This is a genomic window from Pseudomonas sp. S37 (genome assembly GCF_016658545.1).
Taxonomy (GTDB): Bacteria; Pseudomonadota; Gammaproteobacteria; order Pseudomonadales; family Pseudomonadaceae; genus Aquipseudomonas.
In genome coordinates, this window is record NZ_JACVZC010000008.1 from 57,053 (window position 1) to 107,485 (window position 50,433).

Annotated in this window: 42 protein-coding genes and 2 tRNA genes (1 of these 44 running past the window's edge); 16 read left to right on the plus strand and 28 right to left on the minus strand. The window is 61.8% G+C overall.

Features of this window, described 5'->3' with window-relative positions:
• From IAE39_RS05260 to IAE39_RS05295, 8 genes are all read left to right on the plus strand, one after another.
• Positions 1 to 882: the 3' portion of a polynucleotide adenylyltransferase PcnB gene (locus IAE39_RS05260; protein ID WP_201199982.1), read on the plus strand. The gene continues 507 nt to the left of window position 1, outside the view; only the last 882 of its 1,389 coding nucleotides appear in the window; the start codon falls outside the window, past its left edge; the stop codon is at positions 880 to 882.
• Positions 879 to 1,358, plus strand: coding sequence for a 2-amino-4-hydroxy-6-hydroxymethyldihydropteridine diphosphokinase (folK, locus tag IAE39_RS05265; protein WP_201199984.1), 480 nt, complete (start codon positions 879 to 881; stop codon positions 1,356 to 1,358). The genes IAE39_RS05260 and folK overlap by 4 nt, the downstream gene beginning before the upstream one ends.
• 262 nt (positions 1,359 to 1,620) lie before the next feature.
• Positions 1,621 to 2,421, plus strand: a complete 801-nt coding sequence (gene panB / locus IAE39_RS05270) for a 3-methyl-2-oxobutanoate hydroxymethyltransferase (RefSeq protein WP_201199986.1) — start codon at positions 1,621 to 1,623, stop codon at positions 2,419 to 2,421.
• On the plus strand, positions 2,418 to 3,281 hold the full coding sequence (gene panC, locus IAE39_RS05275) for a pantoate--beta-alanine ligase (protein ID WP_201199988.1): 864 nt from the start codon (positions 2,418 to 2,420) through the stop codon (positions 3,279 to 3,281). Before panB ends, panC begins: the two co-directional genes overlap by 4 nt.
• A gap of 230 nt (positions 3,282 to 3,511) precedes the next feature.
• Positions 3,512 to 5,176: a glucose-6-phosphate isomerase gene (pgi, locus tag IAE39_RS05280; RefSeq protein ID WP_201199990.1), complete on the plus strand. Its 1,665-nt coding sequence runs from the start codon at positions 3,512 to 3,514 to the stop codon at positions 5,174 to 5,176.
• A gap of 197 nt (positions 5,177 to 5,373) precedes the next feature.
• On the plus strand, positions 5,374 to 7,308 hold the full coding sequence (gene acs, locus IAE39_RS05285; protein ID WP_201199992.1) for an acetate--CoA ligase: 1,935 nt from the start codon (positions 5,374 to 5,376) through the stop codon (positions 7,306 to 7,308).
• Positions 7,309 to 7,350: 42 nt separating this feature from the next.
• Positions 7,351 to 8,220 carry an oxygenase MpaB family protein gene (locus tag IAE39_RS05290; protein ID WP_201199994.1) on the plus strand — a complete coding sequence of 290 codons (870 nt, stop codon included), beginning with the start codon at positions 7,351 to 7,353 and terminating at the stop codon, positions 8,218 to 8,220.
• A 78-nt stretch (positions 8,221 to 8,298) separates the two neighbouring features.
• A complete protein-coding gene (locus tag IAE39_RS05295; RefSeq protein WP_201199996.1) occupies positions 8,299 to 11,235 on the plus strand; it encodes a DUF748 domain-containing protein in 2,937 nt (978 codons plus the stop codon).
• A 111-nt stretch (positions 11,236 to 11,346) separates the two neighbouring features.
• Here the strand turns inward: IAE39_RS05295 and IAE39_RS05300 are convergent, their stop codons facing one another.
• Positions 11,347 to 11,766 carry a VOC family protein gene (locus tag IAE39_RS05300; protein ID WP_201199998.1) on the minus strand — a complete coding sequence of 140 codons (420 nt, stop codon included), beginning with the start codon at positions 11,764 to 11,766 and terminating at the stop codon, positions 11,347 to 11,349.
• Between the two features lie 60 nt (positions 11,767 to 11,826).
• Between IAE39_RS05300 and IAE39_RS05305 the strand changes: the two genes are divergently transcribed.
• Positions 11,827 to 12,129, plus strand: a complete 303-nt coding sequence (locus IAE39_RS05305) for a putative quinol monooxygenase (RefSeq protein ID WP_201200000.1) — start codon at positions 11,827 to 11,829, stop codon at positions 12,127 to 12,129.
• A gap of 77 nt (positions 12,130 to 12,206) precedes the next feature.
• Here IAE39_RS05305 and IAE39_RS05310 read toward each other — a convergent pair whose 3' ends face one another.
• The 16 genes from IAE39_RS05310 to rlmE form a co-directional block, all read right to left on the minus strand.
• Positions 12,207 to 12,557, minus strand: coding sequence for a BON domain-containing protein (locus IAE39_RS05310; RefSeq protein ID WP_012274238.1), 351 nt, complete (start codon positions 12,555 to 12,557; stop codon positions 12,207 to 12,209).
• A 261-nt stretch (positions 12,558 to 12,818) separates the two neighbouring features.
• Positions 12,819 to 14,924, minus strand: a complete 2,106-nt coding sequence (gene pnp, locus IAE39_RS05315) for a polyribonucleotide nucleotidyltransferase (protein ID WP_201200002.1) — start codon at positions 14,922 to 14,924, stop codon at positions 12,819 to 12,821.
• Between the two features lie 250 nt (positions 14,925 to 15,174).
• A complete protein-coding gene (gene rpsO, locus IAE39_RS05320) occupies positions 15,175 to 15,444 on the minus strand; it encodes a 30S ribosomal protein S15 (RefSeq protein ID WP_012274241.1) in 270 nt (89 codons plus the stop codon).
• A gap of 147 nt (positions 15,445 to 15,591) precedes the next feature.
• Entirely contained in the window at positions 15,592 to 16,509 is a 918-nt protein-coding gene (truB, locus tag IAE39_RS05325; protein ID WP_201200007.1) for a tRNA pseudouridine(55) synthase TruB, read from the minus strand.
• A gap of 3 nt (positions 16,510 to 16,512) precedes the next feature.
• Positions 16,513 to 16,911 carry a 30S ribosome-binding factor RbfA gene (gene rbfA / locus IAE39_RS05330; protein ID WP_201200009.1) on the minus strand — a complete coding sequence of 133 codons (399 nt, stop codon included), beginning with the start codon at positions 16,909 to 16,911 and terminating at the stop codon, positions 16,513 to 16,515.
• Positions 16,912 to 17,027: 116 nt separating this feature from the next.
• A complete protein-coding gene (gene infB / locus IAE39_RS05335; protein WP_201200011.1) occupies positions 17,028 to 19,556 on the minus strand; it encodes a translation initiation factor IF-2 in 2,529 nt (842 codons plus the stop codon).
• Between the two features lie 27 nt (positions 19,557 to 19,583).
• Positions 19,584 to 21,065 carry a transcription termination factor NusA gene (gene nusA, locus IAE39_RS05340; RefSeq protein WP_201200013.1) on the minus strand — a complete coding sequence of 494 codons (1,482 nt, stop codon included), beginning with the start codon at positions 21,063 to 21,065 and terminating at the stop codon, positions 19,584 to 19,586.
• A gap of 59 nt (positions 21,066 to 21,124) precedes the next feature.
• Positions 21,125 to 21,583, minus strand: a complete 459-nt coding sequence (gene rimP / locus IAE39_RS05345) for a ribosome maturation factor RimP (RefSeq protein ID WP_009685348.1) — start codon at positions 21,581 to 21,583, stop codon at positions 21,125 to 21,127.
• Positions 21,584 to 21,713: 130 nt separating this feature from the next.
• Positions 21,714 to 21,790 (minus strand) — tRNA-Met (locus tag IAE39_RS05350).
• 100 nt (positions 21,791 to 21,890) lie between these two features.
• Positions 21,891 to 21,976, minus strand: a tRNA-Leu gene (locus tag IAE39_RS05355).
• Between the two features lie 21 nt (positions 21,977 to 21,997).
• Positions 21,998 to 22,396 (minus strand): preprotein translocase subunit SecG, encoded by a 399-nt coding sequence (gene secG, locus IAE39_RS05360; RefSeq protein ID WP_020193781.1) that lies wholly within the window; start codon positions 22,394 to 22,396, stop codon positions 21,998 to 22,000.
• A 4-nt stretch (positions 22,397 to 22,400) separates the two neighbouring features.
• Positions 22,401 to 23,156: a triose-phosphate isomerase gene (gene tpiA / locus IAE39_RS05365; RefSeq protein WP_201200014.1), complete on the minus strand. Its 756-nt coding sequence runs from the start codon at positions 23,154 to 23,156 to the stop codon at positions 22,401 to 22,403.
• A gap of 65 nt (positions 23,157 to 23,221) precedes the next feature.
• Positions 23,222 to 24,562, minus strand: coding sequence for a phosphoglucosamine mutase (gene glmM / locus IAE39_RS05370; protein ID WP_201200015.1), 1,341 nt, complete (start codon positions 24,560 to 24,562; stop codon positions 23,222 to 23,224).
• A gap of 16 nt (positions 24,563 to 24,578) precedes the next feature.
• Entirely contained in the window at positions 24,579 to 25,430 is an 852-nt protein-coding gene (folP, locus tag IAE39_RS05375) for a dihydropteroate synthase (protein ID WP_201200016.1), read from the minus strand.
• Positions 25,431 to 25,438: 8 nt separating this feature from the next.
• Positions 25,439 to 27,343 carry an ATP-dependent zinc metalloprotease FtsH gene (ftsH, locus tag IAE39_RS05380; protein ID WP_201200021.1) on the minus strand — a complete coding sequence of 635 codons (1,905 nt, stop codon included), beginning with the start codon at positions 27,341 to 27,343 and terminating at the stop codon, positions 25,439 to 25,441.
• A 203-nt stretch (positions 27,344 to 27,546) separates the two neighbouring features.
• The gene (gene rlmE, locus IAE39_RS05385; RefSeq protein WP_201200023.1) at positions 27,547 to 28,173 is read right to left on the minus strand and encodes a 23S rRNA (uridine(2552)-2'-O)-methyltransferase RlmE; all 627 of its coding nucleotides are present in this window, start codon (positions 28,171 to 28,173) and stop codon (positions 27,547 to 27,549) included.
• Positions 28,174 to 28,275: 102 nt separating this feature from the next.
• Between rlmE and yhbY the strand changes: the two genes are divergently transcribed.
• Complete coding sequence (yhbY, locus tag IAE39_RS05390) at positions 28,276 to 28,584, plus strand: ribosome assembly RNA-binding protein YhbY (RefSeq protein ID WP_003249945.1); 309 nt, start codon at positions 28,276 to 28,278, stop codon at positions 28,582 to 28,584.
• A gap of 159 nt (positions 28,585 to 28,743) precedes the next feature.
• Here the strand turns inward: yhbY and IAE39_RS05395 are convergent, their stop codons facing one another.
• The 8 genes from IAE39_RS05395 to grpE all read right to left on the minus strand — a co-directional run bounded on the left by IAE39_RS05395 (position 28,744) and on the right by grpE (position 39,157).
• Complete coding sequence (locus IAE39_RS05395; protein ID WP_085625696.1) at positions 28,744 to 29,184, minus strand: MFS transporter; 441 nt, start codon at positions 29,182 to 29,184, stop codon at positions 28,744 to 28,746.
• The gene (greA, locus tag IAE39_RS05400; protein WP_189654514.1) at positions 29,162 to 29,644 is read right to left on the minus strand and encodes a transcription elongation factor GreA; all 483 of its coding nucleotides are present in this window, start codon (positions 29,642 to 29,644) and stop codon (positions 29,162 to 29,164) included. Before greA ends, IAE39_RS05395 begins: the two co-directional genes overlap by 23 nt.
• Entirely contained in the window at positions 29,641 to 32,862 is a 3,222-nt protein-coding gene (gene carB / locus IAE39_RS05405; RefSeq protein WP_201200028.1) for a carbamoyl-phosphate synthase large subunit, read from the minus strand. Before carB ends, greA begins: the two co-directional genes overlap by 4 nt.
• Before the next feature lie 105 nt (positions 32,863 to 32,967).
• Complete coding sequence (gene carA, locus IAE39_RS05410; protein WP_003249935.1) at positions 32,968 to 34,104, minus strand: glutamine-hydrolyzing carbamoyl-phosphate synthase small subunit; 1,137 nt, start codon at positions 34,102 to 34,104, stop codon at positions 32,968 to 32,970.
• A gap of 326 nt (positions 34,105 to 34,430) precedes the next feature.
• A complete protein-coding gene (gene dapB / locus IAE39_RS05415) occupies positions 34,431 to 35,237 on the minus strand; it encodes a 4-hydroxy-tetrahydrodipicolinate reductase (protein WP_201200029.1) in 807 nt (268 codons plus the stop codon).
• A 13-nt stretch (positions 35,238 to 35,250) separates the two neighbouring features.
• A complete protein-coding gene (gene dnaJ, locus IAE39_RS05420) occupies positions 35,251 to 36,375 on the minus strand; it encodes a molecular chaperone DnaJ (RefSeq protein ID WP_201200031.1) in 1,125 nt (374 codons plus the stop codon).
• A 197-nt stretch (positions 36,376 to 36,572) separates the two neighbouring features.
• A complete protein-coding gene (gene dnaK / locus IAE39_RS05425) occupies positions 36,573 to 38,498 on the minus strand; it encodes a molecular chaperone DnaK (RefSeq protein ID WP_201200034.1) in 1,926 nt (641 codons plus the stop codon).
• A 101-nt stretch (positions 38,499 to 38,599) separates the two neighbouring features.
• The gene (gene grpE, locus IAE39_RS05430; protein ID WP_201200036.1) at positions 38,600 to 39,157 is read right to left on the minus strand and encodes a nucleotide exchange factor GrpE; all 558 of its coding nucleotides are present in this window, start codon (positions 39,155 to 39,157) and stop codon (positions 38,600 to 38,602) included.
• 192 nt (positions 39,158 to 39,349) lie between these two features.
• Here grpE and recN point away from each other — a divergent pair, with 192 nt between their 5' ends.
• Positions 39,350 to 41,023, plus strand: coding sequence for a DNA repair protein RecN (gene recN / locus IAE39_RS05435; RefSeq protein ID WP_201200038.1), 1,674 nt, complete (start codon positions 39,350 to 39,352; stop codon positions 41,021 to 41,023).
• A 190-nt stretch (positions 41,024 to 41,213) separates the two neighbouring features.
• On the opposite strand, the gene fur is transcribed toward recN, so the two are convergent.
• Positions 41,214 to 41,618, minus strand: a complete 405-nt coding sequence (gene fur / locus IAE39_RS05440) for a ferric iron uptake transcriptional regulator (RefSeq protein ID WP_051101230.1) — start codon at positions 41,616 to 41,618, stop codon at positions 41,214 to 41,216.
• 97 nt (positions 41,619 to 41,715) lie between these two features.
• Between fur and IAE39_RS05445 the strand changes: the two genes are divergently transcribed.
• Positions 41,716 to 42,252 (plus strand): outer membrane protein assembly factor BamE, encoded by a 537-nt coding sequence (locus IAE39_RS05445; RefSeq protein ID WP_201200040.1) that lies wholly within the window; start codon positions 41,716 to 41,718, stop codon positions 42,250 to 42,252.
• A gap of 57 nt (positions 42,253 to 42,309) precedes the next feature.
• Here IAE39_RS05445 and IAE39_RS05450 read toward each other — a convergent pair whose 3' ends face one another.
• Positions 42,310 to 42,744 (minus strand): type II toxin-antitoxin system RatA family toxin, encoded by a 435-nt coding sequence (locus IAE39_RS05450; RefSeq protein WP_201200042.1) that lies wholly within the window; start codon positions 42,742 to 42,744, stop codon positions 42,310 to 42,312.
• A gap of 163 nt (positions 42,745 to 42,907) precedes the next feature.
• On the opposite strand from IAE39_RS05450, the gene smpB reads away from it, so the two are divergent.
• Positions 42,908 to 43,390 carry an SsrA-binding protein SmpB gene (gene smpB / locus IAE39_RS05455; RefSeq protein WP_016489183.1) on the plus strand — a complete coding sequence of 161 codons (483 nt, stop codon included), beginning with the start codon at positions 42,908 to 42,910 and terminating at the stop codon, positions 43,388 to 43,390.
• Between the two features lie 114 nt (positions 43,391 to 43,504).
• Here the strand turns inward: smpB and IAE39_RS05460 are convergent, their stop codons facing one another.
• A complete protein-coding gene (locus IAE39_RS05460; protein ID WP_201200044.1) occupies positions 43,505 to 44,272 on the minus strand; it encodes a GntR family transcriptional regulator in 768 nt (255 codons plus the stop codon).
• 256 nt (positions 44,273 to 44,528) lie between these two features.
• Here IAE39_RS05460 and IAE39_RS05465 point away from each other — a divergent pair, with 256 nt between their 5' ends.
• The 3 genes from IAE39_RS05465 to IAE39_RS05475 all read left to right on the plus strand — a co-directional run bounded on the left by IAE39_RS05465 (position 44,529) and on the right by IAE39_RS05475 (position 50,294).
• The gene (locus IAE39_RS05465) at positions 44,529 to 46,199 is read left to right on the plus strand and encodes a lactate permease LctP family transporter (RefSeq protein WP_110746129.1); all 1,671 of its coding nucleotides are present in this window, start codon (positions 44,529 to 44,531) and stop codon (positions 46,197 to 46,199) included.
• 63 nt (positions 46,200 to 46,262) lie between these two features.
• Positions 46,263 to 47,408, plus strand: a complete 1,146-nt coding sequence (gene lldD, locus IAE39_RS05470; protein ID WP_201200049.1) for an FMN-dependent L-lactate dehydrogenase LldD — start codon at positions 46,263 to 46,265, stop codon at positions 47,406 to 47,408.
• Positions 47,409 to 47,483: 75 nt separating this feature from the next.
• Complete coding sequence (locus IAE39_RS05475; protein WP_201200050.1) at positions 47,484 to 50,294, plus strand: FAD-binding and (Fe-S)-binding domain-containing protein; 2,811 nt, start codon at positions 47,484 to 47,486, stop codon at positions 50,292 to 50,294.
• Positions 50,295 to 50,433 lie beyond the last annotated feature (139 nt).

The window sequence follows — 50,433 nt, forward strand, 5'->3', positions numbered from 1 at the left end:
GAGCGCATCCTCGATTACGCCAACGGCGTACATGACGTGCGCAACCGCCTGCTGCGGCTGATCGGCGACCCGACCCACCGTTACCAGGAAGACCCGGTGCGCATGCTGCGCGCGGTGCGTTTCGCCGCCAAGCTGGACTTCGGCATCGAGAAGCACACCTTCAAGCCGATCCGCGAACTGGCCCCGTTGCTGCGCGAAATCCCGCCTGCACGCCTGTTCGAAGAGTGCCTGAAGCTGTTCCTTTCCGGCCAAGGTGCCATCGCCTTCGAAATGCTGGTCGACCTGGAACTGTTCGAGCCATTGTTCCCGGCCAGTGCGCACGCCCTGGAAGAGCGCCCGACGTACACCCACACGCTGATCAGCCAGGCACTGAACAACACCGACCTGCGCGTGAAGCAGGGCAAACCGGTGACGCCAGCCTTCCTGTTCGCTGCACTGCTGTGGCCTGCCCTGCCGTCCCGTGTACTGCACCTGCAGAACCAGGGTGTGCCGCCAATTCCGGCCATGAACGGCGCAGCCCACGACCTGATCGCCGAGCAGTGCGCGCGCATTGCCATCCCCAAGCGCTTTACCCTGCCGATCCGCGAGATCTGGGACATGCAGGAACGCCTGCCACGCCGCAGCGGCAAGCGTGCCGACCTGCTGCTGGACAACCCGCGTTTCCGTGCCGGTTACGACTTCCTGCTGCTGCGTGAAAGCGCCGGCGAGGAAACCGACGACCTCGGCCAGTGGTGGACCGACTACCAGGATGCCAACGACAGCGAGCGCCGCGAGATGATCCGCGAGCTGGGCAGCCGTGATGAAGGCACCGGCGCCGGCCCGCGCAAACGCAAGCGCAGCGGTAGCAAGCGCAAGCGTGGTGGCGACGAGGCATTCGAGTGACCACCCGCGCCTACGTTGGCCTGGGCAGCAACCTGGATGCACCTGCCGAGCAGCTGCGCAGCGCCTTGCAGGCGCTGGACCAGCTCGAAGCCACACGCCTGGTAGCGGCCTCGGCCCTGTACACCAGCGATTCGCTGCTGCCCGGCCAGCCACGCTACACCAACGCCGTCGCCGCGCTGGATACCACCCTGGCACCACTGGCCCTGCTCGACGCGCTGCAGGCCATCGAGAACGGCCAGGGCCGGGTACGCAAGGAGCGCTGGGGCCCGCGCACACTGGACCTGGACATTCTGCTGTTCGGCGACCAGGTACTCGACGAGCCCCGCCTGAAAGTGCCGCATTACCACATGCACGCCCGCCCGTTCGTGCTGTACCCACTGGCCGAACTGGTACCTGGCGATTTCCGCCTGGCCGATGGCCGCACCCTGGCGCAACTGCTCGACGACTGCCCGTTCGTCGGCCTGGAACGCCTGTAAACCGGGCGTTCCAGCCTGCCGTACCGCTACGGTAACGCCAGTAACACCCTGATCGTAACAATGCGGTAACAGGGTGATTGACTTCCCCCACCTCGCTCACGACTATAGGCGTCCCGTGTGGCACCAAAGTGCCGCATACCCGTATTTAGGCCCGGACGGACCTGTGCCCGAACATCACGCGCGATGATGTGCCGCTCCGGAAGATGACTACACGCGTTGAATGCAGTCGTTTTTTACAGCGCCTGAACGAGGAATTTCCTACATGCCTGAAGTAACCCTGACCACCCTCAATGGCCTCAAGGCCAAGGGTGAAAAAATCACCATGCTGACCTGCTACGACGCAACCTTCGCCAAGGTCGCCAGCCAGGCCGGTGTTGAAGTGTTGCTGATAGGCGACTCACTGGGGATGGTCCTGCAGGGCCACGACAGCACCTTGCCGGTCACCACAGCGGACATGGCCTATCACACCGCCTGCGTCAAACGCGGCAACGACGGCGCGCTGATCCTTGCCGACCTGCCGTTCATGGCCCACGCTACCCCGGAGCAGGCCTTTGCCAACAGCGCCACGCTGATGCAGGCCGGCGCCCACATGGTCAAGATCGAAGGCGCCGCCTGGCTGGCCGAAACCATTCGCCTGCTGGCCGAACGTGGCGTGCCAGTGTGTGCGCACATGGGCCTGACCCCACAAACCGTCAACGTGCTGGGCGGCTACAAAGTGCAAGGCCGCCAGGAAGCCCAGGCCCGCCAGATGCGTGCCGACGCCATTGCCCTGGAGCAAGCCGGTGCAGCCATGCTGCTGCTTGAATGCGTGCCCAGCGAACTGGCGGCGGAAATCACCAATGCCGTGGGCATCCCGGTAATCGGCATTGGCGCCGGCAGCGCCACCGATGGCCAGGTACTGGTACTGCACGACATGCTCGGCCTGTCGCTGACTGGCCGGGTACCAAAGTTCGTGAAGAACTTCATGCAAGGCCAGCCGGATATCCACAGCGCCCTCGTCGCGTACGTCGAGGCGGTCAAGCAAGTCAGCTTCCCAGGCAGCGAACACGGGTTCAGTGCATGAATACAGTCAAGACCGTCCGCGAACTACGTGCGGCAGTAGCCCGCGCCCGCGGCGAAGGCAAGCGCATCGGCTTCGTGCCGACCATGGGCAACCTGCACAGCGGCCACGGGGCGCTGGTAACCAAGGCCGCGCAGCGCGCCGACTTCGTGGTCGCCAGTATCTTCGTCAACCCGCTGCAGTTCGGCGCCAACGAAGACCTCGACAAGTACCCGCGCACCCTGGCTGCCGACCAGGAGCGCCTGCTACAGGCCGGCTGTAACCTGCTGTTCGCGCCCACCGTGGACGAGATGTACCCCGACGGCATGAGCGTGCAAACTCGCGTCAGCGTGCCCCAGCTTTCCGAAGGCCTGTGCGGCGCCAGCCGGCCCGGGCATTTCGAAGGGGTGGCCACGGTGGTCAGCAAGCTGTTCAACATGGTCCAGCCTGACCTTGCGGTGTTCGGTGAAAAGGACTTCCAGCAGCTGGCGGTGATCCGCGCCATGGTGCGCGACCTGAACATGCCGGTGCAGATCATTGGCGAGCCCACCGTGCGGGCCGAAGATGGCCTGGCGCTGTCGTCGCGCAATGGTTACCTCACACCGGAGCAGCGTAGTGCTGCGCCAGCGCTGTACCGCACCTTGCAGCAGATTGCGGCGGGCATTGGCCGGGGACAGCGGGATTTTGCTGCGCTGGTTGCCGAAGGGCAGGCGCAGCTGGCTGCCGCGGGTTTCCGCCCGGATTACCTGGAAGTGCGCCATGCCGTGAGCCTGCGCCCGGCAGCGATCGATGATCGCGACCTGGTGGTGATTGCGGCGGCTTACCTGGGTAACACCCGGTTGATCGACAACCTTTACCTGCATGTGGAAGACAAGACCGCATAAAGGCCTGGGGCTGCCTTGCAGCCCATTCGCGGGACAAGCCCGCTCCTACAGAGATCGCAGTCCCCTGTAGGAGCGGCCTTGCGTCGCGACAGGGGCGCAAAGCGCCCCCTCAAAATCCCCATCCCATACCCATTCCCAGCGCGTGGCCTTTGCCTATAATGATGCCAGCCTGAACCCGGCAACGACTGCCGTGTCCAAGGCCTCACCACGCACCAAGGGAACCCCGCGCAATGGCGTATTACCGTACTCCCCACGATGTGACGGCCCTGCCCGCCTGGCAGGCGCTTCAGCAACACCGCGATGCCATGCAGAGCTTCAGCATGCGCGAAGCCTTTGCCGCCGATGCCAAGCGCTTCGACCAGTTCTCCCTTAGCGCTTGCGGTCTGTTCCTCGACTATTCGAAAAACCTGATTACCGAGCAAAGCCGCGACCTGCTGGTCAACCTGGCCAACGAAGTGGGCCTGCAGGACGCCATCAAGTCGATGTTCAACGGCGAAATCATCAACGCCTCCGAAGGCCGCCCGGTGCTGCATACCGCCTTGCGCCGGCCCGTAGGTGACAAACTCAGCGTCAACGGCGTGAACGTCATGCCGGAAGTGCACAAGGTGCTCAACCAGATCACCGAACTGGTTGGCCGCATCCATGACGGCCTGTGGCGTGGCTACAGCGAAAAGCCGATCACCGACGTGGTCAACATCGGCATCGGCGGCTCGTTCCTCGGCCCCGAGCTGGTCTCTGAAGCGCTGCTGCCCTACGCACAGCGCGGCGTACGCTGCCACTACCTGGCCAACATCGACGGCAGCGAGTTCCACGAGCTATCGGCCAACCTGCGCGCCGAAACCACCCTGTTCATCGTCTCGTCAAAGTCGTTCAACACCCTCGAGACCCTGAAAAACGCCATGGCCGCGCGTACCTGGTACCTGGCCCAGGGCGGCTCGGAAGCCGAGCTGTACCGCCACTTCATTGCGGTCTCCAGCAACAAGGCTGCCGCCGTGGCCTTCGGCATCCGTGAAGAGAACATCTTCCCGATGTGGGACTGGGTGGGTGGCCGCTACTCGCTGTGGTCGGCCATCGGTCTGCCAATCGCGCTGGCCATCGGCACCGCCAACTTCAAGGAGCTGCTGTCCGGTGCCTACACCATGGACCAGCATTTCCAGACCGCGCCGTTCGACAAGAACATGCCCGTGCTGCTGGCCTTGCTGGGCGTGTGGTACGGCAATTTCTGGGGCGCCAGCAGCCACGCGATCCTGCCCTACGACCATTACCTGCGTAACATCACCAAGCACCTGCAGCAGCTGGACATGGAGTCCAACGGCAAAAGCGTGCTGCAGGATGGCACCCCGGTGAAAACCGATACCGGCCCGGTCATCTGGGGTGGCGTCGGCTGTAACGGCCAGCACGCCTACCACCAGTTGCTGCACCAGGGCACCCAACTGATTCCGGCCGACTTCATCGTGCCGGTCGTGAGCTTCAACCCGGTAGCCGACCACCACCAGTGGCTGTATGCCAACTGCCTGTCGCAGAGCCAGGCGCTGATGCTGGGTAAAACCCGCGAAGAAGCCGAAGCCGAACTGCGTGGCAAAGGCCTGAACGAAGCGGACATCGAAAAGCTGGCCCCGCACAAGGTGATCCCGGGCAACCGCCCGAGCAATACCTTGGTGGTCGAGCGCATCAGCCCGCGCCGCCTGGGCGCGTTGGTGGCGATGTACGAGCACAAGGTGTTCGTGCAGAGCGTGATCTGGGGTATCAACGCCTTTGACCAGTGGGGCGTGGAGCTGGGCAAGGAGCTGGGCAAGGGCGTGTACCAGCGCTTGGTCGGCAGCCTGGAAGACAGCGCTGAAGATGGCTCTACCCAAGGCCTGATCAACTACTTCCGCGGCCGTCACCGCGGGTGATCTTAAGCCTGTACCGGCCTCTTCGCGGGTGAACCCGCTCCCACAGGACAACACAGTTTTCGAATTTTGTGCGATCCCTGTGGGAGCGGGTTTACCCGCGAAGAGGCCCGCACAGGTTGAACACCACCCCCAGCTACACTGTCCTATCGAATAGCCGTTGCAGTCCCTCGCCCCTTACAAGAGCAGGACCACCCGCCATGTTCGATATCCGCAATTACCCCCAGGCCCTGGCCGTCAGCCAGGCCGCAGCCCTTACCCCCGACGACTACCAACGCTTGTACCGCCAGTCGGTCGACGACCCCGACGCTTTCTGGGCCGAACAAGCCAAGCGCCTGGACTGGATCAAGCCTTGGTCAAGCGTGCAGCAATGCGACCTGAAGACCGGCAAGGCGCGCTGGTTCGACGGTGCCCAGCTCAACGTCAGCTATAACTGCATCGACCGCCACCTGGCCCAGCGCGGCGAACAGACCGCCCTGCTGTGGGAAGGTGACGACCCGAAAGATTCCAAGGCCATCAGCTACCGCGAACTGCACCGCCAGGTCTGCCGCCTGGCCAACGCCCTGAAAGCCCGCGGGGTGAAGAAAGGCGACCGGGTGTGCATCTACATGCCGATGATCCCCGAAGCCGCCTTCGCCATGCTCGCCTGCACCCGTATCGGGGCCATCCACTCGGTGGTGTTCGGTGGTTTCTCGCCAGACGCCCTGCGCGACCGCATTCTCGATGCCGACTGCCGCACCGTGATCACCGCCGACGAAGGCGTACGCGGTGGCAAGCGTATCCCGCTCAAACACAACGTCGACAAGGCCCTGGCCAGCTGCCCCGCAGTCAGCAGCATCTTCGTGGTGCGCCGCACCGGTAGCGAGGTTGCCTGGGCCGAGGGCCGCGACCTCTGGTACCACGAGGCTACGGAAAAGGCTGGCGACGATTGCGCCCCCGAGCCGATGGAAGCCGAAGACCCGCTGTTCATCCTCTACACCTCGGGCAGCACCGGTAAACCCAAGGGCGTCCTGCACACTACCGCCGGGTACCTGCTGCAGGCGACCATGACCTTCAAGGTGGTGTTCGACTACCGGGACGGCGAAGTGTTCTGGTGCACCGCCGACGTCGGCTGGGTCACCGGCCACAGCTACATCGTCTATGGCCCGCTGGCCAATGGTGCGGTCTCGCTGATGTTCGAAGGCGTGCCCAACTACCCGGACACCTCGCGCTTCTGGCAGGTGGTGGACAAACACCAGGTGAACATCTTCTACACCGCCCCCACAGCCCTGCGCGCGCTGATGCGCGAAGGTTCGGCACCACTGCAGAGCACCACGCGCAAAAGCCTGCGCCTGCTGGGCAGTGTCGGCGAGCCGATCAACCCCGAAGCCTGGGAGTGGTACTTCGAGGAAGTCGGGCAGAAGCGCTGCCCGATTGTCGATACCTGGTGGCAGACCGAAACCGGCGGCATCATGCTAACCCCGCTGCCTGGCTCGCCATCGCTCAAGCCCGGCTGCGCCACCCAGCCCATGTTCGGCGTGCAACCGGTGCTGCTGGACGAAAAAGGGCAGCTGATCGAGGGCCCCGGCGCCGGGCTGCTGGTCATCAAGGCCAGCTGGCCCGGGCAGATCCGCAGCGTGTATGGCGACCACCAACGCATGGTCGACACCTACTTCAAGCCCATGCCCGGCTATTACTTCACCGGCGACGGTGCCCGCCGCGATGCCGATGGCGACTTCTGGATCACCGGGCGCATCGACGATGTGATCAACGTGTCCGGCCACCGCATCGGCACGGCCGAAGTGGAAAGCGCGCTGGTACTGCATGACAGCGTTGCCGAAGCCGCCGTGGTCGGTTACCCCCATGACCTCAAGGGCCAGGGTGTGTACGCCTTCGTGACCACCATGAATGGCATCACGCCAGACGATGCACTGAAAACCGAGCTGCTGGCCCTGGTCAGCAAGGAGATCGGCAGCTTCGCCAAGCCCGAGCTGATCCAGTGGGCACCGGCGCTGCCGAAGACGCGCTCAGGCAAGATCATGCGGCGTATACTGCGCAAGATCGCCTGCAACGAGCTGGACAACCTGGGCGATACTTCGACCCTGGCCGACCCCAGCGTGGTACAGGGTCTGATCGACAAACGCCTTAATCAGTAACCGGCGGCCACTGTTCATGGCTGCCCTGCCCCGCAGGTCGCCATGGAAGCCCTTCGTCGTCGCATCGAAACCCAGGTCATGAGCCTCACCGGGCTGGCCCTCGGCCAGCTCGACCTGGAATCGCCCAAGGGCGACCCTGGGCTGTTCGGCCCGTACAGCATCAGCTGGCAGGTGCATGGCGACTTTCCAAGTATGCTGGTGGGCGGCATCAGCGCACTCATGCTGCAATTGCTGCATCCACTGGCACTGGCCGGCGTCTGGGACCACTCGAACTTCCGGGAAGACCTGCTCGGTCGCCTGCGCCGCACCAGCCAGTTCATCTCAGGCACCACCTTCGGCGCAACCGGCGATGCCGAGTGGCTGATCAACAAAGTGCGCACCATTCACCTGCAGGTCACCGGCACCGCGCCGGATGGCCGCCCCTATGCGGCCAGTGACCCGGACTTGCTGACCTGGGTGCATGTGGCGGAGGTCAGCAGCTTCCTCGCTGCCCACTTGCGTTACCGCAACCCGCACCTGCCGCGCAGTGAGCAGGATGCCTACTACAGCGAGATTGCCCTGATTGCAGAGCGCCTTGGTGCCCGAGAAGTGCCGCGTTCGTGCCAGCAAGTGGAAGATTACCTGCAACGCCTGCGCCCGCAACTGCACTGCGATTCCCGCAGCCACGAGGTGATTCGGATTCTGCTCGACGCCCCGGCGCCCAGCCGCCTGGCACAACCAGTAGGCAAACTGATGCTGCACGCCGGTATCGACCTGCTGCCGGTCTGGGCCCAAAGCATGCTGGGCCTACAGCACGGTGCCTTGCAGCAGCGCCTGATCCGCCTGGGCCTGAAGCGCACCGCACCGGTATTGCGCTGGGCGATGCGCGATGGCTCGGCGCACCGGGCCAAGCGGCGCATGGGTATCGACTGACGCCAAATGGTCCGCCCAGCGGAACTGATTTAACGTGCCATACTCCAAGCACTCCTGCTTAGACAGACGAAGCGACACATGTACAAAGGATTGACTCGCGCCGCTGGCGCAATCGTGGCCCTGGTGGCCCTCTACAGCCTGCTCGGCTTTCTCATACTTCCCGGTGTCGCGCTGCGCATCGCCAACCAGCAGTTGGCCCAGTACGCCACGGTGCCGGCCCACCTCGAACGGATCGAACTCAACCCCTTCAGCCTCGAGCTGACGCTGTGGGGCCTGCAGATCGGCGAACCCGGCAAGGAGCAGGTCGGCTTCGAAAGGTTGTACGCCAACCTCTCGCTCGACAGCCTGTGGACCCGGGCCCTGCACCTGGATGCGGTCGAACTCGACAAGCCGCGCAACGAAGTACTGTTCGCCAAGGACGGTACCCTCAACCTGACCGGGCTGTTCAAGCTGCCGGCAAGTGAAGCCAAGCCGGACGAGCCGCCCAGCGACCCGTTTCCGCTGCGCATTGGCAGCATCAAGCTGACCGATGGCTACCTGCATTTCGAGGACCAGCGCCCCAGCGAGCCGATCGAGTTCCTCTACGACAACATGAACCTGGAGCTGAAAAACCTCAGCACCTTGCCTGACGACAACGCCGACATGACCTTGGTGGCCAACGGCCCCAATGGCGGGCGCATCGACTGGAACGGCACCCTCAGCCTGTCGCCGATCGCCTCGGAGGGCACGCTGAAAGTCACCGATGCCAAGATGAAACTGTTCTGGCCCTACGTGCGTGATGCCGTGCCACTGGTGCTGGAAGACGGGGTTGTCAGCCTGGATACCCACTACAAGCTCAACCTCGCGAAACAGACCGAGCTGCTGCTGGACAACGCCTCGGTGCGCATTGCGCCATTCGCCATCAAGGCACCGGATGGTCGCCCATTGGCGCGCCTGGCCAGCCTGGAGGTGAGCGAAACGTCCGTCGACCTGGTCAAGCAGCAGGTCACCGTCGGCAAGATCCGCAGCGAAAAACTGGAAACCTGGGCTGCGCTGGAAAAAGACGGCCAGCTCGACTGGCAGAAGCTGTTCGCCAGCCAACCGGCCAAGGCCACGCCGAAAGAAAAGGCCGAGCCGGCTGCCGCCGAGCCTACGCCTGAAGAACAAGCGGCCAAGGAGCCGAGCAAGCCCTGGCAGGTGCTGCTCAAGGACGTACAACTGCGCAACTACCTGGTTCACCTGGCAGACCGTACACAGAAGGAGCCTGTGGCCCTCGATATCGGCCCGCTCAACGCCGACCTGCAAGGCTTCGACAGCCTCAATCAGACACCCTTCACCCTCAAGCTCGATACCGGTGTAGGCAAGCAAGGCAAGCTCCAGGCAGCCGGCCAGGTCAACCTGGCGCCGATCTGGGCCAAGCTGGATGTCAGCACCCGCGATATCGACCTGCGCGTGGCCCAGGCCTACATCAGCCCGTTCATCCTGCTGGAGCTGCGCAGCGGCATGCTCTCCAGCGACCTCAAGGTTGACCTGAAGAATACCGCGCCACTGGCCTTCACTGTCACCGGCAAGGCCCAGGTCAACCAGCTGCACACCCTCGACACCATCAAGAGCCGCGACTTCGTCAAATGGCAGCAGGTGAACGTCGACGGCCTGTCCTACGTGCATGGTGACGCGCTGTCGATCGACAAAGTGACCCTGCAGCAACCCTATGCACGCTTCATCATCAACGAAGACCGTACCACCAACGTCAACGACCTGCTGATCCCGCAGCCGGCCGGCGCGCCGGCGAGCAGCCAGGCGAAACCGGCCCCGGCCAGCAACAGCAAGCCGCTGGGCATCCATATCGGCCAGGTCGACATCAATGACGGCTCGGCCAACTTTGCCGACCTGTCGCTGACCCCCAACTTCGCCACGGCCATCCAGCAGCTCAACGGCCAGATCGGCACCATCGACAACCGCAAGCCGGCACCGGCCAAGGTTGACGTCAAGGGCAAGGTCGACCGCTATGCACCGGTTACCATCAAAGGCGCCCTCAACCCGTTCAACCCGTTGGCCAGCCTGGACATCGCCACCAGCTTCAAGCGTGTCGAGCTGACAACGCTGACGCCTTACTCCGGCAAGTTCGCCGGGTATCGCATCCGCAAGGGCCGGCTCAACCTCGACCTGCACTACCTGATCACCAACGGCCAGCTCAAGGCCGAGAACAAGGTGGTGGTAGAGCAGCTGCAACTGGGTGAGAAAGTCGACAGCCCGGATGCGGTCGACTTGCCGATCCGCCTGGCGGTGGCATTGCTGAAGGACACCGAGGGCAAGATCTCGATCGAGCTGCCGGTGACGGGCGATCTCAACAACCCGCAATTCAGCGTGATGCCGATCGTCTGGCAAACCCTGCGCAACCTGGTGCTGCGCGCTGCGCAGGCGCCGTTCAAGTTCATTGGCGGGCTGATTACCGGGGGTGGTTCGGAAGACCTCGGTAATGTGGCCTTCGCACCGGGCTCCAGCGAACTCAGCGGCGATGCCCAGTCGTCGCTGGACAAGCTGGCATCCGCGCTGAAAGAGCGCCCGGAACTGCGCCTGGAAATCGAAGGCACCAGCGCCCAGGCCAGCGACGGCCCACTGATCGCCCAACAGCGCCTGGAGCGCGAATACCAGGCCACCTGGTACAAGATCCTGCAACGCCGCGGCGACAAGGTGCCGGCCAATGCTTCGATGCTGGTTGTTGATGACAGTGACAAGCCGGCGATGCTCGAAGGCATCTACCGCACCCGTCTGAAGCAGCAGCCGCCGGCCGAGTGGGAACAGTTGGGGCGCGACGAGCGCACTGCCAAGCTGCGCGAGGCCGTGATCAAGTCGTGGGGCGAAAGCACCGCGTTGCTGCGTACACTGGGCCAGGAGCGGGCCAGTAGCATCAAGGATTACCTGGTCGACAAGGGCAAGCTGGAAGACGACCGGGTGTACTTCATCGACACAAGCCTGGGGCAGCCCGAGCGCGATGGCCGGGTGGTGACGCCGATGCATCTGGATGCCGAGTAATCTCTGATAGCAGGCCCGGCCTATTCGCGGGTGAACCCGCTCCTACAAGGCCTGTGCAGCACCTGTAGGAGCGGGTTTACCCGCGAATAGGCCCGACCAGGCAACATCAATTCAGGCACTGACCAACCGCTGCCCCGACACCGCCGGGTGATACAGCGGCTGTACCTTGTTCCCCGCCGGGTCCAGCAGGTGGAAGCTGCGCGCACCGTCCCCATGGTTGAATGGCCGGTCAAGCAAGGTCACCCCACGGGCCTTGAAGTACGCATACCAGGCCTCCAGCTCCTCGACGCTGTCGACGATAAACCCATAGTGGTCCAGGGTCTGCAACCCGTTTGCAGCCCCTGCCCCACGCCCAAGCGACAGGTTGTCATTACCGCAGGTCAGGTACACCAGGTCTTCATTGGCGCGGTTCAGCACTTCCATGCCCAGCACATCGACATAGAAGCGTTCGCACTCCTCAAGGTTGGGTACCAGCAAGGCAATATGGCGCAGGCCATTCAGGCGACCAGGGCGTGCAGGCAATTCGGACATTGGCTAGGCTCCATTTTTGTATACAATTCATTATTGAATTTAAAACAAAAGGAGAGCTTTGTGTATAGCCTGTTCATCAAGACCCGCGTGAAGCCCGGATGTGCCGACGCTTTCCTTACCGCGATCAAGGTCAATGCCGCAGCTTCGGTGGCCAGTGAGCCGGGTTGTCTGGTATTCGATGTGTCGCAGGACAGGGTCGATCCAGAGGTGATCTACCTGTATGAGATCTACCGCGATGATGCGGCGTATGAGGTGCATACGCAGACTGCGCATTTTCGCGACAGCCGCCCGCTGGTAGAGCCGCTGATCATGGCGCAGGAATGCTTCGAGAGTGATGTGGTGGCGCGTAATCCGGTTTTCTAAATGAAAGGGGCCGCAAAGCGGCCCCTTTCAGCATTGGGTGGCCAAGTCCGTTTGGCCGACGGGACATCCCTTATTCCTTACTCAGACTTCAGGCCATCAGCCGAAACGGCCTGCACGCCTTTGATCTTCTTGGCGATGGCAACTGCCATCTCTTTCTGTGCATCGGTCACTGCAACATCAGACGACAGCGACACAACGCCCTTGTTGGTTTCTACCTTGATATCGCTGCCAGGCACACCTTTCTCGGTCATCAGGTCAGCCTTTACCTTGGTGGTGATCCAGGTATCGGAGGTAGCTTCCTTGGCTTTGGTCACCTCACCGGCCGCCAGCGTCATCGGGGCCTGGGTGGACTGCTGGGCGAATGCCGCGTTAGCCATGGTCAGGGTCAGAGCGGTAGCAGTAGCGGCAGCAATGGCGAACTTCTTCATGTGGGTCACTCCTGTTTTTCGAAAGGTCTGCGCCGTATGTCCTGGCGGCAGGTATGAAGGTAGTTGCATGCGCTGTGCCAGCTTTTCCGCTTCGCTTGATCCCTTATAAATCAACAAGTTAGCAAACAGCCAGCATGATGGGGGTCGTGCATTTTGCAACCTGCGCGGTAAACCTGCATGCAAGATGCAAGTCCGCAAAAGGTTCCCGCAAGGCAAAAAAAAGGGCCCCGAGGGGCCCTTTTTCTGTTGCGTGGCAGTCGCTTACACGCCCGAGGCCTTGGCCGCGGCAACGTCTTTGATCGACAGCTTGATACGGCCGCGGTTATCCACGTCCAGTACCAGTACTTCGACTTCCTGGCCTTCTTTCAGGATGTCGGTGACTTTCTCGACGCGAGCATCGCTCAGCATGGAGATGTGCACCAGGCCGTCCTTGCCAGGCAGGATGTTGACGAAGGCGCCGAAGTCGACGATGCGCTCAACCTTGCCGACGTAGATCTTGCCAATCTCGGCTTCTGCGGTGATGCCCAGGATGCGCTGCTTGGCTGCTTCTGCCGCGTCCTTGGTTTCGCCGAAGATCTTGATCGAGCCATCGTCTTCGATGTCGATCGAAGCCTTGGTTTCTTCGCAGATGGCGCGAATGGTGGCGCCGCCCTTGCCGATCACGTCACGGATCTTGTCGGTGTCGATCTTCATCGCGATCATGGTCGGGGCGTTGGCCGACAGCTCGGTACGCGACTGACCGATGATCTGGTTCATCTGGCCGAGGATGTTCAGGCGCGCTTCCAGGGCCTGGCCCAGGGCGATTTCCATGATCTCTTCGGTGATGCCGTTGATCTTGATGTCCATCTGCAGCGCGGTAACGCCTTTGGCGGTACCGGCTACCTTGAAGTCCATGTCGCCTAGGTGGTCTTCGTCACCGAGGATGTCGGTCAGGACCGCGAACTTGTCGCCTTCCTTGACCAGGCCCATGGCGATACCGGCTACTGGCGCCTTCATCGGCACACCGGCGTCCATCAGGGCCAGGGAAGCACCGCAGACCGAAGCCATGGAGCTGGAACCGTTGGATTCGGTAATTTCCGAAACCACGCGGATGGTGTACGGGAACACGTCAGCGGCTGGCAGCATGGCCTGGACCGAACGGCGGGCCAGACGGCCGTGACCGATTTCGCGACGGCCAGCACCGCCCATGCGGCCACACTCACCTACCGAGAACGGCGGGAAGTTGTAGTGCAGCATGAAGGGGTCTTTCTTCTCGCCTTCGAGGGTGTCCAGCAGTTGGGCGTCACGGGCAGTACCCAGGGTCGCAACGACCAGGGCCTGGGTTTCGCCACGGGTGAACAGTGCCGAACCGTGCGTTTTCGGCAGCACGCCGACTTCGATGTTCAGCGGGCGAACGGTCTTGGTGTCGCGTCCGTCGATACGTGGCTTGCCGTTGACGATGTTTTCGCGAACGGTGCGGTATTCGATTTCGCCGAAGATGTCTTTCACTTCGGAAGCCGAAGGCTGGCCTTCTTCACCGGAGAACTTGGCGATAGCCTGGTCACGCAGCTCGCCCAGGCGCGCATAGCGGTCGGCCTTGACGGTGATGGTGTAGCCCTGCGAAACGCCTTCGCCGAACTCGGCGCGGATGGCGTTGAACAGTTCGGTGTTGGCAACGGCTGGTTTCCAGTCCCAGGTCGGCTTGGCGGCTTCGGCAGCCAGCTCTTTGACAGCCTGGATAACGGCCTGGAATTCGTCGTGGGCGAACAGTACGGCACCCAGCATCTGGTCTTCGGTCAGCTCTTGCGCTTCCGATTCAACCATCAGTACAGCGTCGGCGGTACCGGCAACGACCATGTCCAGGCTCGAGGCAGCCAGTTGCTCGTAGGTCGGGTTCAGCAGGTAGCCGGTGCTTTCGTGGAAGGCAACGCGAGCGGCGCCGATAGGGCCTTCGAACGGAATGCCGGAGATGGCCAGGGCAGCCGAGGTACCGATCATCGCAGCGATGTCCGGATCGGTCTTCTTGCTGGTGGAAACCACGGTGCAGACGACCTGCACTTCGTTCATGAAGCCTTCCGGGAACAGCGGGCGGATCGGACGGTCGATCAGGCGCGAGGTCAGCGTCTCTTTCTCGGAAGGACGGCCTTCACGCTTGAAGAAGCCACCCGGGATCTTGCCGGCGGCGTAGGTCTTTTCCTGGTAGTGAACCGACAGCGGGAAGAAGCCCTTGCCTGGATCAGCCTGTTTGGCGCCTACCACAGTCACCAGCACGGTGACGTCGTTGTCGACGGTAACCAGCACGGCGCCGGTTGCCTGACGGGCAATACGGCCCGTTTCGAGAGTAACGGTCGATTGACCGAACTGGAAAGTCTTGATTACCGGGTTCACGGTTTCCTACCTTTTTCAGTGGCTCTTGGGGGAACTGGTTTCTTGCGAATTCTTGGGCAGAACGGGGAATCGGCCCCATTGACCGTCCAGATACAACACGAGGCTGGGAGCCTGGCTGCTGCGCGGTAAACCGCTCAGCACAACCAGGCTGCCAACCTCGGAGATACGCGTGGCGTGACCGACGACGATGCTGCGAAACAGCATAGCCGAAGCTTGCGACACGCCAGGCACACCACTGACCAGGCCGCTATTAGCGACGCAGGCCCAGGCGACCGATCAGGGCGCTGTAACGAGTGGTGTCTTTGCCCTTCAGGTAGTCCAGCAGCTTACGACGCTGGTTAACCATACGGATCAGGCCACGACGGGAGTGGTGGTCTTTACCGTTGGCCTTGAAGTGGCCTTGCAGCTTGTTGATGTTCGCGGTCAGCAGAGCAACCTGAACTTCCGGGCTACCAGTGTCGCCAGCAGCTTGCTGGAAGTCGGTAACGATTTGAGCTTTTTCTTCAACGCTGAGGGCCATTTGGCTTCTCCTGATAACGGATCCCGCAAGCGGGGTCCAATAGGCCAGGGACAAATCCCTGTATTAATAAAAAAGGAGTGACCGTGCCTACTGACAGCCACCCTTGATTCCGTAGGGTTCGGCAACTGCCTTACCCTGCGGTTTCGGTCATTCCGACCGAATCAGCCGACGCGGCGCAATGCGCCCGTCTTCGCTCACTTCACCGATACCGATGAAGCGCGCATTGTGATCCTGTACCCGAACCATGCCAAATTGTGGCGCGTCCGGCGCGCGTACCGCCTGCCCATGCAGCCAGTAGAACGCACTGTGTTCGGACAAGCTGACCATTGGCCAGTCCTGCAAGCCGCTGTCCGATGGCATCAGGAAGCGATCGAGCGCTTCGTTGCCGCCTTCGGCGTGGGCCTGTTCGAGTTCCTCGAGGGTGACCGTTTGTGCCAGCGCGAAGGGCCCGGCCTGGGTCCTGCGCAACTCGGCGACATAGGCGCCGCAACCAAGGGCCTCGCCAATATCCTCCACCAGGGTACGGATATAGGTGCCTTTGCTGCATCCTACGCTCAACCGTGCACGGGTGCCTTCGCACTCGAGCAACTCCAAGCGGTTAATAGTAACAGAACGCGCCTCGCGCTCCACTACCTCTCCTGCACGTGCCAGCTTGTACAGCGGCTGGCCGTCACGCTTGAGCGCCGAGTACATCGGCGGTATCTGGCTGATCGGGCCGCGAAAACGTGGCAGCAGCGCCTCGATGTCGGTGCGACCAACGGTCACCTCGCGGGTCCGCAGTACCTCACCTTCGGCGTCGCCGGTGTTGGTAGTCTGCCCCATCTGCATGACGGTTTCGTAGCCCTTGTCGGAATCGAGCAGGTACTGCGAAAACTTGGTCGCTTCGCCGAAGCACAGCGGCAGCACGCCGGTCGCCAACGGGTCGAGGCTACCGGTGTGGCCGGCCTTTTCCGCGTTAAGCAGCCAGCGCACTTTCTGCAGCGCGGCGTTGGAGGTGAAGCCCAGCGGCTTGTCGAGCAGGATGATGCCGCTGACGTTGCGGCGGATACGTTTGACCTGGGCCACCGCTTACTCCTTGGTGTCCGGCTCGTCAGCTTCCTTGTGCTGGCGGTCTTCGGCCACTGCACGCTCGATCAACGCCGACAGGTGCACACCGCGGCTGACACTTTCATCGAAGTGGAAGTGCAGTTGCGGCACGCTGCGCAGTTGCATCGAGCGCCCCAGGTGCAAACGCAGGAAGCTGGCCGCGCTGTTCAGCGCCTTCAGCGACTGCTGCACGGCGTCCGGGGTTTCCTCGCCCATGACGGTGATGAACACCTTGGCATGGCCCAGGTCACGGCTGACGTCCACGGCGGTGATGGTCACCAGGCCGACACGCGGGTCCTTGACTTCGCGGCGGATCAGCTCGGCCAGCTCGCGCTGCATCTGATCGCCAATACGTTGGGTACGGCTATATTCTTTGGCCATTCTTGCTACCTGTAACTTAAAGCGGCAAACGCCCGGACAGACCTGAGCCTGACCGGGCGCTACCTGAAGAGGTACCGCAAGCTGCCCTGCAGCGGGCGCTTGCGGCTTGCTCGCCCTTAAAGGGTACGAGCCACCTGGACTTTCTCGAAGACTTCGATCTTGTCGCCGACCTTGACGTCGTTGTAGCTCTTGACGCCAATACCGCACTCCATACCCGAACGCACTTCGGAAGCGTCGTCCTTGAAGCGACGCAGCGATTCCAGTTCGCCTTCGAAGATCACAACGTCGTCGCGCAGTACGCGGATCGGACGGTTGCGGTACACGGTACCCTCGATGACCATACAGCCAGCGATGGCGCCGAACTTCGGCGAACGGAACACGTCACGTACTTCGGCGACACCCAGGATGTTCTCGCGAACATCGCTGCCGAGCATACCGGTCAGGGCTTTCTTGACGTCTTCGATGATGTCGTAGATCACGTTGTAGTAACGCATATCCAGACCTTCCTGCTCGACGATCTTGCGCGCGCCGGCATCGGCACGCACGTTGAAGCCGAACAGTACTGCGTTCGAAGCCAGTGCCAGGTTGGCGTCGCTCTCGGTGATACCACCGACACCACCACCAATCACGCGCACTTGCACTTCGTCGTTGCCCAGGCCGCCGAGCGAGCCCTGCAGTGCTTCCAGAGAACCGCGCACATCGGTCTTGAGAACGATGTTGAGGGTTTTCTTCTCTTCCTGACCCATGGTCTCGAAGATGTTTTCCAGCTTGCCGGCGTGAGCACGGGCCAGCTTGACCTCGCGGTATTTGCCTTGACGGAACAGGGCAACTTCGCGGGCTTTCTTCTCGTCAGCCACCACCGACAGCTCGTCACCGGCTTCCGGGGTACCGTCCAGGCCGAGGATCTCGACCGGGATCGACGGGCCGGCTTCCTTCACAGGCTTGCCGTTCTCGTCGAGCATGGCACGTACACGGCCATAGTTGGAACCGCACAGGACCATGTCGCCCTGACGCAGGGTACCGTCCTGAACCAGGATGGTTGCCACTGGGCCACGGCCCTTGTCCAGGCGCGACTCGACCACAACGCCACGACCTGGAGCGGTCGGGGTAGCCTTCAGCTCAAGGATCTCGGCCTGCAGCAGAACGGCTTCGAGCAGTTCGTCTACACCGGTACCCATCTTCGCCGAAACCTTGACGAATGGCGTGTCACCACCCCAGTCCTCGGAGGTCACGCCTTCGACCGACAGCTCGTTACGGATGCGATCGAGGTCGGCACCCGGCTTGTCGATCTTGTTCACTGCAACAACCAGTGGAACGCCAGCTGCCTTGGCATGCTGCACCGCTTCACGGGTTTGCGGCATCACGCCGTCGTCCGCCGCCACCACCAGGATGACGATGTCGGTCGCCTTGGCACCACGGGCACGCATCTGGGTAAACGCAGCGTGGCCTGGGGTATCGAGGAAGGTGACCATGCCGCGGTCGGTTTCCACGTGGTAGGCGCCGATGTGCTGGGTGATACCACCGGCTTCGCCAGCAGCAACCTTGGCACGACGGATGTAGTCGAGCAGCGAGGTCTTGCCATGGTCAACGTGACCCATGACGGTAACCACCGGCGCGCGCGACTCGGTCTGGCCTTCGAACTTCAGCGATTCGGCCAGGGAGTCTTCCAGGGCGGTATCGCTGACCAGGGTGACCTTGTGGCCCAGCTCTTCGGCGATCAGCTGAGCGGTTTCCTGGTCGAGTACCTGGTTGATGGTAACCGGGGTACCCATCTTGAACATGAACTTGACCACTTCAGCGCCCTTCACGGACATCTGGTTGGCCAGCTCGGAAACCGTGATGGTTTCGCCGATGGTCACGTCACGGATGACAGGACCGGTCGGGTTCTGGAAGCCGTGCTGGTTACGCTTTTTCAGCTTGCTCTTGCCACCACGACCGCGACGAGCGCCATCGCTCTCTTCGTCGGTAGTGCGCGGAGCGGCACGTGGCGTCGGCGCCTTTTCCTTCTCCTTCACCTTGACCTTGATCGACACACGAGGGGCCTCGCCACGACGACGGTCGTCATCACGGGTGCGGCTTTCGTTGCGACGGGTCTCGTCCTTCTTGCGCTCGGCAGCACGGGCTGCGGCGTCTTCGGACGCAGGTGCGTCAGCGACCACAGGGGCCGCTGCAGCAGCAGGGGCTGGCGCAGGCTTGGCGGCAGGCGCAGGGGCAGCAGCCGGGGCTTCGGCCGCCTGACGGCGAGCCTGTTCCTCGTTGCGCTGGCGAACTTCAGCTTCGACCTTGTCGCGAGCGGCATTTTCAGCCGCGCGGCGTTCTTCCAGCTCACGCTTCTGCTCAGCCTGGATTTCTTCCGGGCTGCGCTGAACGAAAACTTTCTTCTTGCGTACTTCTACGCTGATGCTCTTGCTACCGGCGACACGCAGGGTGCTGGTGGTTTTGCGCTGCAAGGTAATCTTGCGCGGCTCTTCCGCCTTGCTCTTGTGGCTGCTTTTCAAATGAGTCAGCAGGGTCTGCTTCTCATTGTCGGTCACTACCTGACCGGCGTCGGTGTGCGGCAGACCTGCCTCACGCATCTGCTGCAGCAGGCGCTCTACCGGTGCCTCGACCTCTTGGGCCAGTTCTTTCACCGTGACTTGCGTCATGCACTTCTCTCCTCAGGCCGCGCCTAATTACTCGAACCAGTGGGCTCGGGCGGCCATGATCAACTTGCCGGCACGCTCTTCGTCGATGCCGTCGATGTCGAGCAGATCGTCGATCGACTGCTCGGCCAGGTCTTCGCGGTTAACCACGCCGCGCACCGCCAGTTCAGCCGCCAGGTCCTTGTCCATGCCCTCAAGGGAGAGCAGGTCTTCGGCCGGGTGGGCGTCTGCCAGTTTTTCTTCGGTAGCGATGGCCTTGGTCAACAAACGGTCCTTGGCTCGAGCGCGGAGCTCATTGACGATATCTTCGTCAAAGCCATCGATGTTGAGCATTTCTTCCAACGGTACGTAGGCAATTTCTTCGAGGCTGGTGAAGCCTTCGTCGACCAGCACTTGGGCCAGCTCCTCGTCGACTTCCAGTTCATCGATGAAGTTGCGCAGGATGTCACCGGTTTCGGCCTGTTGCTTGGCCTGAATGTCCTTCTCGGTCATCACGTTCAGTGTCCAGCCGGTCAGCTGACTGGCAAGACGAACGTTCTGACCGCCACGGCCAATGGCCTGGGCCAGGTTGTCCTCGGCGACGGCGATGTCCATGGCATGGGCATCTTCATCAACGATGATCGCCGCGACTTCAGCCGGCGACATGGCGTTGATGACGAACTGCGCCGGGTTATCGTCCCACAGGACGATATCCACACGCTCACCACCCAGCTCCCCGGATACGGCCTGGACGCGCGAACCACGCATGCCGATACAGGCACCTTGCGGGTCAATGCGCTTGTCCTTGGAGCGGACGGCGATCTTGGCTCGCGAACCCGGATCACGGGAAGCAGCCATGACTTCGATCAGGCCCTCGGCAATTTCCGGCACTTCAATGCGGAAAAGCTCGATCAGCATCTGTGGCGCAGTGCGCGACAGGATCAGCTGAGGGCCACGGTTTTCAGTGCGAATTTCCTTGAGCAGCGCACGCAGGCGCACGCCAACACGGAAGGTTTCGCGCGGAATGATGTCTTCGCGGGCCAGCAAGGCCTCGGCATTGTTGCCCAGGTCAACGATGACGTTGTCGCGGGTAACCTTTTTCACGGTACCGGAGATGATCTCGCCAACGCGTTCGCGGTAGGCATCGACCACCTGGGCGCGCTCGGCCTCACGGACCTTCTGCACGATGACCTGCTTGGCGGTCTGCGCGGCGATACGGCCGAACTCGATGGACTCGATCTTTTCTTCGATCACGTCACCGATTTTCGCTTCCGGGTGAGTGTCCTTGATCTTGTCCAGCCAGGTTTCGATCGCCGGATCGTCCAGGTCGTTTTCGTCGACCACGGTCCAGCGACGGAAAGTCTCGTAGCTACCGGTGTGGCGGTTGATTTCCACACGCAGGTCGACTTCGTCCTCAAAACGTTTTTTGGTTGCAGTGGCCAGGGCCACTTCCAGCGCTTCGAAAATGACGCCGGGCGGTACACCTTTTTCGTTGGATACCGATTCAACAACCAGCAGTACTTCTTTGCTCATCGTACGCCTCGCCTTGCGCAAGCCATTGGGCCCGGATAGTCCGCCGGGCCCGGCACGTCTCAGTCAAAACTGGGAATAATATTGGCCTTGTCGATCGAGTCGATCGGCAGAAGGAATTCCTGGTTGTCCACCTGGACCACCACGTCCTGCTCCTCCACACCGCGGAGAAGGCCCTGGAAGTTACGACGACCCTCGAAGGGTGAGCGCAGCTTGATCTTCACTTGTTCGCCGGCATGCGAGGCAAACTGTTCCAGAGTGAACAGTGGGCGATCCATGCCTGGAGAAGACACCTCGAGGGTGTACTCACTGCTGATTGGATCTTCCACATCGAGAATGGCGCTGGCCTGACGGCTGACTGCTTCGCAGTCGTCCACCAGAATGCCGCCTTCCTTGTCGATGTAGATGCGCAGTACCGAATGCTTACCCTGGGAAACGAACTCGATCCCCCAGCACTGATAGCCCAGACCCTCGACAACCGGGGCCAACAAGGCCTGCAACTGTTCTAGCTTGCTCGACACCTGAACCCCCTCGTGCATGCTGTGCAAATAAAAAATGGGCGAAGCGCCCATCCCTGAAAGCGCCGTTGGACAACGACGCCGAAAACTGTTCGGTTAGCAAAAAGCCCCTGAAAAGGGGCTCCGCTGAAGCTGGTTGCGGGGGCTGGATTTGAACCAACGACCTTCGGGTTATGAGCCCGACGAGCTACCAAGCTGCTCCACCCCGCGACAAAGCTGGGGCGAAAGTATAAGACCGAACCCTGTTGAGGGTCAAACCTAAACCTTCACCTGCAAGAAAGCCCGCTAAAGCGGGCTCTCAAGCTTCAATTGGTACCGAGAAGGGGACTCGAACCCCTACACCCTATGGGCACAACCACCTCAAGGTTGCGTGTCTACCAATTCCACCACCTCGGCAATACTACTACTTGAAACCCGTTACTTCTGCTCTTGGGCCGGAGGAGGTACATCACCAGTGTTATTGGTGGTTTCGCTCTTCTGCTGCTGGAGCACCGGTACATCATCATTAACTGCCGGTTTCTGCGGCTCTTTCACTTCTAGCACCGCTGGATCTGGAAGACCTGCTTGGCTAAGCTGGTGAGCTTGTTGCTTCGCGAAGTATCCTAACCCAAGTGCTGTCAAAAAGAAAGTGGCAGCGAGTATAGCAGTTAATTTACTCAGGAACGTTGCAGAGCCTTGGCTCCCGAACACGGTATTAGAAGCACCCGCGCCGAAAGATGCACCTGCTTCAGCACCTTTACCCTGTTGCAACAGAACCAGCACTACAAGCGACAGCGCTGCCAACAGATGAAAAACAACGATGACTGTTTCCAGCATTTGTTCAGTTTCCTGCGGCGCGACAAATTGCACCGAATTCGTCTGCGTTCAGGGAAGCCCCACCAATGAGACCCCCATCGATATCCGGCATGCCGAACAGTTCGGCCGCATTGGCCGCCTTCACGCTGCCGCCGTAGAGCAACTGCACCTTCGCAGCCACTTCAGCATCTTCTGCCGCCAGCTGGCCGCGGATGGCGGCGTGCACATCCTGGGCCTGCTGTGGCGTGGCCGTAAGGCCGGTGCCGATGGCCCATACAGGCTCATAGGCAATTACTGCATTGGCAAAAGCCTTAACACCGAATGCTTCGATGATACTGCTTAGTTGACGCCCGACAACTTCGAGCGTTTTGCCTGCCTCGCGCTCTTCAAGGGTTTCCCCGATGCAAAGCACTGGCTTCAAACCTTTGGCCTGGGCCGCTGCAAACTTGCGATTGAGCACTTCGTCGGTTTCGCCAATGATCTGGCGGCGCTCCGAGTGACCAATCAACACCAACTTGCAACCTGCTTCAACCAGCTGCTCGGGAGCAACTTCCCCGGTCAGCGCACCCTGTTCGGGTTGTACAGCAGAATTCTGTGCGCCGACAGTAATTTCTTTACCTGCCAGGCCATCAACCACTTGATTGATGAACAGGGCCGGTGGAAATACTGCGACTTCCACTCCGCTCGGCAAGGCGAGATTGCTCAAGCCTTCGGTCAGCTCAGCGACGCTAGCGCGGGTACCGTGCATCTTCCAGTTACCAGCTACCATAGGGCGACGCATGCTTTACCTCGTCGGTCAAAGTGGGCGCAGATCTTACCCAACCAGATCTGCGCTGGCAAGCGCCTTCAGACACAAACTTCGCTGACCAGTTTGGCCAGTGCTTCCGCATGGCCGCGTACCTGGGTTTCGTCTTCACCCTCGACCATGACCCGCACCAGCGGCTCGGTGCCGGATTTGCGCAACAGCACACGCCCACGACCGGCCAGTGCCTCGGTGACCTTGGCGCTGGCTTCCTTGACTGCCGGGTGCTCCAGCGGGTCGACCTTGCTCGCCCCGAAGCGCACATTGATCAGCACCTGCGGGCACTTGCGCAGGGCCTGACGGGCCTGGGACAGGGTCTCGCCACGGCGCTTGAGCGCCATCAGTACCTGCAGCGCAGCGATGATCGCGTCACCGGTGGTGGTGTGGTTGCAGCACACGACGTGGCCAGAGTTTTCACCACCGATCAGCCACTCACGCTCCAGCAGCTCGGCCATGACGTAACGGTCGCCGACCTTGGCCCGCACAAACGGGATATCCAGGTCTTTCAGCGCAAGCTCAAGGCCCAGGTTGCTCATGAGCGTACCCACCACCCCGCCCTGCAGCTTCCCACGTTCATGCAGATCGCGGGCGATGATGAACAGCAGTTCGTCACCATCGACGATGGCGCCAGTGTGGTCGACCATCAGCACGCGATCGCCGTCACCGTCGAAGGCGATACCGAGGTCGGCATGGCCTACCAGCACGGCAGCCTGCAGCGATTCGATATGGGTCGAGCCGCAGCCTTCGTTGATGTTCAGGCCGTCCGGCTGGGCATGCAGCACCGTAACGTCGGCACCCAGTTCGCGGAATACGCTTGGCGCGACCTTGTAGGTAGCGCCATGGGCGCAATCAACCACCAGCTTGAGGCCTTCGAAGCTGGTGCTGCTCGGTACGCTGCTCTTGCAGAACTCGATGTAGCGGCCCGCGGCATCGTTGATGCGCGAAACCTTGCCCAGCTTGCTCGACTCGACAACGGTCATCGGCTGGTCGAGCAGTTCCTCGATCATCAGCTCGACTTCATCCGGCAGCTTGGTGCCCTGGCCCGAGAAGAACTTGATGCCGTTGTCGTCGTGCGGGTTGTGCGAGGCACTGATGACGATACCGGCCTCAGCATGGAAGGTACGCGTCAGGTAGGCGATGGCTGGTGTCGGCATCGGCCCCAGCAGCATCACATCGGCACCTGCCGCCGACAGGCCGGCTTCGAGGGCGGACTCGAACATGTAGCCCGAAATACGCGTGTCCTTGCCTACCAGTACCCGACAGTGGCCCAGCTTGCGGAAGGCCATGCCGGCCGCCCAGCCAAGCTTCAGCATGAAGTCCGGTGTGATCGGGTATTCGCCGACGCGGCCACGAATGCCGTCGGTACCAAAGTATTTTCTGCTCATAGGGACTCCAATGTTCTTATTCGGCGTTTTGCACTGCAGCGATCATGCGCACGACATCGACAGTTTCGGCCACGTCATGGACACGCAGGATGCTCGCGCCCTTGGTCATGGCCAAGGCTGCCAGCGCCAGGCTGCCGTACAAGCGCTCACCAACCGGACGTTCCAGCGTCAGGCCGATCATGCTCTTTCGTGAAACACCCACCAGCAGCGGGCGCCCAAGGCGATAGAGCGCTTCCATGTGTTTGAACAGGCTCAGGTTGTGCGCCAGCGTCTTGGCGAAACCGAAGCCCGGGTCAAGGATGATGCGTTCCGCCGGGATGCCTGCCGATGCGCAAGCGGCCATACGCTGTTCAAGATAGCGCGCAACGTCGGCCGTCACATCGTCGTAATGCGGATCGTCCTGCATGTTGCCCGGCTCGCCACGCATATGCATCAGGCACACCGGCAGGCCGGTAGCGGCAGCAGCATCCAGGGCGCCATCACGCTCCAGGCCACGCACGTCGTTGATCAGCCCGGCACCAAGGCGCGCAGACTCCCGCATGACGGCTGGCGTCGAGGTATCGACCGAGATGACCACATCGAGACGGCTGTTGATTGCCTCGACCATGGGCGCCACGCGCTCCAGCTCTTCGGTCACCGAAACGGCACGTGCCCCCGGGCGGGTGGATTCGCCACCGATGTCGATCAGCGTGGCGCCAGCGGCAGCCATCGCCTCGGCATGGCGCAAGGCCTCGTCGCGCTGGTTGAAGCGCCCGCCATCGGAGAAGGAATCGGGGGTGATATTGAGAATACCCATGACATGGGTACGTGACAAATCAAGAACCCGGTTGCCGCAAGGCAACCGGGTCGGGTACTGCACTGAGCTCATAGATGCCCTTAGTGTTGAGCTGCCGGGCCGCCGATTGGCGATTCCGGACGATCATTCTGGGCAGCAGGCGTGCCCGAATCCTTGTCATCGTCCCAGTCACGCGGCTCACGCGGCGTACGCCCGGCCATGATGTCGTCGATCTGATCGGCATCAATGGTCTCATACTTCATCAGCGCTTCGGTCATCGCTTCGAGCTTGTCGCGATTATCGATCAGCAGCTGTTTGGCCGTGGCGTAACACTGATCGATGATGCTGCGCACCTCGGAGTCGATCAGCTTGGCCGTTTCGCCGGACACACTGGCGTGCTGGCTACCGGCACTGCGGCCGAGGAACACCTCACCCTCTTCTTCTGCATACATCAGCGGGCCGAGCTTCTCGGACAGGCCCCACTTGGTGACCATGTTGCGCGCGATCTGGCTGGCACGCATGATGTCGTTGGACGCGCCAGTCGTCACGCCATCGAAGCCCAGGGTCATCTCTTCGGCAATTCGGCCACCGTAGAGCGAGCAGATCTGGCTGATCAGCGCACGCTTGGACAGGCTGTAGCGGTCCTCTTCCGGCAGGAACATGGTCACACCCAAGGCGCGACCACGCGGGATGATCGAAACCTTGTAGACCGGATCGTGCTCAGGCACCAGGCGACCAACAATGGCGTGACCAGCCTCGTGATAGGCCGTGTTGCGCTTTTCCTTTTCGGACATGACCATGGTCTTGCGCTCGGCGCCCATCATGATCTTGTCCTTGGCCAGTTCGAACTCTTTCATTTCGACCAGGCGCTTGTTGGAGCGTGCGGCAAACAGCGATGCTTCGTTGACCAGGTTGGCCAGGTCGGCACCGGAGAAGCCCGGAGTACCACGAGCGATGACGGCCGGGTTGACGTTTTCGCCAACTGGCACCTTACGCATGTGTACCTTGAGAATCTGCTCACGACCACGAATGTCCGGCAGGCCGACTACCACCTGGCGGTCGAAACGGCCAGGGCGCAACAGTGCGGGGTCGAGTACGTCCGGGCGGTTGGTGGCAGCAATGACGATGATGCCATCGTTCATCTCGAAGCCGTCCATCTCTACCAGCAACTGGTTGAGGGTTTGCTCACGCTCGTCGTGACCACCGCCCATGCCGGCGCCACGGTGGCGACCCACGGCGTCGATCTCGTCGATGAAGATGATGCACGGGGCGTGCTTCTTGGCCTGCTCGAACATGTCGCGCACACGGCTGGCACCGACACCGACGAACATTTCCACGAAGTCCGAACCGGAAATGGTGAAGAACGGTACTTTCGCTTCGCCAGCAATCGCCTTGGCCAGCAGGGTCTTACCGGTACCCGGCGGGCCGACCATCAGCACGCCACGCGGGATACGGCCACCCAGGCGCTGGAACTTGCCCGGGTCGCGCAGGAACTCGACCAGCTCGCCAACCTCTTCCTTGGCCTCGTCGCAACCGGCGACATCAGCCAGGGTAGTCTTGACCTGGTCTTCGGACAGCAGGCGCGCCTTGCTCTTGCCGAAACTCATCGGCCCGCCCTTGCCGCCTGCACCGCCTTGCATCTGGCGCATGAAGAACATGAACACGGCAATGATCACCAGGATCGGGAAGCTCGCCACCAACAGCTGCGTCCAGATGCTCTGCTGCTCGGGCTGCTTGCCTTCGACGACCACGTGATTGTCGACCAGGTCGCCGATCAGGCCATTGTCGGTAATGGCCGGGCGCACGGTCTTGAAGCTGTCGCCGTCAGCGCGCTTGCCGGTAATGATGTAGCCATCGACGGTCACACGCTCGACCTTGCCATCCTTGACCTGCTGGATGAAGTCGGAGTAGTTGAGGGTCTGCGGCTCGTTAGGGCTGGAGAAGTTGTTCATCACTGTCACCAGGACAGCTGCGATGATCAACCACAGGATCAGATTCTTTGCCATGTCGTTCAATTCGCTACCCTCTGAGGCCGGCGCACGACGCAGCCGTGCCTCGCATGATATTCATCGCCCTAACTTACTACATTACCTACGCAGCCGCAGGCACCGTCTGTAACCCTTTGTGAAAGCTAGACTACACGAAGTTCGGACGATCCTGACGCGGTGGCCGATTGGAAATAACTATCAGCCACCACGCTTCACGCCTTTCAAGCGCCTTTGAAACCTTTGCCCAACAAGTACTGCTCACGCGAACGATCCCGCGAAGAGGACGGCTTGCGCATCTGCACCTTGTCGAACTTGGTGCGCACATCCTTCAGGTACATGTCGAAGCCTTCACCCTGGAAGATCTTGATCAGGAAATCACCGCCAGGCTTCAACACGCGGGTTGCCAGGTCCAGGGCCAGCTCGCAGAGGAACATGGCGCGCGGCATGTCCACTTCGGGCGTACCACTCATATTGGGGGCCATGTCGGAAATCACAAGGTCTACATGAGAATCGCCGACCGCCTGCAGAATCTGCTGCAGCACGGCGTCATCGGTGAAGTCGCCCTGAATGAAGGTCACGTCAGGGATCGAGTCCATTTCCAGGATGTCGGAAGCGATCAGGCGGCCCTGGCCACCAATCAGACGACTGGTCACCTGCGACCAGCCCCCAGGGGCCGCGCCAAGGTCGATTACACTCATGCCGGGGCGAATCAGGCGGTCTTTCTCCTGGATCTCCAGCAGTTTGTAGCTCGCACGCGAGCGGTAGCCATCCTTCTGTGCCTGTTTCACAAAAGGATCGTTGAAATGCTCGCGCAGCCAGTTTGCGCTGCTTTTGGAACGTTGTACCACGGGGCACCTCGATGATATGCGTCGTGATTGACTGGGCGGAGCCGGTGGCCCTCGGGTAAAATGCCGGTCAATTTTACAGAATCAGACGGAAAGGGTCAGATTATGCCGCTCAATAACGAGCAGAAGAAGCAATACAAGTCCATTGGTCATGACCTGAAGCCGGTCCTGATCGTTGCTGGCAACGGTTTGAATGAAGGCGTCATCGCCGAACTGGAGCGCGCGCTGGTCGACCACGAACTGATCAAGGTCGAAATCCGTTCGGAAGATCGCGAAGAACGTGCCGAGACCATTGCCGAGCTGTGCAAGGCCGGCCGCGCCGAACTGGTGCAGACCATCGGCAAGAAAGCCCTGATCTACCGCAAGAACCCGCAGCCTAACAAGCAGCTGTCCAACATCCACCGTTACAAGTAACGGCAAGGATAGCGCGACTCCTGTGTAGGAGCGGCCTTGTGTCGCGATGGGCTGCGAAGCAGCCCCCTGCAATATCTGTGGGTAAGCTGATATCTGGGGGCTGCTTCGCAGCCCATCGCGACACAAGGCCGCCCCTACAAGGGACCGCGGCAGCCTGGGCTAGCGGCGGGCCTTGACCGGCACCGGCTGGGCCACCAGCACGATGCCGGAAAAGCCCAGTACCAGGAAGCAGAACATCTGCCAGCGCTCGCCTACGGAAATACCGTAGCGCAGGGTGTAATACCCCACGCAGGCGCCGAAGCCGAGCAACAGCATCTGGCCACGGAATTGCCGCCACCAGGCCGCCAGGCCGTCCACCCTTGCCAGCACTGCCAGCTGGGTCAACAAGCCAAGCAACGCCACGCCGATCAACCAGCGGTCGATCTGCCCGGCGATATCCTGCACCAGCAGCGGCGCCAGGCCACTGACCTTGAGCGCAGGCACCAGCCCCACATGGAACACCCACAGGCCACCGACCCAGAATACCTGGGCCAGTTGCCAGAGGATCCCCTCGAGGGATGGCGCCCGCAGGCGCCGGTCAGATGTGCTTGACTTCGACAATCTCGTACTCGACCGTGCCACTAGGCGTCTTGACGACGACAATATCACCTTCTTCCTTGCCGATGATGGCACGGGCAATCGGCGCGCCGGCCGAGAGCTTGCCCTTCTTGATGTCGGCTTCGTCCTCGCCAACGATCTGGTAGGTGACCTGATCACCGGTTTCGGTGTTTTCCAGGTCTACGGTGGTACCGAAAATGACCTTACCGGTATGGGCAATGGTGGTCACGTCGATTACCACCGAGTTCTGCAGGCGGCCTTCGATATCACGGATACGCGCCTCGACCATGCCCTGCTCTTCGCGGGCGGCATGGTATTCGGCGTTTTCCTTGAGGTCACCCAGTTCACGCGCTTCACCGATGGCCTGGCTAAGGCGCGGGCGCTCGGTCTTGCTCAGGAACAGGTGCTCCTCTTCCAGGGCGCGAGCGCCCTGGACGGTCATCGGGTACTTGGTAATGCTCATGCTTTGAGTCCTGCATGCAGATCCTGCAAGCGGCGAACGGTCTTTTCCGGACCAAATTTCAGCGCTTCGCAGATGGCTTCACCAGCCGCAATGGTAGTGGTGCAGTAAATCTTGTGCTGCAGCGCATTGCGACGAATCGAGTAGGAATCAGCGATCGACTGGCGGCCTTCGGTGGTGTTGATGATCAGCGACACTTCGTCGTTCTTGATCATGTCGACCACGTGCGGGCGACCCTCGGTCACTTTGTTCACACGGCGCACTTTCAGGCCAGCCGCTTCGATAACCTTGGCGGTGCCGGCAGTGGCAACCACTTCGAAGCCCAGGGCGATCAGGTCGCGAGCAACGCCAGCCACTTGTGGCTTGTCGTCGTCACGCACGCTGATGAACGCGGTACCGCCGGTCGGCAGCACTTCGCTGGCACCCATCTGGGCCTTGGCGAAGGCTTCACCGAAGCTGTCACCGACGCCCATGACTTCACCGGTCGATTTCATCTCAGGGCCGAGGATCGGGTCAACCCCCGGGAACTTGGCGAACGGGAAGACGGCTTCCTTGACGCTGTAGAAGTTCGGGATGATTTCCTGGGTGAAGCCCAGCTCTTTCAGGGTTTTGCCAGCCATGACGCGGGCCGCGATCATGGCCAGGGAAGTGCCGATGCACTTGGACACGAATGGCACGGTACGCGAAGCACGCGGGTTGACTTCGATCACGTAGATCTTGTCGCCCTGCAGGGCCAGCTGCACGTTCATCAGGCCGACAACGCCCAGCTCCAGGGCCATTTTCTTGACCTGTACGCGGACTTCGTCCTGCACTTCCTTGCTCAGCGAGTAAGGTGGCAGCGAGCACGCCGAGTCACCGGAGTGAACGCCAGCCTGCTCGATGTGCTGCATGATGGCGCCGATCACCACGTCGGTACCGTCGCACACCGCATCCACGTCCATCTCGATGGCGCAGTTGAGGAAGTGGTCGAGCAGTACCGGGCTGTCGTTGGAAACCTGTACCGCTTCACGCAGGTAGCGCTTGAGCTCGTCCAGTTCGTAGACGATTTCCATGGCACGGCCGCCCAGTACGTAGGACGGGCGCACCACCAACGGGTAACCGATGCTGCCAGCAGCGCGGATGGCTTCTTCTTCGCTGCGTACGGTGGCGTTTGGCGGCTGCAGCAGGTTCAGGCGCTGAACCATCTGCTGGAAGCGCTCACGGTCTTCGGCACGGTCAATGGCGTCCGGGCTGGTACCGATGATCGGTACGCCGGCTTCTTCCAGGGCGCGAGCCAGTTTCAGCGGGGTCTGGCCGCCGTAGTGGACGATGACGCCTTTCGGCTTCTCGACGCGGCACACTTCCAGCACGTCTTCCAGGGTCAGCGGCTCGAAGTACAGGCGGTCGGAGGTGTCGTAGTCGGTGGAGACGGTTTCCGGGTTGCAGTTGACCATGATGGTCTCGTAACCATCTTCACGCAGCGCCAGGGCTGCGTGTACGCAGCAGTAGTCGAACTCGATACCTTGGCCGATACGGTTCGGGCCACCACCCAGGATCATGATCTTGTCGCGGGTCGACGGGTTGGCCTCGCACTCTTCCTCGTAGGTGGAGTACAGGTAGGCGGTGTCGGTGGCGAACTCGGCAGCACAGGTGTCGACGCGCTTGTACACCGGGAACACTTCCAGCTTGTGGCGGTGACGGCGCAGGTTCTTGTCGGTGATACCCAGCAGCACAGCCAGGCGCTGGTCAGAGAAGCCCTTGCGCTTGAGGCGCAGCATGTAGTCCTTGTCGATCGCCGACAGGGCCAGGGTCTTGACCTTCTCTTCTTCCTTGATCAGGTCTTCCATCTGCACCAGGAACCACATGTCAATGCCGGTCAGATTGAAGATTTCTTCGCAGGTCATGCCCGAACGCATTGCGTCGGCGACGTACCAGATACGCTCGGCACCTGGCACGGTCAGTTCGCGCTTGAGGATGCTGGCAGCTTCAGCGCTGGCCAGGTCGACTTTCGGGTCGAGGCCGCAGGCGCCTACTTCCAGGCCGCGCAGGGCTTTCTGCAGGGACTCCTGGAAGGTACGGCCGATGGCCATGACTTCACCCACGGATTTCATCTGGGTGGTCAGGCGGGCGTCGGCTTTCGGGAATTTCTCGAAGGCGAAGCGTGGCAGCTTGGTGACGACGTAGTCGATCGACGGCTCGAAGGACGCCGGGGTGCGGCCGCCGGTGATGTCGTTCTGCAGTTCGTCGAGGGTATAGCCGATGGCCAGCTTGGCGGCGATCTTGGCAATCGGGAAGCCGGTAGCTTTCGAAGCCAGGGCGGACGAACGCGAAACACGCGGGTTCATCTCGATCACCACCATGCGGCCGGTGTTCGGGCAGATACCGAACTGCACGTTGGAACCGCCGGTTTCCACACCAATTTCACGCAGCACCGCCAGCGAGGCGTTGCGCATGATCTGGTATTCCTTGTCGGTCAGGGTCTGCGCCGGGGCAACCGTGATCGAGTCACCGGTGTGCACGCCCATCGGGTCGAAGTTCTCGATCGAGCAGACGATGATGCAGTTGTCCTTTTTGTCGCGGACCACTTCCATCTCGTACTCTTTCCAGCCGATCAGCGATTCGTCGATCAGCAGCTCTTTGGTCGGCGACAGGTCCAGACCACGGGTGCAGATTTCTTCGAATTCTTCACGGTTGTAGGCGATACCACCACCGGTGCCGCCCATGGTGAAGGACGGGCGGATAATGCATGGGAAGCCAAGCTTCTCGAGAACCGCGTTGGCCTCTTCCATGCTGTGGGCGATACCGGAGCGTGGGCACTCCAGGCCGATGTCTTTCATGGCCTTGTCGAAGCGCGAACGGTCTTCGGCCTTGTCGATGGTGTCGGCGTTGGCACCGATCATCTCTACGCCGAACTTTTCCAGAACGCCGTGGCGCTCCAGGTCCAGGGCGCAGTTCAGGGCAGTCTGGCCACCCATGGTCGGCAGGACGGCGTCCGGGCGCTCTTTCTCGATGATCTTGGCCACCGACTGCCACTTGATCGGCTCGATGTAGGTGGCGTCGGCCATGGCCGGGTCGGTCATGATGGTGGCTGGGTTGGAGTTCACCAGGATGACGCGGAAACCTTCCTCGCGCAGGGCTTTACAGGCCTGGGCGCCGGAGTAGTCGAATTCGCAGGCCTGGCCGATCACGATCGGGCCAGCGCCGAGAATCAGGATGCTTTTAATGTCTGTACGTTTTGGCATGGTGGTCACTCAAATCCGGGGTCAGTCGGCAAGCCGCTTTGAACAATCTGGGTCAGGCGCTGCCGGGCGCGGCGTGTGCCGGCCCGGGGCCTTGAAGCAGGATGCTCAGCGGCGCTTGGCCATGGCATCGGTGAAACGATCGAACAGTGGCGCGACGTCGGTCGGGCCAGGGCTCGCTTCAGGGTGGCCCTGGAAGCTGAACGCGCTCTTGTCGGTACGCTCGATACCCTGCAGGGTGCCGTCGAACAGCGACTTGTGGATGGCGCGGACGTTGCCCGGCAGGGTGGCCTCGTCAACGGCAAAGCCGTGGTTCTGGCTGGTGATCATGACCACACCGGTGTCCAGGTCCTGGACCGGGTGGTTGGCACCGTGGTGGCCGTGGCCCATTTTCACGGTCTTGGCGCCGGAAGCCAGGGCCAGCAGCTGGTGGCCAAGGCAGATGCCGAATACCGGGATCTCGGTTTCGAGGATTTCCTTGATCGCCTGGATGGCGTAGTCGCATGGCTCCGGATCACCAGGGCCGTTGGACAGGAACACGCCGTCCGGGTTGAGTGCCAGCACTTCGCTGGCCGGGGTCTGGGCCGGGACCACGGTCACGCGGCAGCCACGGGCCACCAGCATGCGCAGGATGTTCAGCTTGACGCCGTAGTCGAAGGCCACCACGTGGTAAGGCAGGTCGGCAGCGTCGATGGTCGGGTGGCTGTCGGTTTTCAGCTCCCACACGCTGGAGCGCCACTCGTAGCGTTCCTTGGTGGAAACGACCTTGGCCAGGTCCATGCCCTTCAGGCCGGGGAAACCGCGGGCTGCAGCGATGGCGGCCTCTTCGCTGATGTTGTCACCGGCGAGGATGCAACCGTTCTGGGCGCCCTTTTCACGCAGGATACGGGTCAGGCGACGGGTGTCGATGCCGGCGATGGCAACGACGTTGTTGGCCTTGAGGTATTCAGGCAGCGACTGGGTATTACGCCAGTTGCTGGCCAGCAGCGGCAGGTCACGGATGACCAGGCCAGCAGACCAGACGCGGTTCGACTCGGCGTCTTCCGGGGTGGTACCGGTGTTGCCGATGTGCGGGTAGGTCAGGGTAACGATTTGCTGCGCATAGGAAGGGTCTGTAAGGATTTCCTGGTAGCCGGTCATAGCGGTGTTGAATACCACCTCACCAACGGTCTGACCGTCGGCACCGATGGCTTCACCGCGGAAAATACTGCCGTCGGCAAGGGCGAGTATGGCTGGCTTTGTCAAGAAGACCTCCCGTAAATCAAGCATGAAAGGGCGATCGCAGGTTGCAAAAAAGCGGAGTGACGTATGGACACGTCACCCCGCTTTCATGTGCTGAATTCAATTCGCTGCGCGCTTTTAGTGGACACACTAAAGCTGTAGCTTACAGAAAAGTGCGTTTTCGGTCTACCGCATATGTGTCTCTAAAACACATCAATGCGACAGGCTGACATCTGCGTTGGCCTCTTCGCGGGTAAACCCGCTCCCACAGGGACTGCGTAAAGCCTGAAACCTGCATAAATCCTGTGGGAGCGGGTTTACCCGCGAAGAAGCCAACACCAACCTGCAGGTCAGTGCAGCTCAAGCACATCCTGCATGTCATACAGCCCAGGCTCACGCCCATCCAGCCACAGCGCCGCACGCACGGCACCCTTGGCGAAGGTCATGCGGCTGGAGGCCTTGTGGGTGATTTCCAGGCGCTCGCCTTCAGCGGCAAACAGCACGGTGTGGTCACCGACCACATCGCCGGCACGCACGGTCGCGAAGCCGATGGTCTTGCGGTCACGCGCACCGGTTTGCCCTTCACGGCCATACACGGCCACTTCCTGAAGGTCTCGACCCAGCGCATTGGCAACCACCTCACCCATGCGCAGCGCAGTACCCGACGGCGCATCGACCTTGTGCCGGTGGTGCGCTTCGATGATCTCGATATCGACATCGTCACCCAGCACCCGCGCCGCCATATCCAGCAGTTTGAGGCTGAGGTTGACGCCGACACTGAAGTTGGCGGCGAACACGATTGGAATGTCCTTGCCCGCCTCCGCCAGCAGCGATTTTTCTTCGGAGGTGAAACCGGTGGTCCCGATCACCATGGCTTTGCCTGCTTTGCGGCAGATCGCTAGATTCTTCAGGGTGACCGATGGGTGAGTGAAGTCGATAAGCACATCGAACTCGTCAACCACCTTGGTCAGGTCGTCGGAAATCGGCACACCGATACGCCCCAACCCTGCCAACTCACCAGCATCAGCACCTACCAGCGTGCTGTCCGGGCGATGGATGGCAGCCGTCAGGCCAGCCTTCGGCGCCTGCTGCTGCACGGCTTCGATCAGCACCTTGCCCATGCGCCCTGCCGCGCCCATCACTGCAATACGTCGCATAGCCTTTTCCTTGTCAGAGATCGCCGAAGAAGCGCTTCACACCATCGAACCAGCCGCTGGCCTTGGGCGAATGCGAGCTGTCGCCTTCCAGCGAGTCACGCAGCTCTTCCAGCAGTTCGCGCTGACGGCGGCTAAGGTTGACCGGGGTTTCCACTGCCACACGGCACAGCAGGTCACCGGCACCACCGCCACGCACCGGCGCCACACCCTTGCCACGCAGGCGGAACTGCTTGCCAGTCTGGGTGCCTTCCGGAATCTTCAGCTTTACGCGACCATCCAGGGTCGGCACTTCCAGCTCGCCACCCAGGGCAGCATCGGTGTAGCTGATTGGCACTTCGCAGTACAGGTGCTTGCCGTCACGCTGGAAGATCTCGTGCTCACGCACGCTGATCACCACATACAGGTCGCCGGTCGGGCCACCATGGGTACCGGCCTCGCCCTCGCCCGACAGGCGGATGCGGTCGCCAGTATCGACACCCGCCGGCACCTTGACCGACAGCGTCTTGTATTCCTCGACACGGCCTTCGCCGTGGCATGAGGTGCACGGGTCGGTGATGATCTTGCCCTGGCCATGGCAGCGCGGGCAGGTCTGCTGCACCGAGAAGAAGCCCTGCTGCATGCGCACCTGACCGATGCCGCCGCAGGTCGGGCAGGTCGACGGGGTCGAACCCTTCTTCGCGCCGGAGCCGTCGCAAGGCTGGCAGTTGACCAGAGTGGGCACACGGATGCTGACCGTGGTGCCACGCACCGCTTCTTCCAGGTTCAGCTCCAGGGTGTAGCGCAGGTCGCTGCCACGCTGGGCACCGCCACGTCCGCCACCGCGGCCGCCACCGAAGAAATCGCTGAATACATCGCCGAAGATGTCGGAGAAGTTGGCACCACCGAAGCCGGCACCACCGCCGCCCATGCTTGGGTCGACGCCGGCATGGCCGTACTGGTCGAAGGCTGCACGCTTGCTCGCGTCAGACAGCACTTCGTAGGCCTCGTTGGCCTCTTTGAACTTGTCTTCCGATTCTTTATCGCCCGGGTTGCGGTCCGGGTGGTACTTCATCGCCAGGCGGCGATAAGCCTTCTTGAGGTCACCTTCACTGGCGCCGCGCTCGACACCCAGCACCTCATAATAATCACGCTTGGACATAGGTCATTTGCACCTTGTTGGGCGTGTGGCATCTGCGCCACGCCGTCAGCACCTGCTCGCGGCCCACCAGGGCTGCTGACAGATGCTGTAAAAATTCTCGAATTCCAGATACGCCAACGCGGGAGCAAGCCCCCGCGCGGCGACATCCTACCAGTTCACCGGCAAACGACGGTGAACTGGCCGACAACATGCAACGATTACTTCTTGTCGTCGCCTTTCACTTCTTCGAACTCGGCGTCAACCACGTCATCGTGCTTGGCTTCCGGCTCGGCCTGCTGCGCGCCACCCTGAGGCTGTTCGGCCGACTGCTCGGCGTACATCTTCTGGGCAACCGGGGCAGAGACCTTGGACAGCTCTTCGACTTTGGCGTCGATGGCAGCCTTGTCGTCGCCTTTTACAGCAGCTTCCAGGGCAACCACGGCAGCTTCGATCGCAGCCTTCTCTTCGGCGGTAGCCTTGTCACCGGCATCGACGACCATCTTGCGGGTCGAGTGCACCAGCGCGTCACCCTGGTTACGGGCAGCGGCCAGCTCTTCGAACTTGCGGTCTTCCTCGGCATTGGCCTCGGCGTCACGCACCATGCGCTCGATTTCGTCATCCGACAGGCCGGAGTTGGCCTTGATCACGATCGACTGCGACTTGCCGGTGGCCTTGTCTTTGGCGCTGACGTGCAGGATGCCGTTGGCGTCGATGTCGAAGGTGACTTCGATCTGTGGCACACCACGTGGCGCTGGCGGAATGTCAGCCAGGTCGAACTTGCCCAGCGACTTGTTCTGCGCAGCCTGCTTACGCTCACCCTGCAGCACGTGAATGGTCACGGCGCCCTGGTTGTCGTCGGCAGTCGAGAACACCTGCGACTTTTTGGTCGGGATGGTGGTGTTCTTCTCGATCAGCGCGGTCATCACGCCGCCCATGGTTTCGATACCCAGGGTCAGCGGGCTCACGTCCAGCAGCAGTACGTCTTTCACGTCACCGGCCAGAACGGCACCTTGGATGGCAGCACCCATGGCCACGGCTTCGTCCGGGTTGACGTCCTTGCGCGCTTCTTTACCGAAGAAGTCGGCAACGGTTTTCTGTACCAGCGGCATACGGGTCTGGCCACCGACCAGGATCACGTCGTCGATCTTGCTGGCGTCGATGCCGGCATCTTTCAGCGCGATGCGGCAAGGCTCGATGGTGCGCTGCACCAACCCTTCAACCAGCGACTCCAGCTTGGCGCGGGAGATTTTCACGTTCAGGTGCTTAGGACCGGTAGCGTCTGCAGTGATGTACGGCAGGTTGACGTCGGTCGACTGAGCGGACGACAGCTCGATCTTGGCTTTTTCAGCGGCTTCTTTCAGACGCTGCATGGCCAGAGGATCGCCCTTCAGGTTCATGCCGGTTTCTTTCTTGAACTCTTCGACCAGGTAGTCGATCAGCAGCATGTCGAAGTCTTCGCCACCCAGGAAGGTGTCGCCGTTGGTCGCCAGTACTTCGAACTGGTGCTCGCCGTCGACTTCGGCAATTTCGATGACCGAAACGTCGAAGGTACCGCCACCCAGGTCATAAACGATGACAGTGTGGTCGCCCTTGGCCTTGTCCATGCCGTAAGCCAGCGCAGCCGCGGTCGGTTCGTTGATGATGCGTTTAACGTCCAGGCCAGCGATGCGACCGGCGTCTTTGGTAGCCTGACGCTGGCTGTCGTTGAAGTAGGCCGGAACGGTGATGACCGCTTCAGTCACTGGCTCGCCGAGGTAGTCTTCGGCGGTTTTCTTCATTTTTTTCAGGACTTCGGCGCTGATTTGCGGCGGAGCCATTTTCTGGCCGTTTACTTCGACCCAGGCGTCACCGTTGTCGGCCTTGGCGATCTTGTACGGAACCAGTTCGATGTCTTTCTGCACGACCTGCTCTTCGAAGCGGCGGCCGATCAGGCGCTTCACCGCGAACAGGGTGTTGTGCGGGTTGGTAACAGCCTGGCGCTTGGCCGACTGACCTACCAGGATTTCGCCATCGTTGGCGTAGGCCACGATCGAAGGGGTAGTACGCGCACCCTCGGCGTTTTCGATGACTTTGACGTTACCGTTTTCCAGGATGGAGACGCACGAGTTGGTGGTCCCCAGGTCGATACCGATGATTTTACCCATGTTAACTCTCCCGAAACTTGAATTTGGTAGCAGCGACTACTTTGGCCAACTGCGGTAATACTTGAAGGCTTGACACCTAGATGGGGGTGCCCCGACGGATTTCAAGCCTTTTCATTGATCGAGGGTTGCGCCGCGCTCGGCGCCTTGCTGACCACCACCATGGCGGGGCGCAGCAGGCGGCCGTTCAGCAGGTAACCCTTCTGGAACACGTTCAGCACGCTGTTTGGCTCGACTTCGGCGTTTTCCTGCATGGCCATGGCCTGATGGTGCTCAGGGTTGAACGGCTGGCCGTGCGGGTCGACCGCTTCGAGGTTGTAGCGCTTGAGGGTGTCCTGGAACATCTTCAGGGTCAGCTCGACGCCTTCGCGGATCTGCTTGACGTGCTCGTCTTCGGCGCTGGAGTGGGCCAGGGCCAGTTCCAGGCTGTCGATCACCGGCAGCAGGTCGCTGGAGAACTTCTCCAGGGCAAACTTGTGGGCTTTTTCAACATCCTGCTCGGCGCGACGGCGCACGTTCTGCAAGTCGGCTACGGCGCGCAGCGACTGGTCCTTGGCGGCGGCCAGCTGTTCCTCGAGTTCCAGAACACGGGCGTCGGCAGTGGTTTCTGCACCGGTTTCTTCAACATTAAGGTCTTTTTCGTTCAGCTGTTCGTCAGCCATGGGGTCTCTCCTGCGCAATTTTGTGGACTGCGAGCCAGGCTCGCCATTGGATGTCGGCTATATGGGGCCGGAAAAACCAGCTTCAAGGGGCAAGGTGGTTTGCAGCCAGAAACAGAATCTGCCAAGGGGCATTGGCAGGCCTGAAAAAAGTACTGTATAAATAACCAGACATGACCTTCCGGGAGCCGCCCCATGCTGGTGCACCTGTCCATTCACAATTACGCCATCGTCGAGCACCTCGACCTCGAAATCGCCCGCGGCATGTCCGTCATCACGGGCGAGACCGGTGCCGGCAAATCGATCATGCTCGACGCCCTTGGCCTGGCCCTGGGCGACCGGGCCGACAGCGGCGTGGTGCGCCCCGGCACCGACAAGGCAGACATCCTCGCCACCTTCGACCTGGTGGACATCCCCGAGGCCCATACCTGGCTAGCCGAACGCGACCTGGACAACGATGGCCTGTGCATCCTGCGCCGGGTCATCACCGCCGAAGGCCGCAGCCGTGGCTACATCAACGGCACGCCCTGCCCGCTTGGCGACCTCAAGGCGCTCGGTGAGCTGCTGATCGACATCCACAGCCAGCATGAACACCAGTCCCTGCTGAAAACCGACACCCATCGCCGCCTGCTCGACGAGTACGCCGGCGCCGTCGACCTGGCCCGCCAGGTGCAGCTTGCCGCCAAACGCTGGAACCAGACCCGCCTGGAGCTGGAGCGCCTGTCCAACTCCGGTGACGAGCAGCGCGCCCGCCACCAGCTGCTCAGCTACCAGCTGGAAGAGCTCGACAACCTCGGCCTGGGCGAACACGAACTGGAACACCTGGAGCAGGAACACAAGAACCTGACCAGCGCCGAAGCCCTGTTCGGCATCTGCCGCCAGGTCATCGACCAGTGCAGCGAAAGCGATTCGGGCAACGTGCTAAGCGCCCTCACTTCCAGCCTCAACCGCCTGGGCGCCGCCACCAACTCACCCAAGGCGCTGGGCGAAGCGGCCAACCTGATCGCCAGCGCGCAGATCCAGGTCGAAGAAGCCATGGGCGAGCTCAACCGCTTCCTCGACAACTTCGACGCCGACCCGATGCGCCTGCAGGCGCTGGAGGAACGCCTCGACACCATTTACACACTGGCGCGCAAACACCGCGTGCACCCGACCGAACTGCCCCACCTGCAGCAGCAGTTGATGGAAGAGCTGGAAGGCCTGAACGCCAGTGACGAGTCGATCGAGCAGTTGGGTGAAGAGCTGGCAGCCTTCGCTCAGCACTATAAAGAAAAGGCCCGCGAGCTGAGTGCACTGCGCCAGCAGGCGGCGCAGCAACTGGCTGTGGCCGTGGAACAGGAGATCCAGCGCCTGGGCATGCCTGGCGGGCGTTTCTGTATCGAATTGACGGCAAACGAAGGTGCAGACCTGTCGCCGCACGGCCTGGAGCAGATCGAACTGCTGGTCAGCGCCAACCCCGGCCAACCGCTCAAGGGCCTGGCGAAGGTGGCTTCGGGGGGTGAGCTGTCGCGTATCAGCCTGGCGATCCAGGTAATTACTGCGCAAACGTCGCGCATCCCTACCCTGGTGTTCGACGAAGTCGACGTGGGCATTGGCGGACCAACTGCAGAAATCGTCGGGCAGCTGCTGCGCCGCCTGGGTGAGCGCGGCCAGGTACTGACCGTGACCCACCTGCCACAGGTTGCGGCGCAAGGTCACCACCACCTGTTCGTGCACAAAGTACGCAACAGCGACACCACCCACACCGCCGTGGCCAGCCTGGGCAAGCGTGAGCGGGTCGAGGAAGTGGCGCGAATGCTCGGCGGCATCGACCTGACCAAGGAATCCCTGGCGCATGCGCGCAAGATGGTTGTGAGCGGCAAGGCCTGATCCCTCCTTTTTCAGGCCCGTTCGCGGGTAAACCCGCTCCCACAGTGTGCGTGCAAGGCACAGACCCTGTGCGATCCCTGTGGGAGCGGGTTCACCCGCGAAGAGGCCAGCCGAGACAATACGCCCCTCAGCCCTCAGAAAGCACAAAGGCGACCCGAAGGTCGCCTTTGCTGTCCATAACGAAAAATCGTTACTTCTTCTTACGCACGTACAGGACCAGATTGTGGTCCACCAGCTCGAAACCGTGTTCCTCCACGATTTCACGCTGACGCTTCTCGATCGCGGCATCCATGAATTCGATGACTTCGCTGGTATCCACGTTGACCATATGGTCGTGGTGGCCGCCATCGGCCAGCTCGAACACCGCGTGGCCGCCGTCGAAGTTGTGGCGAACCACCAGACCCGCCGCTTCGAACTGGGTCAGTACGCGATAGACGGTGGCCAGGCCCACGTCCTCGCCAGCTTCCATCAGCGCCTTGTAAACATCCTCGGCACTCATGTGACGCTGCTCGGTGGAGTCGAGCATCTGAAGGATCTTGACTCGAGGCAGGGTCACCTTGAGGCCGGCTTTGCGCAATTCGCTATTTTCAACCATGGTCAGCTTTCTCGCCGATGCTGCTTCGCAGCTTCTCTTAATACGGGTATGATCGGGGTTTACGTTGTCCAGCCAAGATAGTGGAAGTCGCCCACCGATGCAAAACACCAAGCTCTTGCTAAACAGCCTCGCCCTCGCGGGACTGCTCGCACTCGCCGGTTGCTCGTTTCCCGGGGTTTACAAAATCGACATCCAGCAGGGCAATGTCGTCACGCAGGACATGATAGACCAATTACGCCCGGGAATGACCCGACGGCAAGTAAGGTTTATCATGGGCAACCCGCTGATTCAGGACACCTTCAACACCAATCGTTGGGATTACCTGTACAGCCTGCAGCCTGGTGGCGGTAAACGCCAGCAAGAGCGCATGAGCATTTTCTTCAATGAAAGCGACCAGCTGGTCAGCCTGTCTGGCGACTTCATGCCGGGCGTGAGCAAAGACCAGGAAATCCTCGGTGGCAGCAGCGACACCACGGTCAGCCCGGGCACCGAGCCAGGCCAGACCGAGCAGCCAGCCCCGCAGCCTGTCGAGAAACCGGCCAAGCCTGGTTCGACCGAAGAGTCCATCCAGCGCGAGATCGATACCATCGAGACCACCCCGGTCCCGACTCCGGCACCGCTGGAAACCCGGTAATCGACAGCAACAAAAAAGCCCGGACACGTTCCGGGCTTTTTTTTGCCGCCAACTCAATCAGCCATGCAGTTGCTTGGCGCGCTGGCAAAACGCATCGACCAACGTGTTGGCCGCCTGGTTGAACAACGGGCCCAAGGTGGCACGCACAATCGACCCGGCATAATCGAAGGACAAGTCCAGGCTGATCTTGCAGGCCTTCTCACCCAACGGCTTGAATACCCACAGCCCATGCAACTGGGTGAACGGCCCTTCCTCCAGGTTCATTTCGATGGTCTGCCCCGGCACCAGCACGTTACGCGTCACGAAATGCTGGCTCATGCCGCCCTTGGCCACATCGAGCTTGGCGCGCATGTGCGTGTCGCTGGCTTCGATCACCGTCGAGGCCGAACACCACGGCAGAAACTCAGGGTAGCTGGCCACATCGTTGACCAGATCGTAGAGCGCCTGGGCAGGGTACGGCAGCAGGGCGGAGCGTTGAATATGGGTAGTCATCCAGGCGTCACTTCCAAGGCTGGGTGGCGGCGCTTCGCAGCGTGCCAGAAACAGATTCTGTACTTATGACAGGGTTTGTATTGTCCGGTATTCATTGCAGTGGCTCAAGCACACCGAAATCCCATAGCGGACGGCGCACGGACTTGCCTATAATGCGGCCCCTATGGCTAAGCAAAAAAAACATCCGACCGGGACCATCGCGCAGAACAAGAAAGCGCGACACGATTACTTCATCGAACACAAGTTCGAGGCCGGGCTGGTCCTGTCCGGCTGGGAAGTAAAAAGCCTGCGAGCCGGCAAGGCGCACCTCGTTGACAGCTACGTGCTGCTCAAGGACGGTGAAGCCTGGCTGTTCGGCAGCCACATCACCCCGCTGACCACGGCCAGCACCCACGTCATCGCCGACCCGATCCGCACGCGCAAGCTGCTGCTGAACAAGCGCGAGCTTGAGCGCCTGGAAGCTGCGGTGGCGCAAAAGGGTTACACCTGCGTGGCCTTGTCGCTGTACTGGAGCAAGCACCTGATCAAGTGCGAAATTGCACTGGGCAAGGGCAAGAAGGAATTCGACAAGCGCGACACCGTGCGCGAACGCGATTCCAACCGCGAGCTGCAGCGTGTGGTGCGGAACAAGGGTAAGGAAGACTAGATCTTCTTTAGCCTGGCCTGGCCTCTTCGCGGGTAAACCCGCTCCCACAGGTTTATCAATATCCCTGTGGGAGCGGGTTTACCCGCGAAGAGGACAGGCCAGGCCCCACAAGGCTCAACGCCCGCTGCGCCGCTCTGCCCGCGCCACCCGCTGCGCCTCGTGATGCGCCTCTTCCAGCACCTCCTGCACATACAGAATGTGCCGGCTGGACACCTCACGCGCATCCTCCGCCCTGCCCTCGACAATCGCCAGGTACAGCTCGCGGTGCTGGCTGATCAGCATGTCCCGGGTTTCGGTGCGCTGCTGGTACATGCCGCCAATGTTGGTCACCACGTTGCGCTTCAGCAGGTCGAACAAGCCACGGATAGTATGCAGCAACACCGCATTGTGGCTGGCCTCGGCAATCGCCAGGTGGAAGCGCGCATCGGCCGCGCCCTCCTCCGCCCGCGTCACTTCATCGACCCTGGCATAACAGTCCTGCAGCACATCGAATGCCGCTTTCAAACGCGCCCGATCCGGCTCGGTGGCACGCTGGGCCGCGTAATAGGCGCAGGACGCCTCCAGGGTATGGCGGAATTCAAGCAAGTCACGCTGCGCCTCGGCGCTGTGTTCAAGCAACTGCAACAATGGGTCGCTGAAAGTCGACCCCAGTGATTCAGCGACAAAGTTGCCGCCACCCTGGCGACTGACCAGTAGCCCCTTGGCCACCAGCTTCTGGATCGCCTCACGCAGTGACGGGCGGGACACGCCAAACTGTTCGGCAAGCGCACGCTCGGCCGGCAGCCGCTGCCCCGAGGTCAGCGTGCCTTCCAGAATCATCGCTTCCAACCGATCGACAATGTCGTCGGACAGGCGCCGTTGGCGGACCTGATCAAAAACCATCACATGCTCTCCACAAACCCCCGGCAAATTTCAGGGGGCGCCTATTCTCGCCGATCCAGGCCGCGCAAACACCCATCACGCTGCGTTTTTCCCGGCGCATCAGGCGCCCGCTCATCGGTACGCGACCAAAGTTTTGCTCAGGACAAATTGACACACCCACGACAGCGCTTTTAACCTAGCGACCAGCCATTGTAAATTGGTCTTACCAATTATCCAATGCCAGTGCCTGACCAACAACAATTAGGGGCCACCCCATATGCAAACCTGGCAACAACTCTATAGCCCGCTTGGTAGTCTTGGCCTGTCCGCACTGGCGGCGGTCATCCCCATCGTGTTCTTCTTCCTGGCCTTGGCCGTGTTCCGCCTCAAGGGCCACGTGGCCGGCAGCATCACCCTCGCACTGTCGATCCTGGTGGCGATCTTCGCTTTCCAGATGCCTGTCGACATGGCTTTCGCCGCTGCGGGTTACGGCTTCCTGTACGGCCTCTGGCCAATTGCCTGGATCATCGTTGCCGCGGTGTTCCTGTACAAACTCACGGTCAAGAGCGGCCAGTTCGAAGTGATCCGCAGCTCGGTGCTGTCGATTACCGACGACCAGCGCCTGCAGGTATTGCTGATCGGCTTCTGCTTCGGTGCCTTCCTGGAAGGCGCAGCGGGCTTTGGCGCACCGGTGGCCATTACTGCCGCGCTGCTGGTGGGCCTGGGCTTCAACCCGCTGTACGCCGCCGGCCTGTGCCTGATCGCCAACACTGCACCGGTGGCCTTTGGCGCCCTGGGCATCCCGATCATCGTGGCCGGCCAGGTCACCGGTATCGACGCCTTCCACATCGGCGCCATGACCGGCCGCCAGCTGCCGCTGCTGTCGCTGTTCGTGCCGTTCTGGCTGGTGTTCATGATGGACGGCCTGCGTGGCGTGAAGGAAACCTGGCCTGCCGCCCTGGTCGCCGGCCTGAGCTTTGCCGTTACCCAGTACTTCACCTCGAACTTCATCGGCCCGGAACTGCCCGACATCACCTCCGCGCTGGCCAGCCTGATCTGCCTGACCCTGTTCCTGAAAGTCTGGCAGCCGAAGCGGTCCTTCGGCGAAGCCAAGGGCAGCGTTGGCGCCGCCGTGGTACAGCCAAGCGGCAGCCAGCCAAGCCCGTACAGCTTCGGTGAGATCTTCAAGGCCTGGTCGCCGTTCCTGATCCTTACCGTGCTGGTCACCATCTGGACCCTGAAACCGTTCAAGGCGGCCTTCGCCCCGGGCGGCGCGATGTACAACTTCGTGTTCAACTTCGCCATCCCCCACCTTGACCAGCTGGTGATCAAGACCGCACCGATCGTTGCCGCGCCAACCGCCATGCCGGCGGTGTTCAAGCTCGACCCGATTTCTGCCACTGGCACCGCCATCTTCCTCTCGGCGCTGATCTCCATGGCAGTGCTGAAGATCAACTTCAAAACTGGTCTGACCACTTTCAAAGAGACCTTCTGGGAACTGCGCTGGCCAATCCTGTCGATCGGCATGGTGCTGGCCTTCGCCTTCGTCACCAACTACTCGGGCATGTCTTCGACCATGGCCCTGGTGCTGGCCGGTACCGGCGCGGCGTTCCCGTTCTTCTCGCCGTTCCTCGGCTGGCTGGGCGTGTTCCTGACCGGCTCGGACACCTCGTCCAACGCCCTGTTCAGCTCGCTGCAGGCCACCACTGCACACCAGATCGGGGTCAACGACACCCTGCTGGTAGCGGCCAACACCAGCGGCGGCGTAACCGGCAAGATGATCTCGCCGCAGTCGATTGCCGTGGCCTGCGCCGCCACCGGCCTGGTCGGCAAGGAATCCGACCTGTTCCGCTTCACCGTCAAGCACAGCCTGTTCTTCGCCACCATCGTCGGCCTGATCACCCTGATCCAGGCTTACTGGCTGACCGGCATGCTGGTTCATCACTAAAGTGAAAGGGGCCGGGCGCCATCAGGCGTCCGGCATTCCCCACAAGCAACGCTGCGAGAATCCATGATCATTTCTGCCTCTACCGACTATCGCGCCGCGGCCCAACGCAAGCTGCCTCCCTTCCTGTTCCACTACGCCGACGGCGGCGCCTACGCCGAGCACACCCTGCGCCACAACGTCTCCGACCTGGCCAGCATTGCCCTGCGTCAGCGCGTGCTGAAGAACATGTCCGAGCTCAGCCTTGAGACCAGGCTGTTCGACGAAACCCTGAGCATGCCCGTGGCCCTGGCCCCGGTCGGCCTCACCGGCATGTACGCCCGCCGTGGCGAAGTGCAGGCAGCGCGTGCGGCGGCGGCGCATGGCATCCCGTTCACCATGTCGACGGTGTCGGTGTGCCCGATCGAAGAAGTGGCCCCGGCCATCGACCGCCCCATGTGGTTCCAGTTGTATGTGCTCAAGGACCGCGGTTTCATGCGCAACGCCCTTGAGCGGGCCAGGGCCGCCGGGGTCAAGACCCTGGTGTTCACCGTCGACATGCCGGTACCCGGCGCCCGCTACCGCGATGCCCACTCCGGCATGAGCGGCAAGAACGGGCCAATGCGCCGTGTTTTCCAAGCCATGACTCACCCGGAATGGGCGTGGGATGTCGGCGTGATGGGCCGCCCGCACGATCTGGGCAACATCTCCAAATACCGTGGCAACCCCACCGGCCTGGCCGACTACATCGGCTGGCTGGGCAACAACTTCGACCCGTCCATTTCGTGGAAAGACCTGGAGTGGATCCGCGAATACTGGGACGGCCCGATGATCATCAAAGGCATTCTCGATGCCGATGACGCCCGCGATGCGGTCAAGTTCGGTGCCGACGGCATCGTCGTGTCCAACCACGGCGGCCGCCAGCTCGATGGCGTGCTGTCCAGCGCCCGTGCCTTGCCGGCAATTGCCGACGCGGTCAAAGGCGACCTGAAGATTCTCGCCGACTCCGGCATCCGCAGCGGCCTCGACGTGGTGCGCATGATCGCCATGGGCGCCGACACCGTGCTGATTGGCCGCGCCTTCCTCTGGGCCCTGGCCGTGCATGGCGAAGCCGGGGTGAAGAACCTGCTCGAGCTGTTCGAAAAGGAAATGCGCGTAGCCATGGTGCTGACCGGCGCCAAGTCGATCAGCGAGATCACCCGCGACTCGCTGGTACGCGAACTGGGCGCCTGACCGCCTGCAACAACGACCGCCTGATTGACCCGGGGCATGTGGCGCACAGACGCCACAGCCTCGCGAGGAGACTGCATGAGCCTGCCCGCCGCATTCCTGCGTGATGCCGAGCGCCTGATCCCCGCCGAACGCCGTTTCGACGACCCCACTTCCACCCTGGCCTTCGGTACCGACGCCAGCTTCTATCGGCTGATCCCCAAGCTGGTGGTGCGTGTCGAGTCCGAGGACGAAGTGGTCGGCCTGATCAGGCTGGCCCAGCGCGAGCGGGTGCCGGTCACCTTCCGCGCCGCTGGCACCAGCCTGTCCGGCCAGGCCATCAGCGACTCGGTGCTGATCGTACTGGGTGATAACTGGAACGGCCGCGAGATCCGTGGCCAAGGCGAGCAGATCCGCCTGCAACCCGGCGTTATCGGCGCCCAGGCCAATGCCTGGCTTGCCCCCTTCGGGCGCAAGATCGGCCCCGACCCGGCCTCGATCAACGCCTGCAAGATCGGCGGCATCGTCGCCAACAACGCCAGCGGCATGTGCTGCGGCACTGCACAGAACACCTACCACACGCTGGCCGGATTGCGCCTGGTACTGGCCGACGGCACCCGCCTGGACAGCGAAGACCCGGCCAGCGTGGCCGCCTTTGAAGCCAGCCACGCCGAGCTGCTGGAAGCCCTTGCCCGCCTGGGCCGCGAAACCCGCGCCAATACCGCATTGGCCGAGCGCATCCGCCACAAGTACCGGTTGAAGAACACCACCGGCCTGTCGCTGAACGCACTGGTGGACTACGACCAGCCGCTGGATATCCTGCAGCACCTGCTGGTCGGTTCCGAAGGCACCCTGGGTTTCATCAGTGCCGTCACCTACGACACCGTGCCCGATCACCCGCACAAGGCCAGCGCCCTGCTGGTGTTCCCCAGCGTCGAAAGCTGCTGCCGCGCAGTCACCGTACTCAAGCGCCAGCCGGTGTCCGCCGTGGAGCTGCTTGACCGCCGCAGCCTGCGCTCGGTGCAGAACATGCCCGGCATGCCGCTGTGGGTAAAAGGCCTGTCGGATAACGCCTGCGCCCTGCTGATCGAATCGCGTGCCGCCAGCCAGAGCCTGCTGCACGAACAACTGCAGCAGGTAATGGCCTCGATCGCCGACTTCCCGTTGGAACAGCAAGTCGACTTCAGCGAAGACCCGGCCGTGTACAACCAGCTGTGGAAAATCCGCAAAGACACCTTCCCTGCCGTCGGCGCCGTGCGCCAGACCGGCACCACGGTGATCATCGAAGACGTGACCTTCCCCGTCGAGCAGCTGGCCGAGGGCGTCAACCGCCTGATCCAGCTGTTCGACAAGCACCGCTACGACGAAGCGATCATTTTCGGCCACGCGCTGGAAGGCAACCTGCACTTCGTCTTTACCCAAGGTTTCAATAGTGCCGAGGAAGTCGCCCGTTACCAGGCCTTCATGGACGACGTGGCGCAACTGGTGGCCGTGGAGTTTGGCGGCTCGCTGAAGGCCGAACACGGCACCGGGCGCAACATGGCGCCATTCGTGGAGCTGGAATGGGGCCAGGACGCCTACCAGCTGATGTGGAAGCTCAAGCGCCTGCTCGACCCCAACGGCATCCTCAACCCCGACGTGGTGCTCAGTGATGACCCGGATATCCACCTGAAAAACCTCAAGCCGCTGCCAGCTGCCGACGAGATCGTCGACAAGTGCATCGAGTGCGGCTTCTGCGAACCGGTGTGCCCGTCCAAGGGCCTTACCCTCAGCCCGCGCCAGCGCATCGTCATGTGGCGTGACATCCAGGCCAAGCAGCGCGCCGGCATCGATACCCGCCAATTGATGCAGACTTACCAGTACCAGGGCATCGACACCTGCGCCGCCACCGGCCTGTGCGCCCAGCGCTGCCCGGTCGGCATCAACACCGGCGAGCTGGTGAAGAAGCTGCGCAGCCAGGCCGCCGACCACGGCAAGGCTGCCCACTGGCTGGCCGACCACTTCCACACCGCCCTGGGCGGCGCCCGCCTGACCCTGACCGCCGCCAACAGCGCGCGCAAGCTGCTCGGCGCCCCGCGCCTGGGCCGCCTGAGCGCCACGCTGAGCAAAGCCAGCAAAGGCCGCCTGCCGCAGTGGACGCCGGCCATGCCGCAACCCCTGCGCCCACTGGACTTCGGCCCGGCCAGCAACGACGCCCGCCCCCGCGTGGTGTACCTGGCCGCCTGCGTGTCGCGCGTCATGGGCCCAGCCTATGCCGACCGCGAGCAAAGCTCGCTGCTGGACAAGACCCGCGCCCTGCTGGAAAAAGCCGGCTACCAGGTGGTGTTCCCGGAAAACGCCGACAGCCTGTGCTGCGGCCAGCCGTTCGCCTCCAAAGGCTACCCCGAGCAGGCCGAACACAAGCGCCAAGAACTGATCAATGCCCTGCTGCACGCCAGCCGCGGCGGCCTGGACCCGATCTACTGCGATACCAGCCCCTGCACCCTGCGCCTGGTGCAGGACCTGGGCGACACCCGGCTGGACCTGTACGACCCGGTGCGCTTCATCCGCACGCACTTGGTCGAGCGCCTGGAATTCACCCCCCAGGACGAACCCGTGGCCGTGCACTTAACCTGCAGCACCCAGCACCTGGGGGAAAGCCAGGCCCTGATCGACCTGGCGCGGCGTTGCAGCAAGCAGGTGGTGATCCCGGAAGGCATTCATTGCTGCGGCTTTGCCGGTGACAAGGGCTTCACCACCCCCGAGCTGAATGCCCACTCGCTGCGCAGCCTGAAAGACGCCGTGCAGTACTGCAGCGAAGGCATCAGCACCAGCCGCACCTGCGAAATTGGCTTGAGCAGCCACAGCGGCATCGACTACCACGGCCTGGTCTACCTGGTAGACCGCGTTACCCGGCCGCGCAGCATCTAAAGGCAGACACCTTCACCTTTGTAGGAGCGGCCTTGTGTCGCGATCGGGCCGCGAAGCGGCCCCACGATTTACGCACCCACACTGACATCCTGGGGCTGCTTCGCAGCCCGATCGCGACACAAGGCCGCTCCTACACAGG

Bases quoted from the DNA above. Each gene is read 5' to 3' on its own strand.
- dnaK (WP_201200034.1), bottom strand. From the start codon at position 38,498: ATGGGTAAAATCATCGGTATCGACCTGGGGACCACCAACTCGTGCGTC.
- dapB (WP_201200029.1), bottom strand. From the start codon at position 35,237: ATGCGACGTATTGCAGTGATGGGCGCGGCAGGGCGCATGGGCAAGGTG.
- dnaJ (WP_201200031.1), bottom strand. From the start codon at position 36,375: ATGTCCAAGCGTGATTATTATGAGGTGCTGGGTGTCGAGCGCGGCGCC.
- rbfA (WP_201200009.1), bottom strand. From the start codon at position 16,911: ATGGCCAAAGAATATAGCCGTACCCAACGTATTGGCGATCAGATGCAG.
- IAE39_RS05460 (WP_201200044.1), bottom strand. From the start codon at position 44,272: ATGGTTTTTGATCAGGTCCGCCAACGGCGCCTGTCCGACGACATTGTC.
- glmM (WP_201200015.1), bottom strand. From the start codon at position 24,562: ATGAGCAGAAAATACTTTGGTACCGACGGCATTCGTGGCCGCGTCGGC.
- IAE39_RS05465 (WP_110746129.1), top strand. From the start codon at position 44,529: ATGCAAACCTGGCAACAACTCTATAGCCCGCTTGGTAGTCTTGGCCTG.
- IAE39_RS05300 (WP_201199998.1), bottom strand. From the start codon at position 11,766: ATGTCCGAATTGCCTGCACGCCCTGGTCGCCTGAATGGCCTGCGCCAT.
- rpsO (WP_012274241.1), bottom strand. From the start codon at position 15,444: ATGGCCCTCAGCGTTGAAGAAAAAGCTCAAATCGTTACCGACTTCCAG.
- grpE (WP_201200036.1), bottom strand. From the start codon at position 39,157: ATGGCTGACGAACAGCTGAACGAAAAAGACCTTAATGTTGAAGAAACC.
- ftsH (WP_201200021.1), bottom strand. From the start codon at position 27,343: ATGGCAAAGAATCTGATCCTGTGGTTGATCATCGCAGCTGTCCTGGTG.
- IAE39_RS05475 (WP_201200050.1), top strand. From the start codon at position 47,484: ATGAGCCTGCCCGCCGCATTCCTGCGTGATGCCGAGCGCCTGATCCCC.
- carB (WP_201200028.1), bottom strand. From the start codon at position 32,862: ATGCCAAAACGTACAGACATTAAAAGCATCCTGATTCTCGGCGCTGGC.
- panC (WP_201199988.1), top strand. From the start codon at position 2,418: ATGAATACAGTCAAGACCGTCCGCGAACTACGTGCGGCAGTAGCCCGC.
- IAE39_RS05290 (WP_201199994.1), top strand. From the start codon at position 7,351: ATGGAAGCCCTTCGTCGTCGCATCGAAACCCAGGTCATGAGCCTCACC.
- IAE39_RS05295 (WP_201199996.1), top strand. From the start codon at position 8,299: ATGTACAAAGGATTGACTCGCGCCGCTGGCGCAATCGTGGCCCTGGTG.
- IAE39_RS05445 (WP_201200040.1), top strand. From the start codon at position 41,716: ATGCAAAACACCAAGCTCTTGCTAAACAGCCTCGCCCTCGCGGGACTG.
- nusA (WP_201200013.1), bottom strand. From the start codon at position 21,065: ATGAGCAAAGAAGTACTGCTGGTTGTTGAATCGGTATCCAACGAAAAA.
- lldD (WP_201200049.1), top strand. From the start codon at position 46,263: ATGATCATTTCTGCCTCTACCGACTATCGCGCCGCGGCCCAACGCAAG.
- fur (WP_051101230.1), bottom strand. From the start codon at position 41,618: ATGGTTGAAAATAGCGAATTGCGCAAAGCCGGCCTCAAGGTGACCCTG.
- acs (WP_201199992.1), top strand. From the start codon at position 5,374: ATGTTCGATATCCGCAATTACCCCCAGGCCCTGGCCGTCAGCCAGGCC.
- folP (WP_201200016.1), bottom strand. From the start codon at position 25,430: ATGAGCTCAGTGCAGTACCCGACCCGGTTGCCTTGCGGCAACCGGGTT.
- IAE39_RS05310 (WP_012274238.1), bottom strand. From the start codon at position 12,557: ATGAAGAAGTTCGCCATTGCTGCCGCTACTGCTACCGCTCTGACCCTG.
- infB (WP_201200011.1), bottom strand. From the start codon at position 19,556: ATGACGCAAGTCACGGTGAAAGAACTGGCCCAAGAGGTCGAGGCACCG.
- greA (WP_189654514.1), bottom strand. From the start codon at position 29,644: ATGAGCATTACCAAGTACCCGATGACCGTCCAGGGCGCTCGCGCCCTG.
- secG (WP_020193781.1), bottom strand. From the start codon at position 22,396: ATGCTGGAAACAGTCATCGTTGTTTTTCATCTGTTGGCAGCGCTGTCG.
- yhbY (WP_003249945.1), top strand. From the start codon at position 28,276: ATGCCGCTCAATAACGAGCAGAAGAAGCAATACAAGTCCATTGGTCAT.
- pgi (WP_201199990.1), top strand. From the start codon at position 3,512: ATGGCGTATTACCGTACTCCCCACGATGTGACGGCCCTGCCCGCCTGG.
- IAE39_RS05450 (WP_201200042.1), bottom strand. From the start codon at position 42,744: ATGACTACCCATATTCAACGCTCCGCCCTGCTGCCGTACCCTGCCCAG.
- recN (WP_201200038.1), top strand. From the start codon at position 39,350: ATGCTGGTGCACCTGTCCATTCACAATTACGCCATCGTCGAGCACCTC.
- smpB (WP_016489183.1), top strand. From the start codon at position 42,908: ATGGCTAAGCAAAAAAAACATCCGACCGGGACCATCGCGCAGAACAAG.
- tpiA (WP_201200014.1), bottom strand. From the start codon at position 23,156: ATGCGTCGCCCTATGGTAGCTGGTAACTGGAAGATGCACGGTACCCGC.
- panB (WP_201199986.1), top strand. From the start codon at position 1,621: ATGCCTGAAGTAACCCTGACCACCCTCAATGGCCTCAAGGCCAAGGGT.